Source organism: Exobacillus caeni, from assembly GCF_005747095.1.
GTDB lineage: Bacteria > Bacillota > Bacilli > Bacillales > Guptibacillaceae > Exobacillus > Exobacillus caeni.
Map to the genome: position 1 here is coordinate 1 of NZ_SWLG01000021.1, position 57671 is coordinate 57671.

58 protein-coding genes (1 of these 58 running past the window's edge) are annotated in these 57671 nt (G+C 39.5%); 39 read left to right on the forward strand and 19 right to left on the reverse strand.

From position 1 onward, the window contains the following. Positions 1-180: 180 nt before the first annotated feature. Complete coding sequence (locus tag FCL54_RS20240) at positions 181-750, reverse strand: GNAT family N-acetyltransferase (protein ID WP_138128863.1); 570 nt, start codon at positions 748-750, stop codon at positions 181-183. 147 nt (positions 751-897) lie between these two features. On the opposite strand from FCL54_RS20240, the gene FCL54_RS20245 reads away from it, so the two are divergent. Then, a complete protein-coding gene (locus tag FCL54_RS20245; protein ID WP_138128865.1) occupies positions 898-2328 on the forward strand; it encodes an MFS transporter in 1431 nt (476 codons plus the stop codon). 37 nt (positions 2329-2365) lie between these two features. On the opposite strand, the gene FCL54_RS20250 is transcribed toward FCL54_RS20245, so the two are convergent. Further along, a complete protein-coding gene (locus FCL54_RS20250; RefSeq protein WP_138128867.1) occupies positions 2366-2584 on the reverse strand; it encodes a spore germination protein in 219 nt (72 codons plus the stop codon). Between the two features lie 392 nt (positions 2585-2976). Here FCL54_RS20250 and FCL54_RS20255 point away from each other — a divergent pair, with 392 nt between their 5' ends. Then, complete coding sequence (locus FCL54_RS20255) at positions 2977-3768, forward strand: SDR family oxidoreductase (protein ID WP_246055372.1); 792 nt, start codon at positions 2977-2979, stop codon at positions 3766-3768. 97 nt (positions 3769-3865) lie between these two features. Here FCL54_RS20255 and gltC read toward each other — a convergent pair whose 3' ends face one another. After that, a complete protein-coding gene (gene gltC / locus FCL54_RS20260; RefSeq protein ID WP_138128871.1) occupies positions 3866-4771 on the reverse strand; it encodes a glutamate biosynthesis transcriptional regulator GltC in 906 nt (301 codons plus the stop codon). Positions 4772-5063: 292 nt separating this feature from the next. Between gltC and gltB the strand changes: the two genes are divergently transcribed. Both gltB and FCL54_RS20270 read left to right on the forward strand, forming a co-directional pair. Continuing rightward, complete coding sequence (gltB, locus tag FCL54_RS20265; protein WP_138128873.1) at positions 5064-9671, forward strand: glutamate synthase large subunit; 4608 nt, start codon at positions 5064-5066, stop codon at positions 9669-9671. Positions 9672-9684: 13 nt separating this feature from the next. Then, the gene (locus tag FCL54_RS20270) at positions 9685-11169 is read left to right on the forward strand and encodes a glutamate synthase subunit beta (protein ID WP_138128875.1); all 1485 of its coding nucleotides are present in this window, start codon (positions 9685-9687) and stop codon (positions 11167-11169) included. Positions 11170-11202: 33 nt separating this feature from the next. On the opposite strand, the gene FCL54_RS20275 is transcribed toward FCL54_RS20270, so the two are convergent. Further along, positions 11203-12135, reverse strand: a complete 933-nt coding sequence (locus FCL54_RS20275; RefSeq protein WP_138128877.1) for a magnesium transporter CorA family protein — start codon at positions 12133-12135, stop codon at positions 11203-11205. 274 nt (positions 12136-12409) lie between these two features. Between FCL54_RS20275 and copZ the strand changes: the two genes are divergently transcribed. From copZ to FCL54_RS24685, 3 genes are all read left to right on the forward strand, one after another. Continuing rightward, positions 12410-12619: a copper chaperone CopZ gene (gene copZ / locus FCL54_RS20280; protein ID WP_138128879.1), complete on the forward strand. Its 210-nt coding sequence runs from the start codon at positions 12410-12412 to the stop codon at positions 12617-12619. 153 nt (positions 12620-12772) lie between these two features. After that, positions 12773-13039 carry a hypothetical protein gene (locus FCL54_RS20285; protein ID WP_138128881.1) on the forward strand — a complete coding sequence of 89 codons (267 nt, stop codon included), beginning with the start codon at positions 12773-12775 and terminating at the stop codon, positions 13037-13039. A 20-nt stretch (positions 13040-13059) separates the two neighbouring features. Next, complete coding sequence (locus FCL54_RS24685; protein WP_281281400.1) at positions 13060-13194, forward strand: hypothetical protein; 135 nt, start codon at positions 13060-13062, stop codon at positions 13192-13194. 65 nt (positions 13195-13259) lie between these two features. Here FCL54_RS24685 and FCL54_RS20290 read toward each other — a convergent pair whose 3' ends face one another. Continuing rightward, the gene (locus tag FCL54_RS20290; protein WP_138128883.1) at positions 13260-13466 is read right to left on the reverse strand and encodes a capping complex subunit for YIEGIA; all 207 of its coding nucleotides are present in this window, start codon (positions 13464-13466) and stop codon (positions 13260-13262) included. After that, entirely contained in the window at positions 13466-14374 is a 909-nt protein-coding gene (locus tag FCL54_RS20295; protein WP_138128885.1) for a YIEGIA family protein, read from the reverse strand. Before FCL54_RS20295 ends, FCL54_RS20290 begins: the two co-directional genes overlap by 1 nt. Before the next feature lie 168 nt (positions 14375-14542). Here FCL54_RS20295 and FCL54_RS20300 point away from each other — a divergent pair, with 168 nt between their 5' ends. From FCL54_RS20300 to FCL54_RS20330, 7 genes are all read left to right on the forward strand, one after another. Then, positions 14543-15949, forward strand: coding sequence for a sensor histidine kinase (locus FCL54_RS20300; RefSeq protein ID WP_138128887.1), 1407 nt, complete (start codon positions 14543-14545; stop codon positions 15947-15949). Beyond that, positions 15921-16592, forward strand: coding sequence for a response regulator transcription factor (locus FCL54_RS20305; RefSeq protein WP_171016942.1), 672 nt, complete (start codon positions 15921-15923; stop codon positions 16590-16592). The genes FCL54_RS20300 and FCL54_RS20305 overlap by 29 nt, the downstream gene beginning before the upstream one ends. A 22-nt stretch (positions 16593-16614) precedes the next feature. Further along, positions 16615-17640, forward strand: coding sequence for a F510_1955 family glycosylhydrolase (locus FCL54_RS20310; protein WP_138128889.1), 1026 nt, complete (start codon positions 16615-16617; stop codon positions 17638-17640). Positions 17641-17839: 199 nt separating this feature from the next. Then, positions 17840-19348 (forward strand): multicopper oxidase family protein, encoded by a 1509-nt coding sequence (locus tag FCL54_RS20315; RefSeq protein ID WP_138128891.1) that lies wholly within the window; start codon positions 17840-17842, stop codon positions 19346-19348. A 162-nt stretch (positions 19349-19510) separates the two neighbouring features. Then, complete coding sequence (locus FCL54_RS20320) at positions 19511-19942, forward strand: four-helix bundle copper-binding protein (RefSeq protein ID WP_246055373.1); 432 nt, start codon at positions 19511-19513, stop codon at positions 19940-19942. A gap of 186 nt (positions 19943-20128) precedes the next feature. Next, positions 20129-20869 carry an alpha/beta hydrolase gene (locus tag FCL54_RS20325; RefSeq protein WP_138128893.1) on the forward strand — a complete coding sequence of 247 codons (741 nt, stop codon included), beginning with the start codon at positions 20129-20131 and terminating at the stop codon, positions 20867-20869. A gap of 247 nt (positions 20870-21116) precedes the next feature. Beyond that, on the forward strand, positions 21117-21758 hold the full coding sequence (locus FCL54_RS20330; RefSeq protein ID WP_138128895.1) for a YkuS family protein: 642 nt from the start codon (positions 21117-21119) through the stop codon (positions 21756-21758). Between the two features lie 131 nt (positions 21759-21889). On the opposite strand, the gene FCL54_RS24485 is transcribed toward FCL54_RS20330, so the two are convergent. Beyond that, positions 21890-21979 (reverse strand): putative holin-like toxin, encoded by a 90-nt coding sequence (locus FCL54_RS24485; RefSeq protein WP_246055374.1) that lies wholly within the window; start codon positions 21977-21979, stop codon positions 21890-21892. Positions 21980-22293: 314 nt separating this feature from the next. Between FCL54_RS24485 and FCL54_RS20335 the strand changes: the two genes are divergently transcribed. The 8 genes from FCL54_RS20335 (at position 22294) to FCL54_RS20365 (ending at position 30387) form a co-directional block, all read left to right on the forward strand. After that, positions 22294-22986: a GDSL-type esterase/lipase family protein gene (locus tag FCL54_RS20335; protein ID WP_171016943.1), complete on the forward strand. Its 693-nt coding sequence runs from the start codon at positions 22294-22296 to the stop codon at positions 22984-22986. A 26-nt stretch (positions 22987-23012) separates the two neighbouring features. Beyond that, on the forward strand, positions 23013-23180 hold the full coding sequence (locus FCL54_RS24155; RefSeq protein ID WP_171016944.1) for a hypothetical protein: 168 nt from the start codon (positions 23013-23015) through the stop codon (positions 23178-23180). Positions 23181-23401: 221 nt separating this feature from the next. Further along, on the forward strand, positions 23402-24205 hold the full coding sequence (locus tag FCL54_RS20340; protein WP_138128899.1) for a ZIP family metal transporter: 804 nt from the start codon (positions 23402-23404) through the stop codon (positions 24203-24205). 76 nt (positions 24206-24281) lie between these two features. Next, positions 24282-25478 carry an LL-diaminopimelate aminotransferase gene (locus FCL54_RS20345; protein ID WP_138128901.1) on the forward strand — a complete coding sequence of 399 codons (1197 nt, stop codon included), beginning with the start codon at positions 24282-24284 and terminating at the stop codon, positions 25476-25478. Positions 25479-25618: 140 nt separating this feature from the next. Continuing rightward, a complete protein-coding gene (locus FCL54_RS20350; protein WP_138128903.1) occupies positions 25619-27181 on the forward strand; it encodes a fatty acid--CoA ligase in 1563 nt (520 codons plus the stop codon). A gap of 104 nt (positions 27182-27285) precedes the next feature. Next, entirely contained in the window at positions 27286-28062 is a 777-nt protein-coding gene (locus tag FCL54_RS20355) for a class I SAM-dependent methyltransferase (RefSeq protein WP_138128905.1), read from the forward strand. A 31-nt stretch (positions 28063-28093) separates the two neighbouring features. Then, a complete protein-coding gene (mug, locus tag FCL54_RS20360; RefSeq protein WP_138128907.1) occupies positions 28094-28594 on the forward strand; it encodes a G/U mismatch-specific DNA glycosylase in 501 nt (166 codons plus the stop codon). A gap of 275 nt (positions 28595-28869) precedes the next feature. Then, on the forward strand, positions 28870-30387 hold the full coding sequence (locus tag FCL54_RS20365; protein WP_281281401.1) for a bifunctional metallophosphatase/5'-nucleotidase: 1518 nt from the start codon (positions 28870-28872) through the stop codon (positions 30385-30387). Between the two features lie 122 nt (positions 30388-30509). On the opposite strand, the gene FCL54_RS24160 is transcribed toward FCL54_RS20365, so the two are convergent. Further along, positions 30510-30665, reverse strand: coding sequence for a hypothetical protein (locus tag FCL54_RS24160; protein ID WP_171016941.1), 156 nt, complete (start codon positions 30663-30665; stop codon positions 30510-30512). A 651-nt stretch (positions 30666-31316) separates the two neighbouring features. On the opposite strand from FCL54_RS24160, the gene FCL54_RS20370 reads away from it, so the two are divergent. Continuing rightward, on the forward strand, positions 31317-31997 hold the full coding sequence (locus FCL54_RS20370) for a hypothetical protein (protein ID WP_138128911.1): 681 nt from the start codon (positions 31317-31319) through the stop codon (positions 31995-31997). A 209-nt stretch (positions 31998-32206) separates the two neighbouring features. Here FCL54_RS20370 and FCL54_RS20375 read toward each other — a convergent pair whose 3' ends face one another. Together FCL54_RS20375 and FCL54_RS20380 are read right to left on the reverse strand one after the other, a co-directional pair. Next, complete coding sequence (locus FCL54_RS20375; protein WP_138128913.1) at positions 32207-33037, reverse strand: DUF2268 domain-containing putative Zn-dependent protease; 831 nt, start codon at positions 33035-33037, stop codon at positions 32207-32209. A gap of 59 nt (positions 33038-33096) precedes the next feature. Continuing rightward, on the reverse strand, positions 33097-33333 hold the full coding sequence (locus FCL54_RS20380) for a hypothetical protein (protein ID WP_138128915.1): 237 nt from the start codon (positions 33331-33333) through the stop codon (positions 33097-33099). 247 nt (positions 33334-33580) lie between these two features. Here FCL54_RS20380 and FCL54_RS20385 point away from each other — a divergent pair, with 247 nt between their 5' ends. Continuing rightward, the gene (locus tag FCL54_RS20385) at positions 33581-34444 is read left to right on the forward strand and encodes a hypothetical protein (RefSeq protein WP_138128917.1); all 864 of its coding nucleotides are present in this window, start codon (positions 33581-33583) and stop codon (positions 34442-34444) included. 41 nt (positions 34445-34485) lie between these two features. Here FCL54_RS20385 and FCL54_RS20390 read toward each other — a convergent pair whose 3' ends face one another. Continuing rightward, on the reverse strand, positions 34486-34779 hold the full coding sequence (locus tag FCL54_RS20390) for a hypothetical protein (RefSeq protein WP_138128919.1): 294 nt from the start codon (positions 34777-34779) through the stop codon (positions 34486-34488). A 142-nt stretch (positions 34780-34921) separates the two neighbouring features. On the opposite strand from FCL54_RS20390, the gene mutM reads away from it, so the two are divergent. Further along, positions 34922-35734 carry a bifunctional DNA-formamidopyrimidine glycosylase/DNA-(apurinic or apyrimidinic site) lyase gene (gene mutM, locus FCL54_RS20395; protein ID WP_138128921.1) on the forward strand — a complete coding sequence of 271 codons (813 nt, stop codon included), beginning with the start codon at positions 34922-34924 and terminating at the stop codon, positions 35732-35734. A gap of 229 nt (positions 35735-35963) precedes the next feature. On the opposite strand, the gene FCL54_RS20400 is transcribed toward mutM, so the two are convergent. Both FCL54_RS20400 and FCL54_RS20405 read right to left on the reverse strand, forming a co-directional pair. Then, positions 35964-37856, reverse strand: a complete 1893-nt coding sequence (locus tag FCL54_RS20400) for a vWA domain-containing protein (RefSeq protein WP_171016945.1) — start codon at positions 37854-37856, stop codon at positions 35964-35966. A gap of 33 nt (positions 37857-37889) precedes the next feature. Beyond that, positions 37890-38738: an ATP-binding protein gene (locus FCL54_RS20405; RefSeq protein ID WP_246055381.1), complete on the reverse strand. Its 849-nt coding sequence runs from the start codon at positions 38736-38738 to the stop codon at positions 37890-37892. Between the two features lie 308 nt (positions 38739-39046). Here FCL54_RS20405 and FCL54_RS20410 point away from each other — a divergent pair, with 308 nt between their 5' ends. Together FCL54_RS20410 and bshB2 are read left to right on the forward strand one after the other, a co-directional pair. Then, positions 39047-39391, forward strand: coding sequence for a YojF family protein (locus FCL54_RS20410; RefSeq protein WP_138128927.1), 345 nt, complete (start codon positions 39047-39049; stop codon positions 39389-39391). A gap of 16 nt (positions 39392-39407) precedes the next feature. Continuing rightward, positions 39408-40088, forward strand: a complete 681-nt coding sequence (bshB2, locus tag FCL54_RS20415; protein WP_138128929.1) for a bacillithiol biosynthesis deacetylase BshB2 — start codon at positions 39408-39410, stop codon at positions 40086-40088. Positions 40089-40147: 59 nt separating this feature from the next. Here bshB2 and FCL54_RS20420 read toward each other — a convergent pair whose 3' ends face one another. After that, positions 40148-40525 (reverse strand): YidH family protein, encoded by a 378-nt coding sequence (locus FCL54_RS20420; RefSeq protein ID WP_138128931.1) that lies wholly within the window; start codon positions 40523-40525, stop codon positions 40148-40150. 148 nt (positions 40526-40673) lie between these two features. On the opposite strand from FCL54_RS20420, the gene FCL54_RS20425 reads away from it, so the two are divergent. The 3 genes from FCL54_RS20425 to FCL54_RS20435 all read left to right on the forward strand — a co-directional run bounded on the left by FCL54_RS20425 (position 40674) and on the right by FCL54_RS20435 (position 43924). Further along, positions 40674-41054, forward strand: coding sequence for an OsmC family protein (locus FCL54_RS20425; protein ID WP_246055376.1), 381 nt, complete (start codon positions 40674-40676; stop codon positions 41052-41054). A gap of 139 nt (positions 41055-41193) precedes the next feature. Beyond that, on the forward strand, positions 41194-42036 hold the full coding sequence (locus FCL54_RS20430; protein ID WP_138128935.1) for a deoxyribonuclease IV: 843 nt from the start codon (positions 41194-41196) through the stop codon (positions 42034-42036). Positions 42037-42148: 112 nt separating this feature from the next. Continuing rightward, positions 42149-43924 (forward strand): AAA family ATPase, encoded by a 1776-nt coding sequence (locus FCL54_RS20435; protein ID WP_138128937.1) that lies wholly within the window; start codon positions 42149-42151, stop codon positions 43922-43924. A 179-nt stretch (positions 43925-44103) separates the two neighbouring features. On the opposite strand, the gene FCL54_RS20440 is transcribed toward FCL54_RS20435, so the two are convergent. Then, entirely contained in the window at positions 44104-45474 is a 1371-nt protein-coding gene (locus FCL54_RS20440) for an MATE family efflux transporter (protein ID WP_138128939.1), read from the reverse strand. Between the two features lie 80 nt (positions 45475-45554). Beyond that, positions 45555-46451 (reverse strand): DMT family transporter, encoded by an 897-nt coding sequence (locus FCL54_RS20445; RefSeq protein ID WP_138128941.1) that lies wholly within the window; start codon positions 46449-46451, stop codon positions 45555-45557. 676 nt (positions 46452-47127) lie between these two features. Between FCL54_RS20445 and FCL54_RS20450 the strand changes: the two genes are divergently transcribed. The 6 genes from FCL54_RS20450 to FCL54_RS20475 all read left to right on the forward strand — a co-directional run bounded on the left by FCL54_RS20450 (position 47128) and on the right by FCL54_RS20475 (position 54192). Beyond that, the gene (locus tag FCL54_RS20450; RefSeq protein WP_138128943.1) at positions 47128-49968 is read left to right on the forward strand and encodes a 2-oxoglutarate dehydrogenase E1 component; all 2841 of its coding nucleotides are present in this window, start codon (positions 47128-47130) and stop codon (positions 49966-49968) included. 13 nt (positions 49969-49981) lie between these two features. Then, complete coding sequence (gene odhB / locus FCL54_RS20455) at positions 49982-51241, forward strand: 2-oxoglutarate dehydrogenase complex dihydrolipoyllysine-residue succinyltransferase (protein WP_138128945.1); 1260 nt, start codon at positions 49982-49984, stop codon at positions 51239-51241. 291 nt (positions 51242-51532) lie between these two features. Next, a complete protein-coding gene (locus FCL54_RS20460; RefSeq protein ID WP_171016946.1) occupies positions 51533-52378 on the forward strand; it encodes a GNAT family N-acetyltransferase in 846 nt (281 codons plus the stop codon). Positions 52379-52592: 214 nt separating this feature from the next. Next, entirely contained in the window at positions 52593-52796 is a 204-nt protein-coding gene (locus FCL54_RS20465; protein WP_138128949.1) for a DUF6501 family protein, read from the forward strand. A gap of 193 nt (positions 52797-52989) precedes the next feature. Then, the gene (locus tag FCL54_RS20470; RefSeq protein ID WP_138128951.1) at positions 52990-53526 is read left to right on the forward strand and encodes a GNAT family N-acetyltransferase; all 537 of its coding nucleotides are present in this window, start codon (positions 52990-52992) and stop codon (positions 53524-53526) included. A gap of 39 nt (positions 53527-53565) precedes the next feature. Continuing rightward, positions 53566-54192, forward strand: coding sequence for a pyridoxamine 5'-phosphate oxidase family protein (locus tag FCL54_RS20475; RefSeq protein WP_138128968.1), 627 nt, complete (start codon positions 53566-53568; stop codon positions 54190-54192). Positions 54193-54376: 184 nt separating this feature from the next. Here the strand turns inward: FCL54_RS20475 and FCL54_RS20480 are convergent, their stop codons facing one another. Next, entirely contained in the window at positions 54377-54724 is a 348-nt protein-coding gene (locus FCL54_RS20480; RefSeq protein ID WP_138128952.1) for an LSm family protein, read from the reverse strand. A gap of 191 nt (positions 54725-54915) precedes the next feature. On the opposite strand from FCL54_RS20480, the gene FCL54_RS20485 reads away from it, so the two are divergent. From FCL54_RS20485 to FCL54_RS20495, 3 genes are read left to right on the forward strand one after another with little or no spacing between them, the layout of a single operon-like run. Next, the gene (locus FCL54_RS20485; RefSeq protein WP_138128954.1) at positions 54916-55146 is read left to right on the forward strand and encodes a spore coat associated protein CotJA; all 231 of its coding nucleotides are present in this window, start codon (positions 54916-54918) and stop codon (positions 55144-55146) included. Continuing rightward, positions 55143-55406 (forward strand): spore coat protein CotJB, encoded by a 264-nt coding sequence (locus FCL54_RS20490; protein ID WP_138128956.1) that lies wholly within the window; start codon positions 55143-55145, stop codon positions 55404-55406. The genes FCL54_RS20485 and FCL54_RS20490 overlap by 4 nt, the downstream gene beginning before the upstream one ends. A gap of 26 nt (positions 55407-55432) precedes the next feature. Continuing rightward, the gene (locus FCL54_RS20495; RefSeq protein ID WP_138128958.1) at positions 55433-56002 is read left to right on the forward strand and encodes a manganese catalase family protein; all 570 of its coding nucleotides are present in this window, start codon (positions 55433-55435) and stop codon (positions 56000-56002) included. Positions 56003-56057: 55 nt separating this feature from the next. On the opposite strand, the gene FCL54_RS20500 is transcribed toward FCL54_RS20495, so the two are convergent. Beyond that, positions 56058-57233: an FtsW/RodA/SpoVE family cell cycle protein gene (locus FCL54_RS20500; protein WP_246055377.1), complete on the reverse strand. Its 1176-nt coding sequence runs from the start codon at positions 57231-57233 to the stop codon at positions 56058-56060. A gap of 144 nt (positions 57234-57377) precedes the next feature. After that, positions 57378-57671, reverse strand: partial view of a peptide MFS transporter gene (locus FCL54_RS20505; RefSeq protein WP_138128960.1) — the final stretch only. 1110 nt of this gene lie beyond the right edge of the window; the window shows 294 of its 1404 coding nt (coding positions 1111-1404); its start codon lies beyond the right edge, outside the window; the stop codon is at positions 57378-57380.

Consider the following 57671-nt stretch of genomic DNA (forward strand, 5'->3'; position numbering starts at 1 on the left):
AATTATACAGAAAAAGGACGGTTCTTTTATGTTTTCAGCGAAAAAAGAAGGGGCGACCTTCAAAAGGATACTTTATCCTTTTGGGTCAGCCCCTTTTTAAAGTTTTTGTAAATTTCACATGTTCCTATTAATTAGTAATACACTGTTTTGTCCCGACCGAAGGGTTTTCCTACTAAAAATTTATTTTGCGTAATTATATTCTTTGCTCAATAGAGAATAGACGATTGTGTCATGGAAGCTTTCTCCATCAAAGTCCGTTTGTCTTAGTTGACCTTCCTTTTTAAATCCATACTTTTCTAATATTTTTTGAGAAGCAATATTTTCCGCAAATATATCACCTACAACCCGGTTTAAGTGAAGTTTTCTAAAACAAAAAGATAGGATTCCTGGAAATAATTCAGACATCACATCTTGATTATGCCATTGCTTTTTTAAGATTACGCCCATCTCAGTTTTCTTATGCCATAAGTTCAGTTTATGAAGGCGAAAAAGACCTATTACTTCGTTAGACAACTTGTGAACGATGAACCAGGCGATTTCTTTGTTTTCTTTATAGTTAGTTTTCTTTTTTTCTATCATAACAGTTACATCCTGTATCGTTTCAACCGGGTGAGGTGAAATGAATTTCATTGTTTCTTTGTCGGATAAAAAGGCAAACAAATCTTTTGCATTAGTCGGTGTAGGTTCAAGTAATCTGTAATTAGCAGTTTCTATTAAAGGATAGTTTTCGAAAGACTCGATCAGTGACATATGCTTCCTCCTTGTAATTACATCAATATCTAGTGCTATTTTACATTGTTTTTTTATGTTAACGCACATTCCTGCTTTTCTCCGTTAATTATTTATGCCATAATTACATATGGAACTTTGCACATATTTGCAGAGGAGGATTTTATAATGGACCGAAATTTGAGATTTATATTGATCACTTTCTTACTTGGAGTTTTTCTTGGGGCGTTGGATTCTGGTATTATATCTCCAGCTTTAACAACATTGATCGAGGAGTTAAACATTGGATTGAAATGGTCCGTATGGGTAATTACAATCTATACCCTTGTCTATGCAGTAAGCATGCCGATTGTTGGAAAGCTTTCAGACATTTACGGCAGAAAAAAGATTTTCTTGATTGGTATTAGTTTATTTGGTATTGGTTCACTAATCTCTGGATTCAGCAATTCTTTAGGTATGCTGTTAACAGGACGCGCTGTACAGGCCCTGGGTAGCGGGGGAATAATTCCGATCGCTAATGCTGTAATCGGGAACAGCTTCCCGAAAGAAAAAAGGGGAATGGCATTGGGGCTCGTCGGTGCCATGTTTGGAATCGCAACGATTCTTGGCCCGAATGCAGGCGGATTTTTTGTAGATCAGCTGAACTGGAGATGGATTTTTTGGGTGAATGTTCCCTTTGTCATTCTTATCCTAATTCTTGGTTTAAAGCTACCAAAAGAAGAAAACGAAGCGCATACATCGTCACTGGATATCAGTGGAGCAATTCTGCTTTCTGTTATCATTATCAATCTTTTATATGGGCTAACGAACATTGATACTGGAAATTTGTCAGCATCCTTGGCAAGTACTTCAGTCTGGCCATACTTAGCAGTAGGTTTGATCCTGGTTCTTCCATTGGTCTTGGTAGAAAAAAGGGCGGAGGATCCTATTTTAAAACTTAGTTATTTTCAAAATCGGAATATTGTCATTGCCTTAATTATCTCCATGATCACCGGAATCGGCATCATCAGTATGATTTTCATTCCATCTTTTTCAGAAATTTTATTAGCTTTAAAACAGGGAAGAGGCGGATATGTCATGACGATTCTTGCAGTGGCATCCGGCTTTGCCGCACCTATAGGAGGAATTTTGCTTGACAAGTGGGGTTCGAAACAGGTCGTGCTTACTGGATTTACTTTGAGTCTTTTAGGTTCTTTAACATTTGTTTATCTGGCAGAAGGTTGGTTCACTTTATCTCTTGGAATGATTTTAGCCGGGGTGGGGATCGGCTTTACGATGGGTACTCCGCTTAATTACATTATTCTTGAATTAACGCCTGAGTCAGAATCGAGCGTCGCGCTGTCTCTTGTCAGTCTGTTCCGTTCAATAGGCACATCGCTTGGTCCTATCATCCTGGTAGGTTTTATTGCTGCATCCACTCCAGCAAATGGCGGAGCGCATGGTAGCTTCACAGGTAAAGCTATTCCAGGCCCTGTCCGTGAGATGCTATTACAGGGTTATGCACATATGTATTTAGCAAGCAGTTTCATATTTTTACTTGGTCTATTGTTTGGTTTATTATTGAAATTGCCTGCTAGAGAAACAGAAAAAGTATTTTAAAAGCAAAAGGGCCCCGGAACATTCCGGTTGGCCCTTTTTAAACACTGCCAGAAATATTCCCTTCTGTAACATTTGGATTGGAAGTGTTAGAGTTACTTGCACCGTTGACAACGGTATGGAAATCTCCTGTGTTAAACGCACCCGATCCTGCAAAGGTTTTGCTTGTACTTTTTGGCGACGTATTAAAACTATCGCCGGTTACGAGAACTCCTTCGACTGAATTGATTTTAACAGGGCCTAAAATAATAGAGGGCATATTCTATTTCCTTTCATGATTCTAGTTTATATTCTATTGTATGTTTTGGAATGGAAGAAGATTGGACGAGTATAAGAGAGATAGTGAGAATCAGGAAAAATTTTTATATAAATTTAAAACAGGGCTAAAAAGCCATGCCGATGCTCCTATAATTTCTTTCTGGTTATTACAAGAAAAAAGGGATCTCCACCTTTGCCTGACAGGGGATGTTTCCCGGTCAGGCTACTTTGTAAGCTAGCAAATTTGATAAAATAGATACAGAAAAAATAACTAAAGACTTAAACAACTTAGGAAGCAGGACCACCAGATTGTTACATAGTAAATCTGATTACTAAAGTATCATATCTGAAAAACAGTGTTTTTAATAAGGAATAGAAATGGGGGCAAGAAAATTGGCTTTTTATTCTGATCTTAGAGGAAAGACGGCATTAATAACAGGAGTTGGCCGCCAAAAAGGAATTGGTGCAGCTATATGCTATAAACTTGCAGAAGCAGGTACAGATATTTTTTTCACCTACTTGACCAGGTATGACCACTCGATGGAATGGAATGTTGATGATAGGGAGCCTGAGGAAATCAAGCGGGCAATTAAAAAATATGGTGTTCGTTGTTTTTCGATGGAAGCTGATTTAGCTGAGGATACTGCACCTTCGTCAATCCTGGATATGGCAGAAGAGGAACTGGGGCCAGTTTCCATTCTTGTAAATAACGCAGCATACAGCACCGGCAATAATGTTGAGAATTTAGATTTTAAAGAGCTTGATGCTCATTATGCGGTTAATGTACGGGGAACGATTATGTTAAGTCTTGAATTCGTCCGTCGATTTGAAAAAGCAGCGGCTGTACAAGGAAGAATTATCAATTTGACTTCAGGGCAGTCCAGAGGCCCAATGCCAGCGGAGCTTGCTTATGCAGCCACTAAAGGAGCGGTCGAGGCATTCACAACATCGCTTTCAGCTGGAGTAGCATCAAAAGGAATTACTGTTAATGCTGTTAACCCTGGACCTACCGATACTGGATGGATGGCCGAACCGATCAAACAACAACTTATCTCAAAGTTCCCGTTAGGTAGAACGGGACAGCCAGAGGATGCAGCCCGATTAATACGATTTCTAGCTAGTGAAGAAGCAGAATGGATCACCGGACAGATCATCCATTCCGAAGGCGGCTTTGTGAGAGAGTGAACAAGGGGGTCTGGCCCCCGCAAAATTGTGGATAACATAAATCCCCTCTACCAATAAAACATCCCGATCGAGGGATGTTTTATTGGTATTTGCTTTATTATTGGCCGAAGCGATTAAGAACTTCATAGAAGTTTTTAAGAAACTCAAAGAATTTTTTTTCAGTTGGTGCAAGTTCACGATTAGTTGGTATAATGATTCCCACCGACCTTGTGACATTCGGTTCAAGAATTTCCTTTTTTACTGCTTCAGGTGGAATATTGTCCACGAGTGTTATTTCAGGGAGCAGGCTGACGCCAAGTCCAGCAGAGACAAGCCCTTTAATTGTGTCGACATCCTCTCCTTCGAATGCGACCCTGGGTTTGAATCCGACTTGCTGGCAGGCATTTACTACAAGGTTACGAAGCGAATACCCCGGCCTAAAAATAACAAACTGGTCATTTTTCAGCTGCCCTAACCTTATGGCAGGTTCCTCTGCGAGTTCGTGGGAGCGGGGGAGTAAGCCCATCATTTTTTCGGTAAATAAGATATTCCCTTTTATTTCTGTTCTTGCTGTTGGTACAGGGGATACAAATGCGAGATCGATTTCTCCTTTTACAACAGCATCTGTTAAATCTTTCACAGATCCCTGCCTGAGCTGAAAACCGATACTTGGATGTTCATTCCTGAACGCCGATATCACAGTTGGTAACGTCTTTGCTGCAAGGCTGTTTGGAAAGCCGATTCGAATTGTACCTGTTTCCGGATTGAGAAATTCATATACTTCTTGCTTCGCTTTGTCAATTTCCGCCATTGCGACTTGTACGTGTTCCATGAAGATTCTTGCCACTGGTGTTAATCGGACATTTCGTCCTTCCCTAACAAAAAGCTGAACCCCAAGCTCTGATTCCAAATTGGCGATTTGCCTGCTGATTGCCGATTGGGCTACATGAAGTTCATGAGCAGCCTCAGTAACATGCTCCCGTTTTGCTACCTCTAGGAAATATTGAATCTGTCTTAGTTCCATATATATCTCACCTTCAACTCTATATATATCAAAATTAGATTGATTTAATCTAAATTATATATTGAAAGCATCAGTTTGAAAACTGTACAATTGAAATAGAATATTTAAACAATTCGTATAAATTGCCTGATATACAATTACGTAAGTAAAATCTATCTTCAGGCATTCATTATAACATTTAGGAAAAGAAATAATATTCATTTGATTGAATATTAACTTATTTTCTTTTTTGTTTATATAAAAAGATCTACTACAGAGAAACCAAAAAATGTGGATAGTGAGGGGTGACCGAATGATAAAGAAAGAATTCCCGGTAAAACAAGGATTATATGACCCGATTAACGAACATGACGCGTGTGGAATTGGTCTTTATGCCAATATTAAAGGAAATTCCTCTCATGAAACGGTTGAAAACGGACTGGAGATGCTTCGTAACATGGAACACCGTGGCGGTCAGGGGAGTGATCCAGATACTGGTGATGGAGCAGGAATCATGCTTCAGATACCGCATGAATATTTTAAACAAAAATGTGACTTCGCTCTACCGGCTTCCCAGGAATATGGAATTGGGATGCTTTTTTTACCTGTTGAAGATTCCAAAAGACGTTATTGTGAACATATCGTGGAAGAAACCATTCAAAATGAAGGCCTTCAGCTTTTAGGATGGAGGGACGTGCCGGTTAATCCAACTGTGATTGGGGAATCAGCTCAGATCACACAACCTTTCATTCGCCAGGTCTTTATTGGAAAAGAAAATAGCACTTCAATAGACGAGTTTGAAAGAAAGTTATATTTAGTAAGAAAAATCAGTGAAAAACGAGTTGCTGAAACGGAAGAAATCGGAACGGCGACATTCTATTTTGCAAGCTTATCAAATCAAACCATTGTATATAAAGGGATGGTAACACCCGAGCAGGTCGACGACTTTTATTTAGACCTATCAGACCCAAACTTCAAATCTGCGTTTGCTCTTGTCCATTCTCGTTTTAGTACGAACACCTTCCCGAGTTGGGAAAGAGCGCATCCGAACCGTTTCCTCATTCATAACGGAGAAATAAACACGCTTCGTGGAAACGTTAACTGGATGCTTTCCAGGGAAAAAATGATTTCTTCAGAGTTGTTTGGTGATGATATTTCAAAAATAACTCCAATTGTAAATTCAGACGGAAGCGATTCTTCCATGCTTGATAATGCACTGGAATTCTTGACAATGGCTGGCTATTCCCTTCCTCATGCAGCCATGATGATGATCCCGGAGGCATGGGATAAAGACGATACAATGACAGACCCCAAGAAAGCATTTTATGAATATCATAGTTGTTTGATGGAACCGTGGGACGGTCCTACTTCTATTGTTTTCACGGATGGCAGAAAGATTGGAGCTATGTTGGATAGAAACGGCCTGCGTCCAGCTAGATACTATGTGACATCGGATGATCATATCATTTACGCTTCAGAAGCCGGTGTATTGGAAGTTCCAGAAGAAAACATTATCGAAAAAGGACGATTAGCTCCAGGGAAAATGCTCTTTATTGATCTTGAACAAGGACGGATCGTGCCTGATGATGAAGTGAAGGAGCAGGTTGCTACAGAAAAGCCGTATCGTGATTGGCTTGAAGAGAACCTTATCCAATTGAACGAGATTGAAGAAATTGATCAGGCTGAAATTATGAAAGAAGAAAGGCAACTTTTTAAAAAGCAAGTTGCTTACGGGTACACCTACGAAGAATTAACAAAAAACATTGCGCCAATGGTGACAGAAGGAAAAGATCCTGTTGGTTCGATGGGGAACGATGTACCGCTTGCCGTTCTATCAAATCGCCCACAACTTTTGTTTAATTATTTTAAGCAGCTTTTTGCACAGGTTACCAATCCGCCGATCGATGCGATACGTGAGGAATCGGTAACTTCAACAATGACATTACTTGGTGCTGAACACAATCTGTTGAATCCTGGTCCAGAACACAGCAGAAGGATACGACTGGAAACACCGATTATTTCCAATACGGAACTTGCGGGTATTAAATCTCTTCCTTTAAAAGCGTTTCAAACAAAAACACTGCCTATCCTTTTTGACGCTGCTAAAGGTGAAACTGAGCTAGAAATTGCACTGCATAAGTTGTTTAAGAAAGCGGATCAGGCAATCGAAGCTGGAAATAAGTTGTTGGTTTTATCTGATCGTGAAATGGATGAGCAGTACGCAAGCATCCCTGTATTACTGGCTGTCAGCGGCCTCCATCATCATCTAGTTAATAATGGTTCCCGTTCAAAAGTGAGCATTATAGTAGAAACGGGTGAAGCAAGGGATGTACATCATTTTGCTATGCTGATCGGCTATGGTGCAGATGCCATCAATCCTTATTTAGGAATTGCGACAATTAATGAAATGATAAAACAAGAATTGATTCCAGAGATGCCACTCGAAACTGCTGTACGTAAATATATTGCTGCAGCTACCAACGGAATCGTTAAAGTATTATCCAAGATGGGTATCTCTACTATTCAGAGTTATCGTGGAGCCCAGATATTTGAAGCGATTGGTGTTGATCAGTCTGTTATCGATAAATATTTTACAAGAACATCAAGCCAAATCGGTGGTATAAAATTAGACACAATTGCAAAAGAAACCCTCTTGCGTCATAAACAAGGTTTTAATGACCATCAGTATAAGGACCATGTCCTGGATGCCGGTGGTGAACTTCAGTGGAGAAGTAACGGGGAATACCATGCGTTCAATCCGAAGACAATCCACACACTCCAACACGCTGCACGACGCAATGATTATAGTTTGTATAAGAGATACAGTGAAATGGCAAATACAGAACAACTTGCCTTTATAAGAAATGCTTTTGAATTTAAAAAAGACCGTGAGCCAGTTTCGATCGATGAAGTAGAATCAGTTGAATCGATTCTTAAAAGGTTTAAGACTGGAGCGATGTCTTATGGAGCATTGAGTGAAGAAGCACATGAAACACTCGCTATTGCCATGAACCGTATTGGCGGAAAAAGTAACAGTGGAGAAGGCGGCGAAGATCCAGGTCGATTTACTCCTGATGAAAACGGAGACCTCCGCAGAAGTGCGATAAAACAGGTTGCATCTGGAAGATTTGGCGTTTCGAGCCACTACTTGACCAATGCAGACGAAATACAAATAAAAATGGCTCAGGGTGCAAAACCCGGTGAAGGCGGTCAACTTCCGGGTAAAAAGGTTTACCCATGGATTGCTGAAGTGCGTGGTTCTACACCTGGTGTTGGATTGATTTCACCACCTCCACACCATGACATTTATTCAATCGAAGATCTTGCACAATTGATCCATGATCTTAAAAACGCAAATCCATCAGCAAAGATAAGTGTAAAGCTGGTTGCGAAAGCTGGTGTTGGCACGATCGCTGCAGGAGTAGCAAAAGGCCTTGCTGATAAAATCCTTATCAGCGGATATGAGGGTGGAACAGGAGCCGCTGCAAGAACAAGTATTAAACACGCTGGTCTTCCATGGGAGCTTGGGCTTGCTGAAACGCATCAAACCTTGCTGCTAAACGACTTGCGCGACCGCGTGATGATTGAGGCTGATGGCAAGTTAATGACAGGGCGCGATGTCATCATGGCTTCATTACTTGGAGCCGAAGAATTCGGTTTCTCTACAGCACCCCTTGTAGTTCTTGGATGCGTTCTGATGAGAGCTTGCCACCTTGATACATGCCCTGTTGGAATTGCAACACAAAATCCGGAACTGAGAAAAAAATACATCGGCGACCCTCAACATGTTGTCAACTATTTAACTTTTATCGCTCAAGAAGTAAGAGAGTTAATGGCAGAACTAGGATTTAAAACGATCAATGAAATGGTTGGAAGAACAGATATATTAGAGGTAAGCGAAAGAACTAAAACACACTGGAAGGCAAAGGATCTTGACCTTTCATCTCTTCTTTATCAGCCAAAACTTCCGGAAAATGTTGGAAGATACTGTACGAAGGAACAGGACCATAAGCTTGACCAGTCTTTAGATATGAAAGCATTATTACCATACTCCCGTCCAGCGCTTGAGGAACAAAAAGCAGTCAAGGGATCTTTCAAAATTTCAAATACGAATCGCGTTACTGGAACAATACTTGGTCATGAAATTACGAAGAGATACGGTGCGGAAGGACTTCCTGAAGACACGATTAACTTTGAATTCAAAGGGTCTGCTGGCCAGAGCTTCGGTGCCTTTGTCCCTAAAGGAGTTACCTTAAACCTGAAAGGCGATGCCAACGATTATGTCGGAAAAGGATTGTCAGGAGGCAAGATTATCGTCCAGCCTTCTGAGGGAACTTCCATCGTTCCTGAACAGAGTACGATCATAGGTAATGTTTCCTTTTTCGGTTCAACATCAGGTGAAGCATACATTCGCGGCCTTGCCGGAGAAAGATTCTGTGTCCGAAATAGTGGTGTCAAGGCAGTAGTCGAAGGGATCGGCGATAACGGTTGTGAATATATGACTGGCGGCCGGGCAATTATCCTTGGCAATGTTGGAAAGAACTTTGCTGCAGGTATGTCTGGTGGTATTGCATACGTCCTTGCTGAAAGTCCTGAACAGTTTAAACAAAGCTGTAATAAAGAAATGATTGCATTCGAACCATTGGATAATTATGAAGAAATCGTTGAAGTGAAGAAAATGATTCAAAAACACGCAGATTATACAAACAGCCTAAAGGCAAATTATATACTTCATAACTGGAATGATATCGTACCGCAATTTGTAAAGGTCATTCCAAAAGAGTTTAGAAGAGTCAAAGAATCCATCGATAAGATGGAACAGCAAGGATATCGTCCTGAAGAAGCAGCGATGCATGTATTCCAGCAAAACAAAAAAGAAAATTTACAAACAACTAAATCGAGTAATCTTGAGCCAGTATAAAAGGAGGTAGGTTATGGGAAAGACAACAGGATTTATGGACTATGAACGTGAAGTGGCAGAAGAGCGAAATCCCAAAACTCGCCTTAAAGATTGGGAAGAATACCAAATTCCAATGAAAGAAGAAAAACTGCAAAAACAGGGGGCTCGCTGCATGGATTGCGGCACCCCGTTTTGCCACACTGGAATCGATGTAAACGGTAGCCCGTCAGGATGCCCGTTATATAATCTTATTCCCGAATGGAATCACCTTGTTTACATGGGAAAATGGAAAGAAGCGCTTGATCGTTTAGTGAAGACAAATAACTTTCCTGAATTCACTGGAAGAGTTTGTCCTGCTCCGTGTGAAGGGTCTTGTACAGTAGCGATCAGTGACCCTGCTGTAGCGATCAAAAGTATTGAAAAAGCGATCATTGATAAAGGGTTTGAAGAAGGATGGATTGTTCCGAATCCGCCTGAAAAAAGAACCGGGAAAAAGGTTGCTGTTATCGGATCAGGGCCAGCGGGACTCGCCGCAGCTGATCAACTGAATAAGGCAGGCCATGAAGTAACAGTTTATGAAAAAGCAGATCGTATCGGCGGACTTTTAATGTATGGAATTCCAAACATGAAACTGGAAAAACGAATTGTTGAACGGCGCATCAACCTGCTTAAGAAAGAAGGAATTACCTTTGTTCCAAACACGGAAGTTGGAAAAGACATTACACAGGATGAGCTGAAAGAAAAATTTGATGCAACTATCCTTTGTACCGGCGCACAAAAACAGCGTGACTTGCCAATGAAGGGCAGAAATCTGAATGGTATCCATATCGCGATGGAATACCTTACTAAAAATACAAAGAGCCTGTTAGACTCTAATCTGGAAAACGGAGAATATATTTCTGCAGAAGGTAAAAATGTCATTGTTATAGGCGGAGGAGATACTGGCGCAGACTGTGTTGCAACTGCATTACGCCATAAGTGTAAATCTATACACCAATTTGGTAAACACCCGCAGCTTCCTTATGAAAGAAACGAACAAAACATGTGGCCAGAATTTCCTCGGGTGTTTACATTGGATTATGCATATGAAGAAGCGACCGTTAGTCTTGGGAAAGATCCGCGTGAGTACTCTATTATGACAAAGAAATTTGTTGGTGATGAAAATGGCCAGGTAAAAGAACTTCATACAGTTCAAATCGAAAAATATACAGATGACAACGGGAATGTCTTTACAAAAGAAATACCCGGAACAGAGAAGGTTTGGCCAGTTGATCTTGTTCTAATCGCGATCGGTTTTACCGGTCCAGAACAAGAAGTTGTCGAGCACTTTAGCCTGGAGCAGGATGAAAGAAATAACGTTAAAGCTGAATTCGATAAGTACACTACAAATGTAGAAGGCGTATTTGCTGCCGGAGATGTTCGAAGAGGTCAAAGCTTGATTGTCTGGGCGATCAATGAAGGCCGTGGAGCAGCAAGAGAAGTAGATCGTTTTTTGATGGGTGAAACAGTCCTTCCATAAAAGGAAAGAGGTTCAGAGATATTCTCTGGACCTCTATTTTGTGTATGAATTTTTTTTTCGGCCGCGTAAAATGTTTCCTGTCCATCCTTTTTTATGGAGCCAGCCAAAAATAATTCCAGAACTTGTTACGATAGTAATTAAAGCAAATAAGTAACCCCACTTCCAATCGAGTTCCGGCATGTATTTAAAGTTCATTCCCCATAACGCTCCTAAAGCGGATATAGGGGTTATCAATACAGTGAAAACTGTCAGGGTTTTCATAATCTCGTTACCACGATATGAGACTAATCCATTATTCAAGTCTCTAAGAGTATCAAGGTCTTTTTCATAGTTTTTGTTCAAAAGATCGAGCCGTTGTATCCTTTTTTGAATATACTTAAATTCCTGTGTGTCATCTATTTGATCTAGAAACGCTTCCTGCAGAGCAATCTGCAAATCTTTTAAAGCTGCATTTAAATCATCCCATTTAAGCAGTTTAAAACGAAACTTATAGATTTGGTCAAGATGATTTGCACGTTTGTTTTGACTAATTTTTTCATGCATTAGCTTAATATGTTCCCCTGTCGGATGCAACTCGATTAAAAAGCTGTTTAATATCTCACCAATAATTCGCAAGAAACCTTTTGGTGCGGTATCAGTAAAGTCCATTTCTTTAATCATTGATTTCTTATCGATTGTTTTTACCTTTGAAAAATCCATACCTACTGTTATGAGCAGGTTATTTTCAATATAAACATAAACAATGTTGTTTTTTTCCTTATCTGCGTAATTTATATGCAAAGAGCCATACATAACTGCATTTCTCTGTCCCGGAAAGTCGACATGGGAAACGATTTCCCTTTGGTTCTGTACTTTTTTTATCCATTCCGGAACATTCTCTCTCATCAATAAATTTTTTTCCTGTTCAACCTGGTCAACATGATCAAAATCATACCATTCCCAGTGAGTAAAGTTATATCTCATCATATACTAACGCTCCTTAAAACTTTTAACTGTTAGTACTTTTTTCCCTGACATGAATAAAAGCAAACTTTCTTTCTATAAATAGAAGTTTTTCCGTTTCTGTAACTCCGAATTATTCTGATACCGGCCAGTTTAAAGGACGGCTCTGATGCTTTTTAAAGATAAATATATGTTTAATCTCTCCTAATACTTAATAGAAAGCAAACTGTTTTAACAATCCTCATTTCTTTAGTATTCTGAAAGGGTAATAAGATTTCTAATATCGGGAGGTTAGATGATGGAAAATATTACGCTTCAGATTGAAGGAATGACGTGCGGACATTGTAAGCAAGCTGTAACCAACTCATTACAGGAATTAAACGGAGTTGAAAATGTCCAAGTGAATCTTGAGCAAAACAACGCAGAGGTTACTTATAATCCGAATCAAGTTTCACTAGAACAGATGAAAGAAGCTGTTGAAGAACAGGGATATGATGTTAAAAATTAGGATATTATAGTGAATGAGAAAATAGTAAGAGGCCGGGATTAAAATCGGTCTCTTTTTTTTATTTAATATTTCACAATCTATTCTTAAGTTCTGCACGATTTCTCGAAAAAAAAGGATTACCTTAAAGATAGAAAAAGAAAGGGAGTTGATCAAATGAAAAAGAATATGATCGTTATTTTAGCAACATTATTGTTTGTGATAGGTCCAGGGAATGCAGCCCTTGCACATGGTAATCCAGGAAACAATAACGTTAATTTTGGTCAAGCTCAAAAGTATATGCAAGAAATGCACCCTGGGATGACAAAACAGGAAGTAAAGGAAATGTACAACACTTGCCACGGGACTAATGGAGCGGCACCAAGCAATAATTTTCAAGAAATGGGCGAGCACATGAACGGTGGGATGATGTACCAACAATAATTTTTAAGAGGTGATCAGCCATGATGGGTGGTTATGGCGGCATGATGGGCGGCTACGGAATGGGAATGGGATTTGGGCTCTTCGCCTGGTTGATTAACATTCTAGCAATAGGCGTTGTTGTTTATTTCGCAGTAAAACTTGCAATGAAAAATTAATGGTATACCCGAAAAAAGAGTTGATTCTATCAACTCTTTTTTCAACTGGATTAAAGGTGGCGAAGTTATATTCGAATAACCATATAATCGCCATTGGTTAATTTAACAACATCGGCTTTCAGCCCCTTGGCGATATCCCTTGTCATTGTCTTAAGGTCTTTTTCATTTTCTGCATAAAGGCATAGAACCCCTCCTGCAATTATTCTCTCTTTATTAAGAGTTAAATAAGCGAATATCTCATAAGAAGGTTTCGTTGACGCTTCTCTGCCCATTATTTTTTCCCTCCCATGTTTGTCTTCATAACAGAATGTGATTTTTTCACACTTTCAAGAAGCGGGCATTTCTTAACGACTTCAATCAAGGCATCCTGATCCTTTTTTAGAGGAACAAGAGCTATGACAACACGTCCTTTCTCATAATCCTTTCTGGTAAAATGATATCTTTTAACACCAAGTGCCCTTGTAGCTTCAAACAACGCTGCCTGTCTTTGTCCAAAATTATCCAGATTAATTCTGAAGTGGCTCTCTCTTGGATATATGACCACTGCCATACCTTCTTCACTTATAAGCTTTTCAGCGTTGTCGGTCCCAAGCAGGTTACTTACATAAATATCGTCAACAAACAATTCTGAGTCCTTAACCTCAACTGTTCCTGTTCTGACATCTGCAATGTCGCCAATTGTTTTTCCTTTTGAGAATCGAATTAGAAAATAAAGCGAGAAAAAACCTGCAGTAATTCCCAATAGAAGCGAAACCCATTTATTTATTGGGGTGAAGTTGGAAAGTATGTGAATGACTATTGATGTTAGCAAAGCAGTTACTAAAGCCATGTAATTTCTAGCTTCGAAGGTTTTAGCAATGCCGTCAATATAAGCACTTCCTCGATATGTATATTCTGTTTGCTCAAGACTTTCGAGACTTTCTTTTTCTGTTTTTCTTACATCCCGAAACTGCTGGATTGCAAGCGTAAGAAAAGTAACAGCAACAAAGTTTTTACTTAATAATGCCGGTAATGCAACCGCACCAAGAGAAGCTGCTACAAAGCCTGTAATCAAATGGATCATATAACCGTTTGGATAACTTGGGTATTGCCTGAAATCTTCTTTCAAGCTTATTCCTCTTGATACAAATCCCACAAATATCGAGGTAACGATAACCGTGATATCAAAAGAGCCCAGCATTATAACATCCCTCCGATGCCTTAGAAGTTTTAAGTGCTATAATGAGTTCGTAGTATGTTAAGGTTTCCTTAATTAGGAAAATCATTCATATTTAGCATCTGCACAGTTTCTTCAAAAATGTAAGATATAGTGATGAAGTCATAGTGTATCCAAAAAACTGGAGGACTTATGTTCAATAAAATCTCATTCAAACTGGGTGTACTGTTTTTGTCTATCTTTTTTGTTTTAGAGGGCATTCTTTTTGTCTTTCTCTATTCTGGCTTTTTATTTGAACGGATGCAGGCTGAGACAGATGCCTTGCTGTCAAGAGGCAACAGTCACAGGGATGTTCTAATTAATCATTTTGACAGGCCAACGATCGACCATGTAGCTTTAATGGAATCAGAAGCCGAAACAATGGTAGTTATTACAGATCAATCTAAAAATGTTCTTGCATATTCTAATCCTTTGAACTCAAAAATGACGGAGATCATTAATCAAGAACAGAACATAAATAAACAGGGATTGGTTGTGAAAGGTAACTGGGAGGCTGAACCTTATTTGGCTACCGTTTCACCTATTATTCAGGATCAAGGTGTTAAAGGCTATGTCTATATGTTTTTAGATACTAATTCTATAAGAGAAGTCAGGGATAACCTGGCGTACCAATTTCTCATTGTTGGTGCTTTAGCGATAATAATTTCATTGGTAACAGTCTTTTTTCTTTCTCGGTTCCTTGCTGATCCTCTCATCAAAATGAAAGAGGCAACGAAAAAGCTCAGTAGGGGAAAGCATGATGTGCAGCTAGCGAGTAACCGTAGCGACGAATTAGGAGAGCTGGCAAGATCTATTCAAACTTTGTCTGATGATTTATATCGATTGAAAAATGAAAGAACGGATTTTTTGGCGAGCATTTCCCATGAATTACGAACTCCGTTAACTTACTTAAAAGGCTATGCAGACATTGCCCAAAGGCCTTTGATTACGGCAGAAGAAAGAGGGAGATATCTATCGATCATCCAGGAAGAATCCGGTCATATCGCTAATCTCGTGAAAGACCTGTTTGAAATGGCAAAGATGGACCAGCATGGTTTCAAGATTGAAAAACAAGAGGTTAATCTATGTAGCCTTTTGCAGCTGGTGATTAGTAAAATCAAGCCAGCGTATGATGAAAAAGAGGTAAGATTACATGTAGAGTGCAAAGATTACTATAAGGTGAACGTAGACCCTGAAAGATTTGAGCAGGTCATTCTTAATTTACTGGACAATTCACTTCATTTTACTGCTCCATACAAGCGAGTAAAAGTTAACGTTGAAGAAAGGTCTGAAAATCTTAGCTTTTCAGTCATTGATGAAGGGGAAGGGATTCCTGAAAAAGACCTTCCATATATTTGGGACAGGCTTTATCGAGTGGATAAATCCAGAAGTAGAAAATATGGCGGATCTGGATTGGGGTTGTCCATAGCTAAAGAAATCGTTGAAAAGCATGGGGGAACAATAGAAGCAAAAAGCGAGATAGGATTAGGAACAGAGATTACAATCCTTCTTCCTGGAAAGGATGTTTCGATTGAAAAAGGTACTGATCGTCGACGATGAACAGCGGATGGTGGATTTAATATGTCTTTATTTAACTCCACACAATTATCGTTGTACAAAAGCATTGAGTGGAAAAAAAGCGATCGAAAGTATTGGGGATGAGTCTTTTGATATCGTTCTCCTCGATGTTATGATGCCGGAAATGGACGGCTGGCAGACATGTGAAAAAATACGGGAGATAAGCGATGTGCCGATCATTATGTTGACCGCAAGAGATCAAAAAGTCGATGTAGTGAAAGGGCTCAAGCTCGGAGCAGATGATTATATAACGAAGCCTTTTGATGAAGAAGTGCTGGTAGCCCGGATGGAAGCAGTAACCAGAAGAACAACAAAGGACCATTCTTCGAAAATCACAGTAAGTGGCCTTTTGTGGGATGGCGACCGGCATATTTTTGCATACCAAGATCAACACATTCCTCTGACACCGCTTGAATTTGAGATGATGGGCATTTTTATTAAAAATCCAAGGAAGGTTTTTAGCAGGGACCACTTAATACAAATTGTATGGGGACTCGACTCCGAAACGGAGGGAAGAACAATCGATTCTCATATCCGCAATATTCGAGAGAAATGCAGAACAGCCGGCTTTCAAATCGACCAGCATTTAAAAACGATCTGGGGAGTCGGATATAAATGGGAATAACGATCAAAGGAGCTAGAAGCAAATGAAAAGTAAAGTTTCACTAATGTTCTTAGCATTAAATTTATTTTTGGCTGCATGCCAGGCAGAGAATAACTCATCAGATAGCAGCTCAAATACTGGCGATACAGTTCAAAAAGAAAAAGAAAACAATCACACAGATAGTTCTCAAGAAAATGATAAAACAGACAATACCGAAGAGAATAAAGACGCAGGAATGGACATCTTCAAGGTAGCCGAAGATTCCTCCATCGATCACGTTCACGGCATCGGTTATGCAGGTGGAGACGAGGGCCTTTTTTTAGCGACACATAATGGACTCATGATCTACAGGGATGAAAAGTGGTATGAACAAACTGAAGAAAAGCACGACTACATGGGATTTTCTGCAACCGATAATGGGTTTTACAGCAGTGGCCACCCTGCTGAAGGTTCTGACTTAAAAAACCCTCTTGGGCTGATCAAAAGCACAGACAAAGGAAAGTCTTTTGAAAAGCTTGGATTTTATGGAGAATCTGACTTTCATTACATGGCAGTTGGCTATAACAGCCATGCCATTTACATTGTAAACCAGAAGGGGAATTCAAAACTGAAGCCAGGTGTTTACTTTTCCAATGATGATGGAGAAAACTGGAAGGAAGTCGGTTTCGGTGGCCTGCCTGACAAGGTAGGAGGAATTGTTGCCCATCCAGATAAGGAAGAGGTCGTTGCCGTCACTTCACCAGACGGAGTCTTTCTATCAACCAATAAAGGGAACGAGTTCAAGAAGATTGAAGGCTCAGTCGGTGCTTCTGCAGCAACGATGACAGAGAACGAAGTGGTGTATGCTGAAGCTGCTACCCAGCCAGACATTATAAAGCAGCCAGTTGAAGGCGGTGAAAAAACAACGATCAAGGGGCCGGATCTAGTAGAGGATGGCATTTTATACATTGCTGTAAACCCAAACAAAGAAGATGAACTCGCCGTCTTCACGATGAACAACAGTATTTATCTGACAAAAGACAATGGAGAGAACTGGAAAGGGTTAGCTAGTAAAGGAAAAATTAAGTAATAATACGATGAACTCCCCCTGGCATTGGGGAGTTCACTTTTTATTAAACATTTATGCACAGCTTCTTCAAATTTGTTCTTTATAATCGTTACAGTAATAGATTTTACTCAAGAAAGCAGATAATGAAAATCCGCTTCTTTTTTTGGTTGTTTTAATAGGGTCAGGGGTATTTAGGTAAGGGAAGAAAGGATGAGCATCTATGGTAAAAAAAATGCTGTTTCTAACCATTTTTGGACTAGTTTTCATTTTAACGGGATGTCAGGATAGTGTGAAAGAATTGATACCTGAGAAGGAAAATCAAAAGGGTAAGACGAGTATTACAGAGCTTGCCGATCATGTGAACAAAGAAAATGCGAAAGAATTCACAATCACGGCTCAAGAAGAAGAATGGCATCTTGATCAAAACACAACAATTAACGCCTGGACTTATAATGGAACCGTTCCAGGTGAAGAAATACGGGTGCAGCAAGGAGATTCGGTTCGTGTCACGTTAAACAATGAACTCGATGAACCGGTCACCATCCACTGGCACGGTGTTATGCTGTCAAATCCGATGGACGGTGTGCCAGGAGTTACGCAGAACGCTGTACAGCCAGGAAAAAGTTTCACCTATGAATTTGTAGCACAAGAAGCAGGAACCTACTGGTATCACTCGCACCAGCAGAGCTCAAAACAGGTTGATAAAGGACTGTACGGACCCTTCATCGTAGAAGAAAAACAAAAGTCTTATGATGCTGATAAAGTCCTTATCTTTGATGAATGGGCTTTGAACGATTCAGAAGGTGGAGGGATGATGGGCGGTAAGATGAAAGGAATGATGGATGGAGGAATGGGCGGCAGGGGAAACGGCGATATGGATACCCACATGATGTATAACACCCTGTCAGTTAACGGAAAAACCGGAAACAGCATCACTCCGATCCAGGTGAAGGAAAATGAAACGGTGAGGCTCCGAATGATTAACGCGGGCTATGCGAAAAGGACACTTTCATTCGACGGCCAGGAGTACAGAGTGGTTGGGAACGATGGAAAAGCAGTGAACAATGGTGATAAAACAAGTAAACTTCTAGAAATTGCTCCCGGAGAAAGAATCGATGTCGAGTTTAGTGCTACATCAAGTTCATGGACAATAGAAGAGGCGAATGATGATGGATCAGACCTATCGATCCCGATACAAACGAAAGGGAGTGCTGGAGGGGAAAACCGATCAGGTTCAGATTCTTCCGTTTTAGAATACACGGAATACGGAAGTATGACCCCGCTGTTCGATGATAATGTATCACCTGATGTGGAATATAACATGAACTTAGGGGTTAGCATGGGGATGATGCAGGGAGGAATGGCTTTTACCATCAATGATGAAACGTTTCCGGATACAGAAAACATCAACGTAGAAAAGGGAGACATCGTCAGAGTGAACATGACGAACGATAGCATGCTTGACCATCCGATGCATCTCCATGGCCACCACTTTCAAATCGTTTCAAAAAATGGAAAGAAATTAGATAAGCCTCTGGTAAAAGACTTGATCAATGTGAAGCCAGGAGAAAGCTATGAAATTATTTTCAAAGCAAATAATCCTGGGCACTGGTTGTTCCATTGTCATGACCTCGTTCATGCAAACAATGGAATGGTAACAATTGTGAAATATAACGGTGTATATTCTCCGTTTGCATTAGAAGGTAGATTTAATAACCAGCCTGAATAAGGAATAGTCAGAAGGCTTTCAATAAAATTGAAAACCTTCTGTTTTTATATACAAGTAATTAAAGTTCTCATTGATTATTTGATGGAACCTAGACAATCAACATAGCATACCTTTTACTGTAGTTTTAAAAGGAAGCAAAATGTAAGGGGAGATTTGTCAGATATGCAGATGGAAAATGTTCGTCCATATAACGGAAACGAAAACATGGTAATGGGAATGCAAAATGTAAGTCCGTATAAAGTTAACGAAAACATGGTAATGGGGATGATGGATCACAATATATTAGCAACGGTTCAACACTGTGAGGCTACCTGTGAGAATATGGTTACCCATATTCTTCGACAATGTCCGGATCTTAATCCAAGAAGAACACAGCTAGAATTATTGAATGACTGTAAAGATATTTGTACCATGATGGCGAAATTCCTTGCACGTGAAAGCATGTTTGCAAGACACATGGCACATCTTTGTGCGATGATATGTGAAACGTGCGGGAATGAATGTGCTAAGTTCCCTGACCAGCATTCACAAAATTGCGCTCGTGTTTGCTTGAATTGTGCCAGGACATGTGCGCAATTTGCAATGGCAAAATAAGAAAACGGAAAGAATTGGGATGCAGAAAACTTCCTTCTGGATCCCTCCATATTTTCAATTATTATGATTGAAAAAGGAGGAAAAAGCTATCTGAAGATAAAATGGTATTTATAATATCCAGCAGCCGTTCATAGAGGAATCCACAAAAACTTCCCGAACTAATAAATGTAAAGGAGGGAATATCATATGGAAAAACATAATGTACTCAAAGATGCGGAGCCATTTTACTTTGAAGGAAATCAGGTCGGCGTTCTGGTCCTACATGGCTTTACCGGTTCTACACAAAGCATGCGTTTCCTTGGAGAGGAAATCGCTTCAGAAGGTTACACTGTTTGCGGTCCCCGTTTAAAAGGGCACGGTACCCATTATGAAGATATGGAACGAAGTACATATGAGGAATGGATCAAATCAGTCGAAGAGGGATACAACTGGTTATTGGAGCGTTGTGATCAAGTTTTTATCACGGGTTTATCCATGGGCGGAACATTAACACTTTATCTGGCAGAAAACCATTCGGAAGTAAAAGGAATAATGCCGATTAACGCTGCAATCCACTTACCTGACTTAGAACAGATGAGAGGAAAAGAAGAACCGCGATTCCTGGATGCAATCGGGTCAGATATAAAAGCACCGGGAGTATCGGAACTTGCTTATGAAAAAACACCGACAAAATCAATACAGGAAATCTTGAAATTGATGGAAGTAACAAAGGAAAACCTATCCAAGATAGAAATGCCGGCGCTTATTTTCCGCTCTTCAGAAGACCATGTCGTTCCGCCAGAGAATTCCACTACAATACATAAAGGAATATCATCTGAAAGAAAAGAAATTGTAGATTTAAAAAACAGTTACCATGTCGCAACGCTTGATAATGATAAAGAATTGATAGCCAGCAGGTGCAAGGAATTTATTAAAAGCTTGATATAAGCTGAAATGGACTGACAAATCATTGCCAGTCCATTTTAATCCGGTTTTTTTCTTTTGCCTTGCTTTTAGTCTCTTGCAAATATCTAAAACAAGTAATCTCTACCAACATACACTTCCTATACAGTTGCTCGGTCACAAAACAAACTGTTATCTCCGGAGAATTTATCCGTATGGACCGTACAGTTCGTTTATCATGAATCGGCAGAGGGTAAAATTTGATTAGCAATAGTTTTAGGAGGCGATTTAGTTGGCAAAAGTAGCAGTTGAACAACCACTTACTGATGTGAAGCAAGGACTTGAAGAAAATGGATTCAAAGTAATGTTGTTTCAAGATGAAGAAAAAGTGCAAGGCTATGATTGCTGTGTAGTTAGAGATAGTGAAGATATTACAGCACAGGGACTGGATATGCCTATTGTGGATGCCAGAGGACGTTCCGTAAATGAGATTGTTTCAGAAGTAGAGGAACGATTGCAAAGAAGACAGGGGAACGATGTAAAGATTAACAATCACTCCACTATGAAGCAGGTTACAACTGGCATTTTGGCAGGAAGTATAGTTGGAGCTACTGCTGCATTGTTATATGCTCCAAAAACTGGTAAAGGGTTGCGAAGTGACATTGCTGAGAAAACGCAATCCGCAAGAGAAAAAACAATGCAATTGACAAACAGCGTAAAGGAAAAATCAAGTACGATCAAAGACTCTTTTTCAAACAAAACCAAACAGGCAAAGAACAAAGTGAGTGAAATGAAAGGCAGTAAAAACCACTCGTCAAGTAGTAGTGATGACGAATATGTTGTCAGTGAAGCGATTGTCGCCAATAATGGGGATGAAACAGTAATAGCTATAGAAGAAACTGAAATAGACCTTGATAACAATAGCAAGAAATAACTTTTTTATCATAATGGGGCTGACTCAAAAGCAAAGTGTCAGTCTCTTTTTTATTTACCGTAATGCAAAAGCAGAAATTACAACAAGCAAAAAAAGATCACCCCTTAAAGGTGATGGAAGAAAGAAGCTTTTTAGGATGATTTGTCGTTAGACTGAAGGAGCACAATCACCAGCATCGAGAAACTAATCATCAGTGACAGAGTTTCAAACACCGTTAACATTAGACCGCCTCCTTGTTTTATATTCTTTCCGTTTACAAGATTGTCCTATTCGGAAGTAGCCAAATTTTTTCAATCAGTCTTGTTCCAACATCCCTTTTCTATCAGGAAGGATTAGCTGTGCCAATGAAAGGCAATTTTTTGAAACTCCTCTCAAATATTAGAAGGTGTAATACTTTTAAGAAAAACGGGAAATAGTGTAGAAATCTTTATTTAAGGAGGGAGTATTTCTGAAAAGGCAAATAACTGTATTTATGGCTATCATTTTGTTTATTGGAGGCCTATATTATATTCTAGTTCCATCAAGTGCTCAATCTATGTTTGAAAGCACAATAGATAATATCGGATTAGCTGAAAAAGACGTTACATTCACCTCGATTGGAGATTCTTTATCTTTTGGGATTGGTGACACAGATGACCATGGCTATTTAGGAGACGTTAAAAAGCTGTACGAAAGCAAGTGCAATTTTAACGTGAACGTAGAAGATTATGGTGTTCCTGATGATACGAGCAGACAGCTTTTAGCAAGATTAGAAACAATAAATGTAAAAGAGGCGTTATCAGAAGCAAACATTATAATCGTTAACATAGGGACGAATGACTTTTTAAACAGTGTAGGAACAAGCCTTTTTAACTTAAACACGGAAAAGCTGCAATCCGGCAAAAAAATCTATCGCTCCAATTTAAAGAAAACAATCGCAAAGATTCGCCGGGAAAACAGGACAGCACCGATTTATTTTGTTGGTCTTTATAATCCGTATCCGGAAAAATTGGCAGACACTCGCCTATCCAGAGTAATAGCGGATTGGAACAACGAAATAAAAAGTCTTGCTTCTGAAAAAAAGAACATCAATTATATCGGTACACAGAAATTATTTAAAGGGAAAGAAAAAGCAACATACTTTTCCGATTCTCTCCATCCGAATGAACTAGGATATAAACTGGTCTCAAACAAAATCTTTTCGGAGATAAAAGAGAATGCATGTTTTAATAGTTCGACGGAAAAATAAAAAAGACGATATAAAGGAGGGAAACAATGGCTGATCGAGAGAAAAATAAGACGAACTTGACTTCGGCTGAAGTAAAAGAGTTATCAGGCGAATATGCAAACATGGATAATGCATTGCCAGCAGAGTTTTCAGAAGAACTCTCAGATGCAGGAGACAGAAACGCAGGAGCGGAAATGCAAGCAAAAAGAACTTGACAGAATGCACTCCCCCCTGGGCAAATAAGCCCAACGGGGGACTGCGTCATTCCTCCTAACTTTTTACATGTTTGAAGCAGAATATAGAAAGATTCTCAGACTGAAACAAGACTTTTACAAAAAGTTGTTTCAGTTTTTTTATTTACTGGTAAATACCTATTATAACGCTTATGAATTAAGAAACAGATAAACAAGTACATCAAGAGGGAGAGGAACAGTGAATGAAGGAATGGTTTCTAGAACAATCACCGATTATTCAAGCATTACTTGCAACTACATTTACATGGGGGGTAACTGCTCTTGGAGCTGCCTCCGTTTTCTTCGTTAAAAAGGTAAAAGAAAAATTAATGGATTTTATGTTAGGGTTTGCGGGAGGAGTAATGATCGCAGCTAGCTATTGGTCCCTATTGTCTCCCGCTATTGAAATGGCTCAAGATGATAATGTCCTTCCTGCATGGTTGGTTGCTGCAATCGGCTTTCTTCTCGGAGGTTTATTTATCTTTTTGCTTAATAAATACATGCCTCATACCCATCCTTCCGATAAAAATGGAAAGAAATCTGGCAAACAACGCAGCTTTTTGCTCGTGATGGCAATTACTCTTCACAATTTCCCTGAAGGATTGGCGGTAGGGGTTGCATTCGGAGCAGTCGCAGCAGGGTATGATACAGCATCACTAGCCGGAGCAATCGCTTTAGCGATCGGCATAGGGTTGCAAAACTTTCCAGAAGGTGTGGCTGTATCAATGCCACTTAGAAGGGATGGAATGTCCAGAACAAAAAGTTTCATGTATGGACAGTCTTCTGCACTTGTGGAACCTGTAGCAGGAGTAATCGGAGCTGCAGCTGTAGGCTTAATGAAGCCGATTCTTCCTTATGCTCTCGCGTTTGCTGCCGGGGCAATGATTTTCGTCGTGGCAGAAGAAGTTATTCCAGGTTCACAGGAGAACGGCAACAAAGATTTATCGGCAGTCAGCTTGATGATCGGTTTTACCATCATGATGACGTTAGATGTTGCTCTTGGTTAATATATAAAAATAAGTTAACAGATTACCGCTTCAATATGTTAAACTGTGACATATTGGTTAAAATGAGGGGAATATTATGAAAATTACACCATCACAACGAACCGAACAGTTTAAAAAAGGTGTTTTTAGTGAACTTGCTTCACTAAAACAGAAAAAAATGAATGAAGGCTTTGACGTTATTGATCTAAGCATCGGAAGCCCTGATCTCAGTCCTCCATCTTTTGTAATGGAAGCGATTGCTAAAGAAGCAATGGACTCTACACAATATGGGTACACGTTAACTGGTACACAAGAATTTCACGAGGCTGTCGCTTATTATTATAAAGAGAAATTTATGGTCGACTTATCCGAAGACGAGATCTTACAGGTGACCGGCTCACAGGATGGACTTACCCATTTACCTATGCTGTTAGCAAGCAATGGAGACTATATTCTGGCTCCAGATCCTGGTTACACCGCATATCAGGCAGGTGCGGCAATGGCTGAAGCAGAGTTGTACCCGATGCCACTTAAAGAGGAAAATAATTTCTTGCCAGATTTTACTGAGATTCCCGAGGAGGTTGCAGAAAGAGCAAAATTAATGATTTTAAACTTTCCTGGAAACCCTGTTCCTGCAATTGCGTCAGAGCGATTCTATAAGGAAGCGATCGATTTTGCAAAAAGATTTAATATTATAGTTATCTCGGATTTCGCATACTCGGAGCTCATTTACGATGGGATACGTCCAGTGAGCTTTATGGAGATAGAAGGAGCGAAGGAGGTTGGGGTAGAATTCAATTCTCTATCCAAAAGTTTTAATATGGCTGGATGCAGAATAGGTTATGTCGTTGGGAACCAGACTGTTATTAATCTTCTAAGAATCCTTAAATCAAATCTCGATTACGGAATTTTTTCTCCGATACAGAAAGCCGCTGTTACCGCTTTAAGGAACGGGAAAGATTTTACAGAACAATTGCGTGAAATTTATGTAAGCAGAAGAGATAAATTGATCGGAGGTTTACGAGGTATCGGCTGGAATGTTGAATCTCCTAAAGCAACCATGTTTATTTGGGCGAAGGTACCTGATGGTTGGAAATCGACTGAATTTGCCTATGTGTTAATCGAGCAGGCTGGAGTAGTTGTCACACCAGGAAGTGCTTTTGGCAAGTACGGTGAAGGTTATGTTCGAATAGCGCTCGTACAGCCTGAAAACAGATTGCTTGCTGCAGTTGAAAAGATAAGTAAAAGCGGAATTTTAAGAAACATAACTGATATTAACGGGCAGCCCATCTAGGGTTGCTTTTTATTTTTCAGTAAATTAACTGAAATATCAGAAGGTTTAGTTAATAATATTGTCGAATATGTATAGTGGCCCATCTCTAGGTACAAGGATTACTTTTTGTGAGCATTTTTTAATAAAAAGGAGGAGACAGAATGTATACGACGATCGGTACGTTGTTCGAGCAAACTGTACGAAAGTATCCCAGAAAAGAAGCACTGGTAGATGCCTCCCGGAAAAGGCGATGGACTTATAAACAATGGGAAGAAGACGCAAACCGACTGGCTAACGCGCTAACTGCAGCTGGGATTGAAAAAGGAGACATCGTTTCCACTTTTCTTTATAACTCTTCTGAACTTGCCATGACATTTATTGCGTGCGCTAAATTAGGCGCAGTGTTTAACCCGATTAATTTTAGGCTTAAATCCAATGAACTAACCTATATTTTGAATGATGCAAAACCAAAAGTATTTATTTTTGAGAAAGCTGTGGAGGAGCAGATTACTTCATTGCCTGAAAAGTATCCATCCACTTCCTTTTGGTCTACTGATAACGACTCCCTCCCTTTTGGCCACTTTTATTATGATTTAATTAACAATGCATCAACTTTACCACCACGTGTTCAAGTAAATGAAAATGATCTTTATGCGATTATGTATACAAGCGGTACAACGGGACGTCCAAAAGGAGTAATGCATAAGCACAGGGACATGGTAGAACAAAGCTTAATCTGTATAAATGCAATGAAGTTGACTCCTAACGACAGAGGCTTATCTGCAGCACCAATGTTCCATTGTGCAGAATTGCATTGCTGTTTTTTGCCGAGGATTCATATTGGCGCCTCAAACGTTATCCTTCACCATTTTGATCCGCAACTTATCTTGGAAACCATTCAAAACGAAAAAGTTACTGTGTTATTTGGCGCTCCAACGATGTGGAATATGATTCTGCAAGAAGATGTATCTTCCTATAAAATTGATCACCTTCGAAAAGGACTGTACGGTGCGGCTCCTATGGCACCTGCTCTAGTACGTGCAAGCAGAGAAAAATTAGGTATAGACTTAATTCAGGCTTATGGAATGACAGAAATGGGTCCGGCTGTCGCCTTTTTATATGAAGATGAACAGCTCACAAAGGCAGGTTCTTCAGGAAAAGCTTGCCTTAATCACGAGATAAAAATAGTCGCTCCGGGTGGTAACGGAAATCCTGATGAAGAACAGGTCCCCGGGCAGGTAGGAGAAATCATCGTGAAAGGGACATGCTTGATGTCCGGGTATTACAACCGTGAAACAGAAACGAAACAGGCGATAAAAGGTGACTGGTATTATTCTGGAGATCTCGGTTATATGGATGAAGAAGGATATCTTTACGTGGCAGATCGAGTCGATGACATGATCATAAGCGGGGGCGAAAACATCTATCCAAGGGAAGTGGAAGACCTCTTATATGAACATGAAGGCGTTTTAGATGTAGCGGTACTCGGCCAGCCTGATGAAAAATGGGGGGAACAGGTCGTTGCAGTTGTTGTTCCGAAAAATGATTCTATCACAAAAACGGAACTGGATTATTTTTGTAAAGACAGTCCGAGCCTCGCTGATTATAAACGGCCAAGGAAATATATTTTTGTGAATGAACTTCCAAGGAACGCCAGTGGTAAAATACAAAAGTTTAAAATAAGGGAAGATTTTTCAGATTCAAAAAGTGCAAATATATCTTGATATATAGTTTGAAAGCTTCCATCATGGAAGCTTTTTCTCTTTTCATGATTCTTTTCTGCATGTTATAAAAGTAGTAAGATAAAACAAAAAGAAAAGAGCTAAATATGATTATTACAACTGCAGGTCGAACTAAATCCCCATTAGTAAAGAAAGCGAACAGGCTTTCTGAATCATATAACTTTCCATATATAGAGAGAAACAAACTTTCATTGGCACAGTTGAAAGAGAAATATCATGATGATGTGTTAGTTGTAGGAAAGGAAAAAATCTTTCTGTTGTTGGAAAATGAAGAAGAGCCTGTCTTTTTTCATCCGAATTCTGCCATGTTTAGAGCGAAACGCTTTTTGAAAGGGGAGAAGGACCCTCTTGTTTCAATAGCTGGGCTTACAGAAGGTATGTCGTTCCTCGACTGTACACTGGGTCTGGCATCTGACTGTATTATCGCGAGTATGGCAGTTGGATTGTCCGGAAAAGTTACCGGAGTAGAAGGAAATAAGCTCTTATACCTGCTCGTAAAAGAAGGGCTTCAAACCTGGAACAGTGGAATAGATGAGATAGATTTGAGTATGCGCCAAGTTAAAGTTGATCTTAAAGATCATTATTCTTTTTTAATGGCATCCGATAATAATTCGTATGACGTTGTCTATTTTGATCCTATGTTTGAAACACCCGTCAAAGGTTCTAACGGGCTTTCCGGTATTAAGAAGGTCGCGATGCACTCCAGTTTAACTGCGGAAACAATCCAGGAAGCAAAACGCGTCGCCAGAAAACGAATCATCTTAAAAGACCACTGGAAAAGTGAAAGATTTGATTATTTTGGCTTTAACCAGATTAAACGAAAAACAGCTACGTTCCATTATGGAGTGATTGAGATAAGCTGAACCATATTCAATACTAAGCAGGTGATAACCTATGGAACCGATAGAAGACCATTTAAAGGAAAATCTGAAAATAATGTTTGTTGGTTTTAATCCCAGTCTTAAATCCGGACAAACTGGGACTCATTATGCGAATCCAAACAATCGTTTCTGGACGATCCTTCATCGAGCGGGATTGACGGAACGCAAGTATGAGTCAAAGGAAGACAAGGAACTATTAAAGCTGGGATATGGTCTTACTAATATCGTTGAGCGGCCAACAAAAGAAGCTGCCGATATCACAAAAGAGGAATACCAGAAAGGCAGAGAAAATTTGCTGAAAAAAATAAAGAAGTTACAGCCAAAAGTAGTTTGCTTTGTCGGAAAAGGAGTTTATCAGCAATACAGTGGCAAAAAAAAAGTAGAATGGGGTATCCAGCCAGATTCAAGAGTTCCAGGGGTAATCGAATTTGTTGCTCCATCTTCCAGTGGACTAGTTAGAATAAAGCTTGAAAAAATCGTCAGTATTTACCGGCAATTAACTGAGTTTATCTGATATGTCTTGCTTTAAAACATCTTTCCCTCGGATTTTAACGACAAATTTTTACATATTTTAAAATCAATCCCTTTTCATAGGATGATAGACCCGGGTATTCCTCTTTATCTTTTTTCTTTTTTTTAGAAAAGGTTTGATAGTTTCTCTTTTCAATCTAAAATTAATAGTGAATCTTTGATATTGGAGGGAAAACTATGAAACTACGTAAAGTTTAACCAGCAATAGCTTTATCATTTTCACTTATTGCCAGTCCTGCACTTGCAAAAGGACCTAAAGTGGAAAATGATAACTTTAAGCATCGTTACATACCAGTCCAGTTGCTTGGAATCAATGATTTCCATGGCCAAATCAATACAACCCGGACAATAGGCGGGCAAAAAGCGGGAGGGGCTGAGTATCTAGCAGCATATCTGAAGCAAAGAGAAGCTGAGAATAAAAACACACTTCTCGTAAATGCTGGCGATTCAGTGGGGGCAAGCGCTCCAGCTTCAGCATTATTACAGGATGAACCGACAATTGAGATTTTTAATGAACTTGGCTTTGATGTGGGAACGGTTGGAAACCATGAATTTGATGAAGGGGTAGATGAGATGCTTCGTCTCATTTATGGAGGAGCTCATGATACTACAGGAAACTTTGAAGGTGCCGATTTCCCTTACACAGCAGCGAACGTTATAAGCAAGGAAACTGGCAAACCGATCTTACCGCCTTACGTAATCAAAAAAGTCAATGGTATGCCGATCGGTTTTATCGGCGTTGTGACTACTGAAACCCCAAGCATAGTTATTCCCAGCGGTGTGAAAGATGTAGAATTCATTGACGAAGCCGAAGCGGTTAACAAAGCTGCGGAAGAATTAAAAGCGAGAGGCATAGAAGCGATTGTAGTGCTTTCTCACGTACCAGGAGAGTCTGGAATTGATGGTTCACATGCAAGCGGTGAAGTAATTGACATGGCTAACAAAGTAGATGATGAAGTTGATGTGATCTTCGGCGGACATAACCATGGCTTTATAAACACGGTCGTTGATAACAAGCTGATCGTTCAATCTTATTCTTACGGCACCGCATTTTCCGATGTAGATCTCATGATAGATCCTAAAACAAAAGATATAGTTGAGAAAGAAGCGGAAATCGTCACTACTTTTCACGATGGTATCGAACCAGACGCGAGAGTGCTGGAAATGGTTATGAATTACGAAGAAGAAGTTGGACCATTAATAGAAGAAACCGTAGGAGTAGCTTCTGAACCTATTACTAGAGATGAATTAGAAGAAAACGGCGGGGAGACTCCTCTTGGCAACTTGATCGCTGATGCACAGAGAGATGCTATGGGTACTGATTTTGCCTTCATGAATCCTGGCGGTATCCGGGCTAATATTGATGAAGGAACAATTACATGGGGCGAGCTTTACACTGTTCAGCCATTCAACAATACACTTGTTTCCATGAACTTGACCGGTGATCAAATTAAACAATTGCTAGAACAGCAGTGGAGAGACGGCAGTGAAAAAATCCTGCAAATCTCCGGACTAACCTATACCTGGGATCCGTCGGCTGATATAGGGGATAAAGTTGTAAGCATCAAGAAAGGAGAAAATGAGATCGAGCCGAACGAAGTGTATTCTGTGACAGTAAACAGCTTCTTATCGAGTGGAGGAGACGGATTTACGGTACTCACAGAAGGAACAGAGCAAACAACTGGTCCTGTTGATTTGGATGCATTGGTTGATTATATTGAACAAATGGAACAACCTATCTCTGGACCGACTGATGACAGAATTAAAATGAAATAAAAGTTTGTATAAAGAGGTGGGGTCCACATACTTCACCTCTTTATATTCGGCTCTTTTCGAGTACTTTGTTGTTTAATAAGATTTACATTAGAGAGGAACTGCGACGCAATTGCAACATTGATTTACGCTCCGGGCAGTTCGCTTTCCGCGGGCAACGCTTCAGCTTCCTCGTCAGCAAAAACCGCTTCCTGCGGGATCTTCAGCTGTTGCTTTTCCCGCAGGAGTCGACTGCCCTTTGCTCCAATCGATTGATGTTTTTCAAAGATGTTGAACGTCAAAGTATAACTCAGCGGAGGAAATACACGTAGACTCCTCGAAAATAAACTTCACATTTTCTTCGTGCGAAGTCTTGCTGCCGTAAGCCTTCCTTGTCCTGCGGGACAGCGAAGACGTTGAGACCCCGCAGTGTAGAAAGGTGGAGGCGAACGCCCAGGGACGTATGGATTGGACTGAGTCGTATGGAGATAAAGAAAACACGACGAACAAAAGAGAGTCGATGTTGCCTTATCGCAAGGAGGTGAGGGAAATCCACTAGTCTCTGTGAGCCGTAACCAGACAGGCGTTTTGTGCGAGTGAGGAGGCTCAGCGCGAGCCCGCGGAAAGCGTAGTTTATTTCCGCAGCAGTCATCCATCCGTTATGTCGCAGTTTATCGCTTTTGTGCAACAAAACAATCTTTTAAAAATGAGACTGATATTAAGAAGTAAAGTTTGAAGTTTTTCAATTCTATGCAGCATCCGCCGACAAGGATCGCAAAACCATTTTGCACATACTGGACAAATTGAAAAAAATGGAGTATAATACTTCCTAAAATTACCAGACCAATCTAGCAATTACCCCCAACATTCTATATAGCAAAACGATAACTTATAGTATGGATTTTCAGGGTTTTTTATTAACATTTTATGGAAAATGTTTTAGGGGGATACAAATGAGAAAAGTGCAGCCGAGTGCCATTTCTACGGTCTATAAATACGGACAAACCAAATTGCCGAAGGCAGCAAAGACAGAATGTCCTAATTGTGGAGAAATCATTAATTTCCAGTTGAAGTTTGATTATCAGATGAATCAAACCGTGTTTTCTACGACATCACGTTGTTCAAATTGCAAAGAGAGCGCTTTGTTTGTTTTTATCAACGAATCTGGCAACGATGAAGCTGAAGAAATTGAATTATATGTTTATAATCCATCATTATCAAGAGAGCCATTAAAAAGAATGCATGGAACTGCAAAGTTTCCCGGGGACCTCGAACGAGTGTATCGATCAGCCGTTAATGTCCATAATGTGAAGGATTGGACAGCTACTGCAGCTATGTCAAGAAGGGTCCTGGAGAGTATTTCTCGCAATTTTCTAGCTGATAAGGAACGAGGGCAGGATCTTGCAAAACAATTAGAAGCATTACCAAAACATGTAGACTTACAGGGACCGATTATAGCACTTGGCCAGGTTCTTGGCAAAGAAAGTAATTTGCGGGCCCTATTGGATTTAGAAATGGAAACAGATGAAGAAGCAGCAAACCTGATGATCGATCTATTGGATTCTTTAATCGAATATTTGTTTATTTTACCGCAAAAGTTAGAGCAAATTCAGAAGAGTATTGAAAGCAAATAATCTGAAATAAGCTGGGACAAAAGTATTTAGCCGAACGAAAAATCCGAACTATGATACAAAATTCTTCAATCAGAATTTGAATCAGTTGGGATTTTTCTTTTAGACTATTTTCGCCAGAATATAGACAAGCGCAACTTCGCCTCTGTCTTCACCTATTGGCTAGTCAATAGATGAGTTTGCTCTAAATATTTTTGATGTGGATCCGGATGTTAAGGATTACTAAAATCTGAGCCTGCTATAAGATCATCTGAGGAAATACTGAGCAGCTGCTTTACAGATAAACCGGGTTGGTTTTCACAAAATGAATCAACGATATAGTAGCCTACATTATATCCTCCCCATTTAGGAATATTTTTTGAATTGCCCATAAGGTAAATGGTATGGTTTTGAAATCCCTGGAGATTATGTTTGGCAAGGAGAATATCCTTCCACAACTTCTTTGCTTTTTCTTTTGAATGAATACTGGTCCAAGTAGCAAGCATTTTTTTTCCGAATCTTTGTTCGACAGCATGTTCCGCAAGGCCTTCCATTATGATAGAGTCTTTAAGAGGAATTGTTTCATATTTTTTATCCTGTATCCGGCATGCATGGTTGTATTCGTGGGTAAGCAATGCCTGAAGTTCCTTTTCGGAAACACTGCTATGAACAAAAAGGACGATCGTATTGTCGAAGAAATTCATTCCGTTTTTCCCTTTAAGAATCTTCATCAATTCTCTGTTGGATTGGTCGATAGGAAAGATATAAATGTCAGTTTCAGGTCCATCCCATTTCTTTTTTAAATATTCATATTCTTTTTCGATCCGCTCCCAGACCTGCTGTTTTTTCAGGAGCCTTATTTCCCTCTCTGCTGCTTCTATGTGTTCGGGATTAAATAATCCCAGTTTCATCAGCTGGTAGTGGAATAGAGTTATATTTTTGCCCTTCGTTTTAAGCTGGCCGCAAAGCGTTTCTTTTTGTAACATTATTGGATGTATAGTTGGATAAGACCGTGCTTTTTTAATAAAATCCGCTAGCCATAGATCAGTTCTAATGACAGGCATCGCAATCACCCTCCCATTTATATGTATGAGAAAGCTGGCGATTCAGCTTTCTCTTCTTCTTACCAGAAGAAAAACGGAAGAATTGCAAGCCCTGCAATAGCTGCCAGTGCCAGAGGAAATCCCCAGCCCCAGCCATAGAATCCATACCCTGGGCCTCCTGGTCCGTCCCCTACAGGCCGTACCCATACAAATTCCCTATCCACCCTGGTAATTTCACCGATATGCTCTACGCCATCATGGCACCATATACGCACAACCTGGCCCTGATACTGGCAGCACTGTTGGTAAATGGACATACTCTCACTCCTTTATACCATATATCCCTTATTAAATGGGTCTTCATTGACAGTATACGATTCTAAATCATTTTAGCTTGTATACCTGTCTAGTTTTTAGAAGATTAAACAAAACGATGAACAAGAAGTACACTGTTTTTGGGAAACGTACAAACAACTTTTTTTCTTTTTTTTTGTTTTATCATTTTTTTTAGAAGAATGTTCAAAATACTTTATAAGCGCAATTTAATGAGATGGAGTTGGAAAAATGATAAAAAAATTAATCATTAGTATTGTTTTGGTCGGAGTGGTTTCTTCTTTCAACATAGAAAACGTCTTTGCTGAAAAACGAAACAGTACGTCTTTTGTCGACTATAATGTCCGTATGCTTCCCTGGGATAAGGTGAATGAAATAATACCGAGGTATACTAAGTTTCATGTTGTTGATACAGAAACAGGTTTAACTTTCTCTGTACAACGGCGAGCGGGAAGCAAGCATGCAGATGTTCAGCCTCTAACACAAAAAGATACAAAAATAATGAAGGAAATTTACAACGGACAGTGGAGCTGGAAACGACGGTCGATACTGGTACAAATCAACGGTAAATTGATTGCAGCATCGATGCATGGGATGCCGCACGGGGCAGGTGCTTTAAAAAACGGTTTTCCCGGTCACTTTTGTATACATTTTTTGGGAAGCACGACACACAGAACAAGTAGAGCAGACCAGTCCCATCACATCATGATTTTAAAGGCTGCAGGACAGCTTGAAGAGTATCTATCAACTCTGAATCCCGATGAAATGATTAATGTTTTGCTTGTGGCGATCAATAATGCGGATTTAACTTTGCTCAACGATATAGTATTGTTTGAAAATAAAAGTATAAGGAAAAAATTTCAAAAAGAAATACATTTCGACTATACAATTAAACCCTATTCTATTGTTACTCCTACAAAGGAAACGTTATTAACAGCAGATACAGGACCTGAATTGGCGATTTTCAAAAAAGGCGAAAGGGAAAGGAAAGCGATGATAAATTTTTTGCTTATAAGAGAACAGGTAAGGGGCCAATGGAAGTTTCTCGCCAACCGGGAATTATATAGGCAGCTTTTCGAACCTGAAAAAGATTAAAAGTTCTTATTTAAGATATAGGGAGAACATGTCCATTCAAATTAAATAAATAGCTTAAGTAAACTTAATGTAATTGCTACAGCACTTATCCCAGTACCGACTACCCACTTAATCATTTTTAATTGGGCCGCATTAATATGGCTTTCCATCTCGCTATTTGTAATAAGGCCCTTCTTGTCTAATTCTTGCTGAACTAGTTTGGTCACTTCACTATCGTCGACCAATCTTTTTTCTTTCAAAGCTTCACTAACAATAACTCTGACAGCGTTTTCATCTGTTTTGGAATGTAATTCTTCTATCAAAACCCCCCAATTTTCTTCTTTTTTACTTTTCATCATCAAAACTCCTTTAAACTTGTTCTTCCATATGTATTGGTATTCGACAGCCTTTTTGAGTGTGTGGACAAATTTAAAAATACATGATGGTCCAGTTTAGAACAAATAGTAATAACGATAAAACGAAAAAGGAGAATCCCAAATGCCTGAACTTCCTGAAATGGAAAACTATCGGAGATTATTAAATGAAACGATTACCGGGAAAAGCATTACGAAAATAGAAATCAATAGGGAAAAGTCCATAAATATGGAGATCGGCCAATTTCAAAACCACCTTCTCGGTACAAAAATAAAAAGTGTGAGCAGAAGGGCAAAATATCTTATTTTTCACCTGGACTCGGGAATGTGCTTATTATTGCACTTAATGCTAGGAGGATGGATTTTCCTTGGAAATGATGATTCTAATCCTGATCGTACGAAGCAAGTTATTCTCTCATTTGGAAATCAAAAGCTCTACTTCATCGGGCTTCGTCTGGGATATTTACATTTACTGTCCCAAAAGCAGCTTGTAGAAGAATTAAACGATCTTGGACCTGAGCCATTGGAGCCGGAATTTTCCTTCCAGGTGTTTGATAAATTAATTGAAAAGCGGAGAGGAATGTTAAAAACCACATTGATAGATCAAAAATTCATATCAGGTATCGGAAATTGCTATTCCGATGAGATTTGCTTTGAAGCAAAAGTCTTGCCTACTAAGAAAGCCAACACCTTAAGTGACAAGAATAAAAAAGCGCTCTATGATGCGATACAGAATACTCTGAATAAAGCTGTTAAAGCAGGAGGCTACATGGAAGAACCATTTTATAATGGCGACGGGTTTACCGGAGGGTATGATTCGATTTGTAACGTCTATGATCGAGAGGGGATGCCATGCCCCCGTTGCGGTGCCAAAATAGCGAAGGCAGAAATTTCATCCAGGAAAACCTTTTATTGCAAAATATGCCAGAAAGAATAAAGATAAAGCGCGATTAGCAAATCAAAAGATGGGAAATGAAGTAACATATGGAAAAGATCGACAAAGATGAAATTTTGTTAAAACAACATCTTAAAAAACAGGGGATAGATAAAATCCAAGACGTTTTTATGCAGAATGGGATAAACATGCAGGCTTTTACATTAAAACATACCATAACGAAACAGCTCCAACATAAACAAAAGCGCTCCTACGATTTGGAGCGCTTTTGTTATACAAACCTTAAAAGAAGACGTTTAAGTAGTGGCGTAATATAAGCTGGAATATCTTCAACGGTCGGAATAACGAGACTGTTTCGTCCATAAATATTCTGCATCGTTTCGATTTCCTTTTCCTGAGGTTCTCCGCTTGCTAAAAACACTCCGATTACTTCTATCCCTTTTTTTCTCACTTTAAGTACAGCTTCATACGTATCCACGATTCCGTTTTCGCTGTAATCAAAAGCTGATGGCTCTCCATCCGTAAAAACAAGAAGAATCTTGTGTTTTTCTGGTTTTTCCAATAGTTTTCTAGCTGCTTTTCGAATTGCGTAGCCATCCCTGTTATCTTCTTCAGGTTCCAGTTGCATAATAGAAGGCCCACTATCTGGGAGAAGTGAAGAATCATGTGAAATCACTTCAAAGAAGTAATTTGGCTGCTGCTTTTCGTCAGCTTCAAAAGCATCTTCCCAGAATCCGGTGATCGTATGTTTAATCTGCAATGCTTTTAGCGTTTCATGGAATAAAACGATGCCTTCCTTTGTTTCATTCATTTTATTAAACATAGACGCCGAACAGTCTACCAATAAAGAGAAGGTGGCATTTAATTTCTTACTTGGTGCATTTTTCTTATAGAAAAGACGAGGATTTTCATCCGTAACAACTCTTAAAATTTTCTTGCCAAGCCTGCCATAGTGCAGATCGTTTCTTGGTGCAATTTGTTTTTGCTCAATCGTTTTTTGAATTGATTGCTGCAAGGGCTTTCGAATCGATTGAACAGCGGATTTAGCTATCCGATATGCTTGTAAATGCTCCTGTGTTGGCCTGGTCGGTTTCTGTTTACGATCGACCGCATTGCGATTAGCTTCACCAAACTCGTCCTGTTCAGCTGCTGAAACCTTTGAGTCATTCCCGGATTCGTTTGCTTCATTTCCTTCAAAATTAGTGCCGGTCGACTGCATCGATGCGCCCTGTACACTTATAAACGCCTGGTCTCCGGATTCTTCTTTTCGCTCGCCTTCACCTATAAGATCAGTTGCAGAACCTTCTTCAAGGTCATACTGCATAAAGTTGTCACCGTCGTGTTCTTGCTCTTCATGCCAGGTAGGAAGCTGCTCATCGTGTACTTCTTTATCCTCTTTTTCTGAAATTTCTTTTTTAGTGCCTACTGGCAACTCTTTTACAATTTCGTCTGCATTTACTTCTGGAGACCGAATATCGGAATCTTCTTGTATCGTAAAGTAAGAAGCCTTCATATCCTGCACGTTATCTTCAATTTCATTCAAAAATTTAACGGTTATCTTCTTAATATCAGAGGTGTGTTCCGCCTTTTGAAGTTCCTGTCCAAGAATACGAAGAAATGGCTTAAAAGATGATAATTCCCCTGACAGGAACACTGGTTTTTCCTTCATTTGAAGATAAATGGCACAGAAAAGGGCATCCAGCCTCTCTTCCTTCGATTGATGGGTAGAGAACCTTTCTCTGAAATGCTTTTGTAGAAATTTCTTTCTCTCTTGAAAAGCATGGTTCATTCCCGGCCGATGCTCCAAAGATATCCGTTCAATCCGCAAATCTTCCAGTATCGCAAAAACTTGCTTTCCAAAAAAGGGGTGCTTTGAATCGGTTATCGAATGTAGAAAGCTAGAAACAGCGGCATAGTCGGTAAAATGAACATTTCCGAAGGCTCTTAGGTAAACATCGCTTTTCATTCCGTCCTCTCGTTCTTTATCCAGGATATCGTTCCAGTAATGGCTGATCGTAATTTTATTGTCTTCTTTCTTATAATAGGAATGGAAGGCAAACTTCACATCAAGATCAGCGTTTTGGGAAAGTGTTCTGGCAAGATCAGTTAATTTCATATGCAAAAAAGGATCTTTTCGATTCTCAGCAAAATTTAAAAATTTCAACATGGCACCTCCTTACTTAAGAACCAGGGTCTTTTATCTTCCGAAAATAGTCTCCGCTATAGTTTCGACCGCAGCTTTCTCCCGATCATCTTCAAGCTTATCGATAATACCACGTTTAATAGCCCGCTGCGGTCCGATATAAACAGATAAATCACATGCATCAAGCAGTGAACGGGTAGAAGCTCCCTCCTCCGAAATTTGGCCGTCTTTTACTTTTGAAATCAAATCAGCTGAAAGAGCAACAAATTGGTTTAATAAAGCCTCATCCTTCAATAAGGACTGTTCTTTAAGCATTTCCTTTAGCTCCTCTCCCTGAAGATAAGGAACTTCTATCACCACAAATCGATTCTTTAATGCTTCATTCAATGGGGTGGTCCCTACGTACCCTTCGTTAATAGCGGCGATTACGTTGAAGCCTTCTTTAGCTTTTACCGTTTCACCTGTAAATGGATTAAGAACCATTCGCCGATAATCTAGGACTCCATTTAAAATCGGAAGCGTTTCTGCTTTGGCAGTATTAATCTCATCGATATATAAGATATGGCCTTGTTTCATAGCTTTTTCAACTGGTCCGGAAATAAACGTGATGTGTGCTTTGCTGTTGTCATCATATGTTAAAGTCTTAGAGCCTAACAGTGCTTCGGCATCAAGATCAACAGAACAGTTTATCGAATGCATCGGTTGATTAAAAATAGAGGAGAGAAGCTCTGCCAATCTTGTTTTTCCAGCACCGGTCGGCCCCTTTAGTAAAACGTTTTTTCCAAGGGAAAGTGCGACGATTGCATCATTGATAATGTTCGGTTCTGAAGCTTTGTAACCTGCGTTTCCAATTAAATCGGAATATTCATTAAAGCGTTGCTCGTTTTGTTTTGCGATCGTCATTACTTGTTCTGCGATACGATCTGGAAGCTGCGATAATAACTGATCCATTATGTTTTCCTCCTTAGATAGAAATGTTTTATTTTTAAAATGGTAACATTTAAATTTGAGAATATAGAGTAACTTTCAAAGGCTGTTATATTAGTCCCAAATGCTTAATATACGTTATCCCACACAGCTTTGTCCAATCCTGGCATCTGGAGGTATACACCTTCTTCAAGGGGGGAAGGTTCATATTATTTGAATTTCAATTTTTATATCTAGTATGATTAAATTACTTTAAATAATGTTTTCATTGCAGGAGGAACGCTATGAAACAGATTAATTCAAGAGAAGTGCAAGAAGTATTAGAGGGCTTTACTGGTAAAGAGGTGTTTTTACATCTGGAAACAACAAATGGTGCATACGCTGCTCAGGACAAAGAGAAGCGAGCGGTAGGGGCTTACATACGGAATGCAAAAATCACTATTCTAAATGCCATGATTAAAGGTAATGGACCTTTTCGAATCGGTTTGAAAACGAATGATGGTTGGGTTTATGCGGAAGGCTTAACTGATTGGGAAGTAGACGTTAAAGACCGCCTTCTTATTGCGGGGCATGATGCAGAAGGAAAACTTGCAGTAGCTCTTCAAATTAGCATAACACCATTTAAGTAGGAGAGGAGTATCAGTCATGGAAAAACATGTATTAGTTGTGTTTCCCCATCCCGATGATGAAGCATTTAGTACCGCTGGATTAATGATTCAGCACACGAACCAGGGCATACCTGTTACTTATGCTTGCGCTACACTTGGCGAAATGGGAAGAAATATGGGGAATCCTTTTTTTGCCACCCGTGAAACATTGCCTGAGATAAGGAAGAAAGAACTGAGAGATGCTTGTGCAGTGATGGGAATAAGGGATCTAAGAATGCTCGGATTCCGCGATAAAACACTTGAATTTGAAAATCAAGAGCTTCTCATCAAAACAATTGGAGAAGTGATTGATGAAACAAATCCTTCCCTTGTTATAACACATTATCCGGGTTACGGTATCCATCCTGACCATGATGCATGCGGTGCTGCAACTGTTCAGGCAGTCCGGTTAATCCCAGAAGAGAAACGTCCGAAATTGTATTGCCTTCCAATAACAAGAGATAGGGAAGAGGTACTAGGTGAACCAGATGTACGGATTGATGTCTCCGATGTCATTGACCGAAAAATCGAAGCTTTAAAAGCCCACCGTTCCCAAACCGAAGGAATGGTTCGAAAAATTGAAAGCGAGGTCGGCAATCCAAATTCTGAAATCTTAAACTGGTTATCACAAGAAGTTTTCTGGATTTATAACTTTAACAGCGAAGATAATGAAGGTTAATCTATTGCAGACCAGGGAGAAAATTCCTGATCTGCTTTTTTCTGCTGGGGGATGTTTTTTCATATACTTAAAAAATAAGCAAAAAAGATAATCATTACAATCGTCATCAATGCAGAGAGAATGAAGACTGTAATTTTCGGTGATTTAAAAATAGCCTGGTTGATCTGATCCCGTTTTTGATAATAGTTTACCGTAGAAAACACGATCGTCACGATTCCAAGAATAACCGAGAAGAGACCGATCATTCTTGCAATAAAGTCTTCTATTCCACTGATGGCTTCACGCATTGTAAAGTGAAGGTTCGTTACCAGGAATCCTACTCCCATTATTGCAATAGCGGTACGTATCCAGGCAAGGTATGTCCTTTCATTTGCAAGATGCTGCTGAATATATGTCATTTCATTTTTATTTTCTTTTTCAGGAATGTTTCTTTTCATTAATCTCGCCCCCATCTATAAACAGTTTCCCATCTTTCTTTCTTTTTATAAACTAAAACAACTTGCCTTAATCGTTTCTTAACAAAAGTATGTGATAGTTTAAGAAGAAAATAAAGGAAGCAGGTGAAAATGTATAATGGAGTTTTTTATGAACAAGGATACAGGGTTCATCGGAGACCTTGAACATGGTTTTTTAAATATCTCCAGTGATTCCTCAAACGGATATAAACCTTTTGAACTTATCGTTTCCTCCATCGCAGGATGCAGCGGAAGTGTACTTAGAACTATTCTTGAGAAAAAAAGAATCGATTTTTCTGGGATCAAAATCAATGCAGAAGTTACAAGAGATAAGAAGCGAGCGAACCGTATTTCTGAAATTTCGCTTCATTACATAGTAGAAGGGAGCAATGCTGAGAAAGACATTGTTCAAAAGTCACTTGAACTCGCGATTAAAAATTGCGGGATGATACAGACAGTCATTGATAGCGTTCAGATAAAAGAAACTATTGAAGTAACTAAAAAAGATTAACGGGAAATCCATCCTGTTAATCTTTTTAATTTCCGGCTGGGTGCTGGGCAATTCTTTAGCGTTGAAATATGACCTGCTTTGGGTTAAACAGGTCGGGCAATGACAATACTAGTTTAAAATCAGACTACAGGAGGTTACGATGCTTTTCGGCAGCCATGTAAGCATACGAAACGGTTACCTAAGCGCAGCAAAGACGGCTCGCGAAAGGGGAGGAAAATCTTTTCAGTATTTTCCTAAGAATCCAAGGAGTATTTTGATAAAGAAGTTTGACCCTGTCGATGCTGAGAAGTGTGCTAAGTACTGCAAAGAACACAACCTTGTTTCGATCGCGCACACTCCTTATCCAACGCAGCTTTCACTAATTGAGAAAGAAAAACAAAGAAAAATGGCAGATTCCATCACCAATGATCTTGAAATTGCAGAAGCCTGCGGTTCTATTGGTGTTGTTGTTCATTTTGGAACCTATAAAAATGAAAACCATAATCCTCTAGAAGGGTATCAATTGATGATAGAGCTTTTAAATAACGTTTTATCAAATTGGAACGGGAAAGCACTGCTTCTGATTGAAAATAACGCTGGTAAGAGCGGCAAAATGGGAACGACGTTTGAAGAACTGGTAAAAGTGAGAAAGCTGGTCGATTTTTCAGAGAAGATAGGGTTTTGTTTCGATACGTGCCATGCATTTGCAAGCGGTCTCTGGAATGGGGAAAACTGGAGTGAGGTTGAAAAGAAGGGAAAAGAACTGGGTTACTTTGATCACTTAAAAGCGATTCATTTAAATGACTCTAAATATGCGAGCGGTTCCTTAAGGGATAGGCATGAAAATGTTGGAAAAGGGCATATCGGGGTGATGTATATGAAGAAATTTATAAACTCAAATCTTCTAAGGGGAATTCCGATGATTCTAGAAACGCCTTCTTCGACTACTTACACGCATAGGGAGGAAATAGCCTTCCTGAAAACAATCACAACTTATTCTTAAGAGATTAACTATGGATTAATCAGGTGAAATTAGTAAAATGATACCGATTATAAACTAGTGGTATGGTTTCTTTAATAAAGATGCTATAATCATCTTCAGTAGAGGTGATGAAATGAAAATACAAAAAAAGATGCTTATTTTCATTAGTCTTATTCTTGCTGTTCTAATTTCCACGACAGCGATATATTTAAACCTGCAAGATCAAACAACAGAACAATCAGTAGGAAAGTTCGAGTTGCTTCTGAACAGTGAAAAAGCGAGCCAGATTACAAACGTCCATGTTTCTGAAGCAAAGCGATCAATCCAATACACATATAATAACGAAAGCTATAAAGTGCAATATCCGGAAGGTAACTATCTTGTTGAAAAAGATATTCTTCAAAAGCTCGAAAAAGCCGATGGAGAAGTGAATTTTACAAATAAAGTTGAACAGGGCGTAATAGATAAAGTCCTGGAGAGCTTATTGCCGATCTCGATCCTTTTAGCTGTCGGTGTAATAGCAATGAAACAAATGTCTAAACCGAACACACTAGTATATGTTGAAAAAGAACAGACAACATTTAAGGATCTTGCTGGATATCCTTACGTAAAAGAAGAGATTCAAGAAGCAGTTCACTATTTAAATAATGCAACTGAATATGCACGTTTTACAACTAAGCCGTTAAAGGGACTGTTGATGGAAGGCCCTCCCGGAAACGGAAAAACATTATTTGCAAAAGCAATAGCTGGTGAAAGCAACACACCTTTCTTTCAAATTTCTGCATCGGACATTGAAGATAAGTATGTAGGAAGCGGAAGTAAAAAAATCGAAAATATTTTTAAAGAGGTTCGCAAAAAAGTAAAAGAATCAGGTAAAGCGATTTTGTTTATCGATGAATTGGATGCCATTGGGTCAAAACGTGAAAACAGAAGTGTCCAGGAAACAAATCAAACGATTAATAAACTTCTGACTGAACTTGATGGTTTTGAAAAAGAGACGAATATTCTTGTTATCGGAGCTACGAACCTTGCAAGCAACCTTGATACTGCGCTGACCCGTTCAGGAAGGTTTGATCGAATCATCAATGTGCCAAAACCAAACTTAAATGACCGGAAAGAAATCATTGAACTTTATCTTCGCAAAAAGGGAGAAGTAGTAGATCCTGAATTGTTTGAAGAAAATTATGCTTATACCCTTGCTCAACAAACAGAAGGCATGTGTAACGCTGACCTTGATAAGCTTATAAATGTAGAAGCAAGTATTCTAGCATATAAACAAGAGAAGAGCGTTATCGACAGAGAATGTTTAAGAGAAGCGTTTACGAAAATGGTAGCAGGATTAAAAACAGACCATAAAGTGCGCCAGGAAGACAGGGAGCTTATCGCTTACCATGAAGCTGGCCATGCTGTTGCTCAAATCCTTACAAATCCAGAAGGATATAAGAGTGTCGCATACATTACGATCACTCCCCATGGTCAATCACTTGGGCATGTTGTTCCAGTTTCAGAGGACAGAGTACTCCTTAAGAAGAGTGATCTTGAGAATGAATTGAAAGTATTGCTTGCAGGAAGAGCAGTAGAAGATATTATTCTTGAAGGTGACTATACAACAGGTGCTGCCCAGGATTTGCAGCAGGCCAATAAAAAGCTTTTGTCTTATGTAACCAAATATGGAATGAGCGAAGACGTTGAAAACCTGTTTATCGAACAGGTTGACGAAAACAATGCGATCGTCCAGCAGGAGCTTCGTTCTATAAGAGGCCGATTATATAACGATACAAAAACGATGATAAAAGAAAATTGGAACCTAATCGAATCGATCACAAACGAACTTCTTATAAAGGAAACTATCGATCAGCCTCGCTTGAAAGAGATTTGCGATCAATACAATAATATTGTAGCAGTTTAAAAAGCAGCCTTCGGGCTGCTTTTTTACATAGTAAAAGATGAGAACAATCTTAAAGGACATTGCATCCTTTATTTGTTTGTTTTAAAAAAATCCGTTTAATTATGGCAAATAGCGGCACCAATGTCCTTATTTAACTGAAAAGGCATAACAACCTTACCGGGTATCACGCCTTTCCCTTATTATTTAGCTTTCGCATCTTTATACTTTTCTTTTTGTCTTTTTTGTATGATAAGCAATCTGCTGAACAGGGTAACGGCACCCATTGCAAGTCCTGTTATCAGTCCGACCCAATAACCGAACGGTCCAAGGTGAGTATAGTTTGCCAGCATATATCCTATCGGCAAACCGACAACCCAGTAAGAAACCAATGCCATAATCAGTGTTACGTTTACATCTTTATAGCCTCTAAGCGCCCCCTGTATAGGAGCAGCAATCGCATCAGATAACTGAAAAAAGATAGCGTAAAGTAAAAAATGGGCTGCTAACTTTAAAACTTCCATATCTTTTGTATAAAGGCCTGCGATCGGTTCGTTGTAAAAATAAAGGCCGAGTCCACAGATTACCGAAAGAATAAGGGCAACTCCAATTCCGATATAACTATAATGAGCAGCATCATCCATACGCCTTGCGCCTGCCTCAAATCCAACTACAACCGTCAGAGCCATTGAAATGCTTAAAGGGAGCATATAAACGAGGGATGCGAAGTTGATTGCCGCCTGGTGGGCAGCGATCGTTACGGTGCTGAATTCACTCATAAACAGGGTTACCGCTGCAAAAATGCTTACTTCAAAAAAGATGGCAAACCCTATCGGAATGCCGATTTTTAATTGTTCCTTCCAAGCTGACAGAGATATGCGGTAAAAGGTTTTAAAGATTTTAAAAGTAGAAAATGGCCTTTTTCGAGCAACGACATACAAAGATATAAACATAATGAACCAATACGTAATTGCTGAAGCGTAACCCGCACCAGCTCCGCCAAGGCGGGGAAGTCCTAATTTACCGAAAATTAACAGGTAATTGAACCCTACATTAAGCGGTAAAGACATTAATGTCACGATCATAGTGACCCTTGTTTTTCCAAGTGCATCAATAAAACATCGAAGAACCGTATAAATGAACAAAGGAATAACGCCAAAGGATAATCCTACCAGGTAATTTTTTGCAATTAACTGCACTTCCTGTTTAAGATCCATCGCTTGAAGAATTGGATCGATCAAAAAGAATCCGGAAATGATAATAATAATGGACAAAAAAACAGACAAATAAATTCCCTGGATAACAGAGAATGGAACCTTTTCTTTCTCTCCGCCGCCATTCAGCTGGGCAACAATTGGAGTTATAGCAAGTAATATTCCATTTAAGCCTGTAAAGATAGGAACCCATAGGCTAGAGCCGATCGCAACTCCTGCCAGGTCAAAAGCGCCTGCTCGCCCAGACATGAGTGTATCAAAGAAACTCATCGCAAATAATCCAAGTTGAGTAATTAATATAGGATAAAGGATTGCAACAAAAAGCTGTAATTTTTTTCCGATCGAATTGGTTTGGTACATAGCATTCCACTCTTTTCTACATTGACGATAAGATGGATTATAACATAGTGTGTTTCAGTATAGGTGTAAAACCCGCTATATTAATCCGTTTGAGGCCCTTTAGAAGATGCAGGGAATGACAATGATGAAAGAAATACACCTAACAACGTAATTGTACCACCGATAATCGTCAACCAAGCCGGTACTTCACCAAGCCATATCCAAGCAATTACAAATGCCAGGGTAGGAGTTAGGTAGAGAGAACTGGTTGCTTCAGATGCACCGAATCTGGAGGTAACATAAGCCAGAGCAAGATAAGGAATGATCGTCGGAAAGAACCCCAGGTACATAATGCTCAAAATAGAGTGGATATTTGCATTTGCTGCAGCAGAAAAAGTCCCCGGTAAAAAAACTAGGGAAAACAAGGTTGCAGCCCATATTGCATATGTAGTAAAAGCAACAACTCCATATTTTTTGATCAATGGAATCTGAAAAACAAAAAAGACACTTTCAGACAAAGAAGCAAGCAGTATGAACAACGCACCAATATTAAACGTAAAATTCCCATCTGTACCGATTGATATAATAGCTACTCCTATAAATCCTACTATTGAACCTATCCATCCCAATAAACCCATACGTTCAGAGAAGAATCCAGACGCTAAAATGGCTGTGAAAATAGGCGTTGTAGAAACGAGGAGACTGGCTTCCCCTGCACTAACAGATGTTTCCCCATAACTAACCCCGGCATGGTAGAACACAAATCCTAAAAGTCCAGATAAAAAGATTATGGGAAGATCCTTCCATTCAGGAAACTTTATACGGCGGATCTGTACAAATAGGAAGAGACCTAACGACGCAAACAGTAGTCTTAGAAACACAAGCTGTCCTGGAGAAAAGTCTTCGAGTCCAACTCGAATTCCCGCAAAAGCAGAAGCCCATAAGAGAATGATTATCAAGTTTGCAAGAAAATACCGAATATCTTTTTTATTGTTCAAGCTCATCCCACCCAAAATCTTTTTCGTAACCCTAAATTTATATTTCCATTTTAGTCGCACAATACGAACAGGTCTATCAATTTGCATGTATGAACAAAAATATCTTACTAAGGTAGAAAACTTTAACTTGAGAATTGAATAACAAGCATCCAGTTTGTTAAAAACTTAGTAATAGGCTTTTTAACATTTCTCAATTCCCTACCTTAAACCTTAGAATAACTTTTAATAAGACTAAAACTTTAACACTTTAAAAGCCGTGTGCAAAGTGGTAAAATTGTTTGCGTTGTTAAATGATGGGGGTCTCGTGAAAGTTCTCCTTATACAAACGAAAAAAGCTATATTATAGCCTTTTTTAATCCAGCAACAGAGTTTGACATGCTTCTTTGGTTTTTTGCATATTTTGATGAAAACCCTATAAATCGCCATTATTCTTTGTTAGAATAAAGTGAAAGTTTTGAGTGCGAGTTAATAGTGTGCTAAAATCTTGATGGAAGCGTTTTTAATGTCAAAAATGTAAGAGTTTTATGGTAAATTAAGAGGGTATTGTACTAGGGAGGTATGTTTAAAAACGGCAATTATTCACATCATGACTTTCAAAATTTCGTTTACCAGTTTAAAACATTAATAAAGCAAAATAACCTATCGCTTTATTAAACGCACTTGGGGGTATATTTTCATGACAAATCGTTCAAATAAAAGTAAGCCTTGGCAAGGGTTTCACGGCCCAAATCTTGGTTATGCGATTGAATTATATGAACAGTATAAAAATGATCCTGATTCTGTAGATGCAGAAATGAAGGAATTGTTTGAACAGTGGGGCCCTCCTGCAACAGAAGATAACACAACTGTGAGCAGTACTGCCAATGTTCAAACGACGGGAAATACGACAGACCTGAGTAAAGTAATCGCTGCAGTGAAATTTGCTGATAACATCCGTACATACGGGCATCTTGCTGCAGAGATCAATCCTATTGAAGATATTCCTAAAAATGCCAGCTTTTTAAATCCAGAAGAGTACAATCTTACAAAAGAGGATCTAAAAGCAATTCCGGCTAATATTATATGGTCAGAAGCTCCTGCCGGTGTCGAAAATGGTTGGGATGCTATCAATCGTTTAAAAGAAATATATACAAAATCTTTAGCTTATGAGTTTAGTCACGTTCATGATGCAGATGAAAGAAAGTGGTTGGATCAGATGGTTGAGTCTGGTTCCGTGTACCGTGATCTTACAAAAGAAGAACGCGTATCCCTTCTTAAACGCCTTATTGAAGTAGAAGGTTTTGAGAACTTTTTGCATCGTACATTTGTAGGGCAAAAACGTTTCTCAATTGAAGGTGTCGATGCAATGGTACCTATGCTCGATGACATCATTCGCTCTGGAGTATACGGTGGCGCTCGAAACGTGATGATCGGAATGGCACACAGGGGCCGCTTAAGTGTGCTTGCCCACACGTTAAGAAAACCTTACAGTGTTATCTTTTCTGAGTTCCATCACTCTCCAAACAAAGAGTTGGTACCGTCTGAAGGTTCAATGGGCATTAACTATGGTTGGACTGGAGATGTAAAATATCATCTTGGAGCGGATGTTCCTTTTGAATTATCGGAATCTGAAACAGTAAGTGCACGCCTTACATTGGCAAACAATCCGAGTCACCTTGAGTTTGTTGATCCGGTTGTAGAAGGATATGCACGTGCCGCACAAGAAGAACGTGATTCAGCAGGTTATCCTGAACAGGATGTATCCAGGGCATTTGGTATATTGATTCACGGTGATGCTGCGTTTCCTGGAGAGGGAATTGTTGCTGAAACATTAAACCTGAGCCAACTCAGAGGTTATCATACAGGTGGAACAGTCCATATTATTGCGAATAACTTGATCGGATTCACAACGAACAGCTCTGATTCCAGGTCGACAAAGTATGCCAGTGACCTTGCAAAAGGATATGAGATACCAATCGTCCATGTAAATGCTGACGATCCAGAAGCATGTCTTGCTGCAATTCATTTAGCATACCAATATCGTACGAAGTATAAAAAAGACTTCTTGATCGACCTGATCGGTTACCGCCGATTCGGCCACAACGAAATGGATGATCCTGCTGCAACTCAACCGCATCTATACAAAAAGATTAACAGCCATGCTACTGTTAAATCGATCTATGCAGAAAAGCTTTTATCAGAAGGATTAATTACTTCTGAAGAGTTGAATAATTTGGAAGACGGAGTTCAACAAAGCTTGAAAGAGGAGTACGACAGGGTAGCTAAGAATGACAAGGACGACGTAAAAGAGCTTGATCCGCCGCCAAGCATTCTTAATGGAATGCCTGACATCGATACAACCGTTGATGTTGACACATTACGTGATATCAATGAGAATCTTTTAAAGTGGCCTGAAGGATTTAATGTCTATCCTAAGCTTGAACGTATTCTTAAGCGACGCGGTAAAGCGTTAGGAGAAGGAAAAGTGGATTGGGCACATGCAGAATCTCTGGCATATGCTACGATTCTGAGCGAAGGTATTCCGATTCGCTTAACAGGACAGGATTCAGAACGAGGAACTTTTGCACAGCGACATGTTGTACTTCATGATCCAGAGACAGATGAAACTTTTTCTCCTATGCATACGTTGCCTGAAGCAAAAGCATCTTTCGCAATTCATAATAGCCCTCTTTCTGAGGCTTCTGTACTAGGATTTGAATATGGTTACAATGTTTTTGCACCTGAAACACTTGTTTTATGGGAAGCACAATTTGGGGACTTTGCAAATACAGCTCAGGTAATCTTTGACCAATTTATTTCAGCTGGACGTGCTAAGTGGGGACAAAAATCAGGTCTTGTAATGCTGCTTCCTCACGGCTATGAAGGCCAGGGACCCGAGCATTCCAGCGCACGTCTTGAGCGTTTCTTAACGATGGCTGCAGAAAACAACTGGGTTGTAGGCAACTTAACGAGCTCAGCACAATATTTCCATATTTTACGTCGCCAGGCAAAGATGCTACAACGTGATGAGGTCCGTCCTCTCGTGTTAATGACGCCAAAAAGCTTACTGCGTAATCCGAAGGTTGCTTCTACAGAAAGCCAGTTGAGCGAAGGGAAGTTCCATCCGATTCTTGAACAGCCAGGTTTAGGGGAAGACACCGACAAGGTAGAACGCGTCATCCTTTCTTCCGGTAAGATGGCAATTGATCTAGCAACTGAAGTTGAATCGAATACAAAGGAAAATGATTGGCTGCACATCTTGCGTGTAGAACAATTGTATCCGTTCCCTAAGAATGAAATTAAAGACGTATTAAACCGATACCAGAATTTAAAAGAGATTGTCTGGGTTCAGGAAGAGCCAAAGAACATGGGAGCATGGAATTACGCCGAGTCCAGAATTCGTGAGCTTGCTCCTGAGAATGTGAAGGTTTCCTATACTGGAAGGGTAGAACGTTCAAGTACTGCTGGAGGCGAACCAGACGTTCATAAAAAAGAACAAGAAAGAATCGTTAGAGAAGCGGTAACACGAAATAATTAGGGAGGTAATGGTCGTGATTGAAATCAAAGTACCTGAATTAGCAGAATCAATTACAGAAGGAACAATTTCTCAATGGTTAATCAATGTTGGTGATAAAGTCAGTAAAGGCGATTATCTTGTTGAGCTTGAAACTGACAAAGTTAACGTCGAAGTAAGTGCTGAGTATGACGGCGTTATCAAAGAACTTTTGAAAGAACCTGGTGATAACGTAGAGGTCGGAGAAGTTATCGCGATTCTTGGTGAAGGCGGAGAAGCTGCAGCTGAAGCACCTAAACAAGAATCAAAAGAAGCACCTAAAGCACCTGAAAAACAGGAAGCTACACCTGCACCAGCTGCAAAAACGGAAGAAAAAGAAGAAGAGTCTTCCACTGATCGCCCGATTGCGTCCCCGGCAGCAAGAAAGCTTGCAAGAGAGATGGGGATCGATCTAAACAAAGTCCAAACCCGTGATCCGCTTGGCCGTGTTAGACCAGAAGACGTTAAAGCACATGCTGAAGATGCATCTAAACCACAACAGCAGGCGGCACCGCAAAAGCAAGAGCAAAAGACAGCAAGCGAAGATAGCACTGATAAGCCGGTACAACGCGTCCGTATGTCTCGCCGCCGCCAGACAATCGCAAAGCGCCTTGTAGAAGCACAACAAACAGCTGCAATGCTGACTACATTTAATGAAGTTGACATGACAGCGATCATGGATCTTCGTAAGCGCCGTAAAGACCGTTTCTTCGAACAGCATGATGTAAAACTTGGCTTCATGTCGTTCTTTACAAAAGCAGTGGTAGGAGCACTTAAAAAGTTCCCATTGTTGAATGCAGAAATTCAGGGCGATGAAATCGTAATGAAAAAGTTCTATGACATCGGAATTGCTGTAGGGGCGAAAGAAGGGCTAGTGGTTCCGGTTGTCAGAGATGCGAATAAACTTTCTTTCGCTGAGATTGAAAGTGAAATTTCCTCCCTTGCAGTGAAAGCAAGAGATAACAAACTAAGCATTTCTGAGCTACAGGGCGGTTCATTCACAATTACAAACGGAGGAATCTTCGGATCATTGCTTTCTACTCCGATCTTGAATGCGCCTCAGGTTGGTATCCTTGGAATGCACAAGATCCAAATGCGCCCAATGGCTATTGACAATGAAAGAATGGAAAACCGTCCAATGATGTATATCGCGCTTTCTTATGACCACCGTATTGTTGACGGAAGTGAAGCAGTAAGCTTCCTTGCAACAATCAAAGATTTACTGGAAGATCCAGAACAACTTCTTCTTGAAGGTTAATAAGGAAAACAAGGAATACAAATACCACAGCCTGATTGGCTGTGGTATTTTTCGTTAAAGAAAATAATTTTGGATGGTGATACCATGCCTCAAAACTCAAATCGTGTCGAAAAATCGATATATCGCTATTTTCGAAGATATTTTTTAGAATTCGTAGATATATTTGTGTTTTCGAAGATATAATCAAAAATTCGGAGATATATCTTCAAAAGCGAAGAAAGGAATATAGGAAGGATTGCAAGAATATTTAGTTATGTAACATTCGAGTTTGTGAAGAAAGAAGTGAAGATGATGAAGTTAAAAACATACTCAAGTCCAGGGGCATTTCTGGATAAAGTGCAACGTTTTTTGGAGGAAAAGGAAGCTTTGAACAACCTTCCGCTTGGGATTATTGAATCTCTTGTCAAAAAAGAGAAAAGTGGCGAAGATTTTGGGAACCCATTTTTAGCAGCTATAGAACAAAACAGTGAGGTAATATTTGTTGTGGTCAGAACACCTCCTCATAATGCTGTTGTTTATGGCGATCCTTCTGCAATCTTTTATCTGGTCCAGAGTCTACGTCAGGAAAATATTCTGTTACCGGGAGTGCTCGGGCCAAAAGAAACAGCAGAATCCTTTGCATCGCGGTGGTGTGAGTTGACCGGCCAAACAAGAAAAATCTCAATGGATCAGCGGATTTATAAGCTTACGAATATTATAGAAGGAAAGAAGCCGAACGGAAATTTAAGAGAAGCAACTCAGGAAGACTTCGATCTTATCGCAAAATGGATTTATCAGTTTGCCGAAGAAGCTACCGAGGGATTGACCGAAGAAGAATGCAAAGAAAGGGCGAAAAGAGCGATTGATGAAAAATCAATTTATGTCTGGGTGAGCGAAGGGAAGGTAGTTTCCATGGCTAATAAGGCAAGGCCAACCAGAAACGGAGCAACGGTCAACCTGGTTTATACACCAGAAGCACTCCGGAATAAGGGCTATGCATCGGCATGTGTGACAGGGTTAAGCCAACATTTATTTGATCAGGGCTACAAATTTTGTACCCTTTATACCGATCTAACTAATCCGACTTCCAATAGCATCTATATGAAAATAGGCTACAGGCCGGTAGGAGATTCAATTGTTTACGAGTTTACTTCTTAAAGTGGAAAAGGGAAGGAAATTGGCAGGATCAACAATACTATTTCGCATGTTGAGGATCTACCTTTGATGTATTTTATTAGACAACAATGATCGGCTATGTTCAAACCTTTCAGGCAAAAGATTTTCGTATAGAAAGAAGTCGTGCCCTCGCTTTTAAATCCACTTAAAATAAGCTAAAATAAGGATAGACATAAATTGAAGGAGAGTGTACCGGATGATCCATAATTCCTGGGAAGACAGCCCTACGATAAAAAAAGTGAAATGCGTACATACTGATGCAAAGAAATATATGGTTGACCGGGTTCTGACAGCCGGGAAGATTTACGATGTTAAAAACGAAACAGAAGAATTTATTTTTGTAATCGATAATACCGGCAAGATCGGCGGCTTTTACAAAGAATACTTTGAAGAAGCTTAAATCAATGAATCAGGGGATGGGTCCATATAAAGTGTCCCTCCCCCTCAAACAAAAACCAGAAAATCCTGTATAAAAGGGTTTCTGGTTTTTTTACTTAAACGGTAGAATTGAGTCTATTTCTAACCTGGAAGAAGGAAACGAAGTGTTAAATGTGGAACTTTGAAGAAGCTTCAAATTGTTAGGAGGAACCCCTTTGTCGAAATCAAGACTAAAAAACACACCATATACAATAGAAATCGGGACAGAAAAGGACATGGAAGCAATTCTAACATTACTTGTACAGGCAGCCGATTGGCTGCAATCCAAAAATACTGATCAGTGGTCTTATTATCTTTCTGACCTCGATGGTAATAAAGCAGAAGTACAGGAGTCGATCGAGAAGAAGGAGACATACATTGTAAAGGAAGGGTCCAGGGTCATTGCCACTATCACACTGCAAAGAACTCCGAATGACTGGGATATGGAGATCTGGGACGAGGAAGCTAATGACGAAAAGGCAATTTACGTCCATCGCATCGTTACAGACCGTGCCTTTGCTAAACAAAATTTGGGAGACCGTCTGCTGGACTTCGCTGAGGACTATGCGAGGGATAATTCCTTTTCTTTGATTCGTTTCGACTGCCTTGCAAGCAATAATGGATTGAACAGTTATTATCAAAAACGGTATAACAGGAAAGAAGTTGCCAATATATACGGGGCTCACAGTAAGTATGAGAAAGAAGTATTTTAAAAAATTATAGACAGTTGGTGAAGGAGAATGGACAAGACCATGGCATTTAAGAATCTGATTTCTTCTGAAGAAGAACTTCGGGATATCATCGGAAACCCGGGGGAGTTGGCAGCAAACAAAGTAATCTCTTATTTAGACAAAAATTGTAATGACTTTATCTCAAAGTCTCCCTTTTTGGTGCTTTCAACATCAAATACCGCTGGTGCATGTGATGCATCTCCCCGGGGTGATTCACCAGGATTCGTATTAACAGTTGATGAAAAGCATCTCGTTATTCCTGAGAGGCCAGGAAACAGAAGAATCGATTCGATTAAAAATATTCTGGAGAATCCCCATGTAGGTTTGATTTTTGTTATTCCAGGACTTGAAGAAACGCTTCGAATCAATGGAAAAGCCTCAATCACGCGTGATCCGGAACTATTATCCAGGATGGAAGTGAAAGGCCGTTCTCCATTGGTGGCCATTGGTATAGAGGTAGAAGAGGCATTTATTCATTGCGCGAAAGCATTTAAACGGTCAGGTCTTTGGAATCACCAATCCTGGTTAGAAAAAGAAAAACTGCCTCATATAGCAAAAGTACTGGCAGAACACGCAAGCCTTCCTGACTACTCTACTGAAAAAGTGTCAGAAGGACTAAAAGAAAGCTATACGGAGCGCCTTTACTAAACCATATGGTTCTGTTAACAAGCGTTGTTGATTTTTTATTCAGCTTTGCACTTTCAAATATCGCTTCATTGTCCCATGTTCTAACATATTAAAAAATCCGGAAAAACAGCATTATGCATTAATTTATGCATTAACATAGCAAAAAATAAAAAGGAGCACTGCGTATGCAATGCTCCTTCTTCTTTTACCACCAAAAAGGAAAGCCGAATCTTCGTATTCCCCAGAACGGAAAACCGAACAGGCCAAAGCCGGGATATCCAAAAAATGGGCCACCAAAGAACGGAAAAAAAGGGAATAATCTTTGATCGTTAGGTGATAAATCCTGGCTTCTTTCCATCGGCATAGCCAGAAATAAGTTATTCTGGTCGTAACTGTGCATCATACCACAATAAATTCTGCCATCAGTTGTTTCAACTTGAATAAATTGGTTCCTATATTTTTCACATTGGGCATATATGGGACTAACTTGTTGCTTATTTCTTTCCTCTATAAAGTCGCCATTGGGATCAACAGTTGAATAGTAGCCTTCCAAAAAATCACCTCTTATAGGTATATTCGCCTTATCTTATTCAGAAATTGTTCTTTTGGAGCGTGTTTCATCAATAGAAATCTTATCAAAATATGGATCTGTACCAGAACTTTTTAAACGACTTTTTTAAAAGGTGTTTACTATCCTTCTTTAGAGGAAACAGGTTGGTATGACTAAAAAAGGAGGTTGTGTGGATGTCTGGAAGTAAGTCTTATAAACCTTATGTTAGTCCGAATGATCCATGTGATCCGATTAAAGAAAAGTCCTACCAAACCCCGCCACATTTATACATGGGGCTTCAGAAGAAAGACCTTGAACAGTATTCTCCGGAAGAAGCTTTGAAAAAAGGAACACTTTGGCCAGCTTTATTTGACTCCTATAAAGGATTCCCCAGGAAAACAGATGGAAAGGAGAGCAACCGATGAATAAAGAACTCTCCAGTGATTTTCGCGAAAACTTAAAAAAACTCCAGGCGATTGATTTTGCAATGATGGAATTGACACTTTATCTTGATACTCACCCTGACGATTCTAAAGCAATTGAACAATACAACGAATACTCGGAAAAAAGAAAAGATCTAAAGCAGAAGGTTGAAGAAGAATATGGCCCGCTAATGTTAAAAGAAAAGAATAATAAAGAGAACCAATGGGAATGGAGCCAGGGACCATGGCCATGGCAGGTTTAGAATAATTAACTATAGGAGGTCAAATAATGTGGACTTATGAAAAAAAGTTGCAATATCCTGTGAAAGTAAGCGAGTGCAATCCTAAACTTGCAAAATACTTAATCGAACAATATGGCGGTGCAGATGGTGAATTAGCGGCAGCATTGAGATATTTAAACCAGAGATATACGATTCCTGATAAAGTAGTCGGCTTGCTAACAGACATCGGTACAGAAGAATTTGCCCATTTAGAGATGATTGCTGCCATGGTGTACAAGCTAACAAAAGATGCTACCCCTGATCAAATCAAAGAAGCTGGTTTAGAAGGGCATTATACCAACCATGGTGTTTCACTGTTCTACCATAATACAGCTGGAAAACCTTTTGAAGTTCAACACATTCAATCAAAAGGAGATCCGATCGCTGATCTATATGAAGACATAGCTGCAGAAGAAAAAGCGCGTGCAACCTACCAGTGGATCATTGATCTTTCTGATGATCCAGACTTGAATGACAGTCTGGCATTTCTACGGGAAAGAGAAATAGTCCATTCGCAACGCTTCCGAGAAGCAGTAGAATTGTTAAAAGATGAACGGGACCGCCAGAAAATATTTTAAAATAAATGTTTTTTCTATTAATAAAGGAAGCACCGGCCAAAGCGGTGCTTCCTTTTTAATCATTTGCGGAGAACATATATTTTCTAGTACGGAACTTAACGTTAAATACCAATCCCATGGCAAACATGCTGCCTAGAAGCGAACTTCCTCCATAACTGATGAAAGGAAGGGGGATACCGGTGATCGGCACTAACCCGATAGCCATTCCAACGTTTTGGAAAACATGGAATGTAATCATAGCAATGACACCTGCACAAATAAAACTTCCAAAAGGGTCATCGATTTCAAGGGCTATCCGAATAATTCTATATATCAATAAAAAGAAGAGAGTTAAGACAATACTAATTCCCAGGAACCCAAACTCTTCACCTATGTTCCCGATAATAAAATCCGTGTGGTTCTCCGGTAAGTAAACACTGCCGTCCTGGTATCCTTTACCGTAAATTTTTCCTGATCCAATTGCCAGCAAGGCTTTATTTAGCTGATATGCTTCTGGCCCTTCATAATTTTCAGGATCCAGCCAGCTATATATTCTTCCAAGCTGATATTCTTTAACACCAAGCGTGCCTTCCACAAATTCTGGTATCTTGATGATCATCAGAATAAGGCCAAATCCAATAAGAGCGACACTTGAATAGAGCAAAACTAGCAAGCGCCATGCTACGCCTGACATCAATAACATGAAGGCAAAAATAGCAAGCATTACTAGAGAGGTTCCAAGATCTGGCTGCATCATAACAAGCATGATAGGAACCATTGTAAAACCAAGCATTTTTAATATTAAAAGCAAATCCGATTTTATCGTTTTATCAAAAATCTTGCTGTTGTGACTGACAATAACGTTACTTAACACCAGTATTAAACAGACTTTTACGATTTCAGAAGGTTGTAGCGATCCGGCTCCTGGAACAACGAACCAGCTTTTTGCACCATTGATTGTCGGAGCAAAGCGTTCCGGTGTAAAAATCAACAAAACCAGCAAAAAGTTTCCGAATCCATAGAAATACCATGAAAGTTTTCTCAGTTGTTCCAGGTCAAAAATCATTGTAGCTACTAAAACTACCGTACCTACAAAGTACCACATGATCTGCTTAAGTAAAAAGTTATCTTCGTATTGTCCATTTGTTTGTGCGCTAAATATAGAAATACAACTTACACAAAACATTAAAAAGAGCAAAAATGCCAAATTATAATCTATTTTATCCGAAATTTTATCAGTAGAATCGGTCAATGCCTTTCACCTCGATACAAAACATATTGCAACCATTTAAACATTTTATCACAATAAAAATGGTAAGTGTATGAAATTATCCGAAACATTACAAAAGAGGCTTTCGTATTATCACGAAAGCCTCTTAAATATTTTTTCATATACTTATCCTGCTAGTTCATCAAGATGCATTAACTTCTGGAGTTTCTTAGAAATAGTTAATAGGATCAAACCAAGGAAAATTGCTGCTCCTCCCAGGTAGATGAAGATTTCAAGGTACCCGAATGTTGTTGTTAATGATGCCACGTAACCTGCAACATAGTTTGCAGCCGCATTACTCAGGAACCAGGCACCCATCAGTAAGGAAGCAATCTTGACTGGGGCCATTTTACTCACTAATGACAAACCAATCGGATATAATGAAAGTTCTCCCAGTGTATGGAGCAAGTATGTCACGAC

Excerpts from the sequence above, each read along its gene's own strand:
- FCL54_RS20285 (WP_138128881.1), top strand. The coding sequence starts at position 12,773 with ATGAAAAAGAATATGATCGTTATTTTAGCAACATTATTGTTTGTGATA.
- FCL54_RS20300 (WP_138128887.1), top strand. The coding sequence starts at position 14,543 with ATGTTCAATAAAATCTCATTCAAACTGGGTGTACTGTTTTTGTCTATC.
- FCL54_RS20410 (WP_138128927.1), top strand. The coding sequence starts at position 39,047 with ATGAAACAGATTAATTCAAGAGAAGTGCAAGAAGTATTAGAGGGCTTT.
- FCL54_RS20380 (WP_138128915.1), bottom strand. The coding sequence starts at position 33,333 with ATGTCCATTTACCAACAGTGCTGCCAGTATCAGGGCCAGGTTGTGCGT.
- FCL54_RS20435 (WP_138128937.1), top strand. The coding sequence starts at position 42,149 with ATGAAAATACAAAAAAAGATGCTTATTTTCATTAGTCTTATTCTTGCT.
- FCL54_RS20370 (WP_138128911.1), top strand. The coding sequence starts at position 31,317 with ATGAGAAAAGTGCAGCCGAGTGCCATTTCTACGGTCTATAAATACGGA.
- FCL54_RS20405 (WP_246055381.1), bottom strand. The coding sequence starts at position 38,738 with ATGACGATCGCAAAACAAAACGAGCAACGCTTTAATGAATATTCCGAT.
- FCL54_RS20495 (WP_138128958.1), top strand. The coding sequence starts at position 55,433 with ATGTGGACTTATGAAAAAAAGTTGCAATATCCTGTGAAAGTAAGCGAG.
- FCL54_RS20490 (WP_138128956.1), top strand. The coding sequence starts at position 55,143 with ATGAATAAAGAACTCTCCAGTGATTTTCGCGAAAACTTAAAAAAACTC.
- FCL54_RS20375 (WP_138128913.1), bottom strand. The coding sequence starts at position 33,037 with ATGCCTGTCATTAGAACTGATCTATGGCTAGCGGATTTTATTAAAAAA.
- FCL54_RS20475 (WP_138128968.1), top strand. The coding sequence starts at position 53,566 with ATGGCATTTAAGAATCTGATTTCTTCTGAAGAAGAACTTCGGGATATC.
- FCL54_RS20295 (WP_138128885.1), bottom strand. The coding sequence starts at position 14,374 with ATGCTGGGCTCTTTTGATATCACGGTTATCGTTACCTCGATATTTGTG.
- FCL54_RS20270 (WP_138128875.1), top strand. The coding sequence starts at position 9,685 with ATGGGAAAGACAACAGGATTTATGGACTATGAACGTGAAGTGGCAGAA.
- FCL54_RS20315 (WP_138128891.1), top strand. The coding sequence starts at position 17,840 with ATGGTAAAAAAAATGCTGTTTCTAACCATTTTTGGACTAGTTTTCATT.
- mutM (WP_138128921.1), top strand. The coding sequence starts at position 34,922 with ATGCCTGAACTTCCTGAAATGGAAAACTATCGGAGATTATTAAATGAA.
- FCL54_RS20290 (WP_138128883.1), bottom strand. The coding sequence starts at position 13,466 with ATGGGCAGAGAAGCGTCAACGAAACCTTCTTATGAGATATTCGCTTAT.
- FCL54_RS20465 (WP_138128949.1), top strand. The coding sequence starts at position 52,593 with ATGATCCATAATTCCTGGGAAGACAGCCCTACGATAAAAAAAGTGAAA.
- FCL54_RS20275 (WP_138128877.1), bottom strand. The coding sequence starts at position 12,135 with ATGATGAGATATAACTTTACTCACTGGGAATGGTATGATTTTGATCAT.
- FCL54_RS20450 (WP_138128943.1), top strand. The coding sequence starts at position 47,128 with ATGACAAATCGTTCAAATAAAAGTAAGCCTTGGCAAGGGTTTCACGGC.
- FCL54_RS20390 (WP_138128919.1), bottom strand. The coding sequence starts at position 34,779 with ATGAAAAGTAAAAAAGAAGAAAATTGGGGGGTTTTGATAGAAGAATTA.
- FCL54_RS20420 (WP_138128931.1), bottom strand. The coding sequence starts at position 40,525 with ATGAAAAGAAACATTCCTGAAAAAGAAAATAAAAATGAAATGACATAT.
- FCL54_RS20385 (WP_138128917.1), top strand. The coding sequence starts at position 33,581 with ATGATAAAAAAATTAATCATTAGTATTGTTTTGGTCGGAGTGGTTTCT.
- FCL54_RS20440 (WP_138128939.1), bottom strand. The coding sequence starts at position 45,474 with ATGTACCAAACCAATTCGATCGGAAAAAAATTACAGCTTTTTGTTGCA.
- FCL54_RS20250 (WP_138128867.1), bottom strand. The coding sequence starts at position 2,584 with ATGCCCTCTATTATTTTAGGCCCTGTTAAAATCAATTCAGTCGAAGGA.
- gltC (WP_138128871.1), bottom strand. The coding sequence starts at position 4,771 with ATGGAACTAAGACAGATTCAATATTTCCTAGAGGTAGCAAAACGGGAG.
- FCL54_RS20245 (WP_138128865.1), top strand. The coding sequence starts at position 898 with ATGGACCGAAATTTGAGATTTATATTGATCACTTTCTTACTTGGAGTT.
- FCL54_RS20460 (WP_171016946.1), top strand. The coding sequence starts at position 51,533 with ATGAAGTTAAAAACATACTCAAGTCCAGGGGCATTTCTGGATAAAGTG.
- FCL54_RS20320 (WP_246055373.1), top strand. The coding sequence starts at position 19,511 with ATGCAGATGGAAAATGTTCGTCCATATAACGGAAACGAAAACATGGTA.
- FCL54_RS20485 (WP_138128954.1), top strand. The coding sequence starts at position 54,916 with ATGTCTGGAAGTAAGTCTTATAAACCTTATGTTAGTCCGAATGATCCA.
- FCL54_RS24685 (WP_281281400.1), top strand. The coding sequence starts at position 13,060 with ATGATGGGTGGTTATGGCGGCATGATGGGCGGCTACGGAATGGGAATG.
- FCL54_RS20350 (WP_138128903.1), top strand. The coding sequence starts at position 25,619 with ATGTATACGACGATCGGTACGTTGTTCGAGCAAACTGTACGAAAGTAT.
- bshB2 (WP_138128929.1), top strand. The coding sequence starts at position 39,408 with ATGGAAAAACATGTATTAGTTGTGTTTCCCCATCCCGATGATGAAGCA.
- copZ (WP_138128879.1), top strand. The coding sequence starts at position 12,410 with ATGGAAAATATTACGCTTCAGATTGAAGGAATGACGTGCGGACATTGT.
- FCL54_RS20335 (WP_171016943.1), top strand. The coding sequence starts at position 22,294 with ATGTTTGAAAGCACAATAGATAATATCGGATTAGCTGAAAAAGACGTT.
- FCL54_RS24485 (WP_246055374.1), bottom strand. The coding sequence starts at position 21,979 with ATGTTAACGGTGTTTGAAACTCTGTCACTGATGATTAGTTTCTCGATG.
- FCL54_RS20355 (WP_138128905.1), top strand. The coding sequence starts at position 27,286 with ATGATTATTACAACTGCAGGTCGAACTAAATCCCCATTAGTAAAGAAA.
- FCL54_RS20325 (WP_138128893.1), top strand. The coding sequence starts at position 20,129 with ATGGAAAAACATAATGTACTCAAAGATGCGGAGCCATTTTACTTTGAA.
- FCL54_RS24155 (WP_171016944.1), top strand. The coding sequence starts at position 23,013 with ATGGCTGATCGAGAGAAAAATAAGACGAACTTGACTTCGGCTGAAGTA.
- FCL54_RS20425 (WP_246055376.1), top strand. The coding sequence starts at position 40,674 with ATGAACAAGGATACAGGGTTCATCGGAGACCTTGAACATGGTTTTTTA.
- FCL54_RS20310 (WP_138128889.1), top strand. The coding sequence starts at position 16,615 with ATGAAAAGTAAAGTTTCACTAATGTTCTTAGCATTAAATTTATTTTTG.
- FCL54_RS20430 (WP_138128935.1), top strand. The coding sequence starts at position 41,194 with ATGCTTTTCGGCAGCCATGTAAGCATACGAAACGGTTACCTAAGCGCA.
- FCL54_RS20345 (WP_138128901.1), top strand. The coding sequence starts at position 24,282 with ATGAAAATTACACCATCACAACGAACCGAACAGTTTAAAAAAGGTGTT.
- mug (WP_138128907.1), top strand. The coding sequence starts at position 28,094 with ATGGAACCGATAGAAGACCATTTAAAGGAAAATCTGAAAATAATGTTT.
- FCL54_RS20240 (WP_138128863.1), bottom strand. The coding sequence starts at position 750 with ATGTCACTGATCGAGTCTTTCGAAAACTATCCTTTAATAGAAACTGCT.
- FCL54_RS20340 (WP_138128899.1), top strand. The coding sequence starts at position 23,402 with ATGAAGGAATGGTTTCTAGAACAATCACCGATTATTCAAGCATTACTT.
- gltB (WP_138128873.1), top strand. The coding sequence starts at position 5,064 with ATGATAAAGAAAGAATTCCCGGTAAAACAAGGATTATATGACCCGATT.